The organism is Phytohabitans sp. LZ39 (assembly GCF_059359075.1).
On record NZ_JCADBM010000027.1, the window covers coordinates 57,672 to 115,342 of the forward strand.

49 protein-coding genes (1 of these 49 only partly in view) are annotated in these 57,671 nt (G+C 72.4%); 26 read left to right on the forward strand and 23 right to left on the reverse strand.

From position 1 onward, the window contains the following. The first annotated feature begins 59 nt into the window (after window positions 1-59). From AC5L36_RS38035 to AC5L36_RS38045, 3 genes are read left to right on the forward strand one after another with little or no spacing between them, the layout of a single operon-like run. Entirely contained in the window at window positions 60-263 is a 204-nt protein-coding gene (locus tag AC5L36_RS38035; protein ID WP_441223503.1) for a hypothetical protein, read from the forward strand. Window positions 264-288: 25 nt separating this feature from the next. Beyond that, a complete protein-coding gene (locus tag AC5L36_RS38040; RefSeq protein WP_441223504.1) occupies window positions 289-1,140 on the forward strand; it encodes a hypothetical protein in 852 nt (283 codons plus the stop codon). 27 nt (window positions 1,141-1,167) lie between these two features. Beyond that, window positions 1,168-1,989 carry a hypothetical protein gene (locus AC5L36_RS38045; protein WP_441223505.1) on the forward strand — a complete coding sequence of 274 codons (822 nt, stop codon included), beginning with the start codon at window positions 1,168-1,170 and terminating at the stop codon, window positions 1,987-1,989. Here AC5L36_RS38045 and AC5L36_RS38050 read toward each other — a convergent pair. Beyond that, window positions 1,986-2,810, reverse strand: a complete 825-nt coding sequence (locus AC5L36_RS38050; RefSeq protein WP_441223610.1) for an MOSC domain-containing protein — start codon at window positions 2,808-2,810, stop codon at window positions 1,986-1,988. The genes AC5L36_RS38045 and AC5L36_RS38050 overlap by 4 nt on opposite strands. A gap of 83 nt (window positions 2,811-2,893) precedes the next feature. Between AC5L36_RS38050 and AC5L36_RS38055 the strand changes: the two genes are divergently transcribed. Genes AC5L36_RS38055 through nudC form a run of 3 tightly spaced genes read left to right on the forward strand, consistent with a single transcriptional unit; the run spans window position 2,894 to window position 6,470 of the window. After that, on the forward strand, window positions 2,894-4,183 hold the full coding sequence (locus tag AC5L36_RS38055) for a M16 family metallopeptidase (protein WP_441223611.1): 1,290 nt from the start codon (window positions 2,894-2,896) through the stop codon (window positions 4,181-4,183). Continuing rightward, on the forward strand, window positions 4,180-5,487 hold the full coding sequence (locus AC5L36_RS38060; protein WP_441223506.1) for a M16 family metallopeptidase: 1,308 nt from the start codon (window positions 4,180-4,182) through the stop codon (window positions 5,485-5,487). The genes AC5L36_RS38055 and AC5L36_RS38060 overlap by 4 nt, the downstream gene beginning before the upstream one ends. A gap of 56 nt (window positions 5,488-5,543) precedes the next feature. After that, window positions 5,544-6,470 (forward strand): NAD(+) diphosphatase, encoded by a 927-nt coding sequence (gene nudC, locus AC5L36_RS38065; protein ID WP_441223612.1) that lies wholly within the window; start codon window positions 5,544-5,546, stop codon window positions 6,468-6,470. Window positions 6,471-6,678: 208 nt separating this feature from the next. Here nudC and AC5L36_RS38070 read toward each other — a convergent pair whose 3' ends face one another. The 3 genes from AC5L36_RS38070 to AC5L36_RS38080 form a co-directional block, all read right to left on the reverse strand. Further along, window positions 6,679-6,876 (reverse strand): DUF397 domain-containing protein, encoded by a 198-nt coding sequence (locus AC5L36_RS38070; protein WP_441223507.1) that lies wholly within the window; start codon window positions 6,874-6,876, stop codon window positions 6,679-6,681. A gap of 10 nt (window positions 6,877-6,886) precedes the next feature. Next, window positions 6,887-7,879 carry a helix-turn-helix domain-containing protein gene (locus AC5L36_RS38075; protein WP_441223508.1) on the reverse strand — a complete coding sequence of 331 codons (993 nt, stop codon included), beginning with the start codon at window positions 7,877-7,879 and terminating at the stop codon, window positions 6,887-6,889. Between the two features lie 95 nt (window positions 7,880-7,974). After that, window positions 7,975-8,217 carry a mycoredoxin gene (locus AC5L36_RS38080; RefSeq protein ID WP_441223509.1) on the reverse strand — a complete coding sequence of 81 codons (243 nt, stop codon included), beginning with the start codon at window positions 8,215-8,217 and terminating at the stop codon, window positions 7,975-7,977. 88 nt (window positions 8,218-8,305) lie between these two features. Here AC5L36_RS38080 and AC5L36_RS38085 point away from each other — a divergent pair, with 88 nt between their 5' ends. From AC5L36_RS38085 to AC5L36_RS38095, 3 genes are all read left to right on the forward strand, one after another. After that, the gene (locus tag AC5L36_RS38085; protein WP_441223510.1) at window positions 8,306-10,474 is read left to right on the forward strand and encodes an ATP-dependent DNA helicase UvrD2; all 2,169 of its coding nucleotides are present in this window, start codon (window positions 8,306-8,308) and stop codon (window positions 10,472-10,474) included. A gap of 142 nt (window positions 10,475-10,616) precedes the next feature. Next, window positions 10,617-10,892 (forward strand): hypothetical protein, encoded by a 276-nt coding sequence (locus AC5L36_RS38090; RefSeq protein ID WP_441223511.1) that lies wholly within the window; start codon window positions 10,617-10,619, stop codon window positions 10,890-10,892. A 134-nt stretch (window positions 10,893-11,026) separates the two neighbouring features. Continuing rightward, window positions 11,027-11,392: a WhiB family transcriptional regulator gene (locus tag AC5L36_RS38095; RefSeq protein ID WP_441223512.1), complete on the forward strand. Its 366-nt coding sequence runs from the start codon at window positions 11,027-11,029 to the stop codon at window positions 11,390-11,392. A 249-nt stretch (window positions 11,393-11,641) separates the two neighbouring features. On the opposite strand, the gene AC5L36_RS38100 is transcribed toward AC5L36_RS38095, so the two are convergent. The 5 genes from AC5L36_RS38100 to AC5L36_RS38120 all read right to left on the reverse strand — a co-directional run bounded on the left by AC5L36_RS38100 (window position 11,642) and on the right by AC5L36_RS38120 (window position 16,406). Further along, window positions 11,642-12,325: a hypothetical protein gene (locus tag AC5L36_RS38100; RefSeq protein ID WP_441223513.1), complete on the reverse strand. Its 684-nt coding sequence runs from the start codon at window positions 12,323-12,325 to the stop codon at window positions 11,642-11,644. Between the two features lie 121 nt (window positions 12,326-12,446). Continuing rightward, on the reverse strand, window positions 12,447-13,526 hold the full coding sequence (locus AC5L36_RS38105; RefSeq protein ID WP_441223515.1) for a helix-turn-helix domain-containing protein: 1,080 nt from the start codon (window positions 13,524-13,526) through the stop codon (window positions 12,447-12,449). A gap of 53 nt (window positions 13,527-13,579) precedes the next feature. Beyond that, the gene (locus AC5L36_RS38110) at window positions 13,580-14,899 is read right to left on the reverse strand and encodes an ABC1 kinase family protein (RefSeq protein ID WP_441223516.1); all 1,320 of its coding nucleotides are present in this window, start codon (window positions 14,897-14,899) and stop codon (window positions 13,580-13,582) included. Window positions 14,900-14,903: 4 nt separating this feature from the next. After that, the gene (locus AC5L36_RS38115) at window positions 14,904-15,995 is read right to left on the reverse strand and encodes a TOMM precursor leader peptide-binding protein (RefSeq protein ID WP_441223518.1); all 1,092 of its coding nucleotides are present in this window, start codon (window positions 15,993-15,995) and stop codon (window positions 14,904-14,906) included. Window positions 15,996-16,241: 246 nt separating this feature from the next. Next, on the reverse strand, window positions 16,242-16,406 hold the full coding sequence (locus AC5L36_RS38120; RefSeq protein WP_173057968.1) for a DUF5679 domain-containing protein: 165 nt from the start codon (window positions 16,404-16,406) through the stop codon (window positions 16,242-16,244). 458 nt (window positions 16,407-16,864) lie between these two features. On the opposite strand from AC5L36_RS38120, the gene AC5L36_RS38125 reads away from it, so the two are divergent. The 4 genes from AC5L36_RS38125 (at window position 16,865) to ilvA (ending at window position 21,290) form a co-directional block, all read left to right on the forward strand. Then, a complete protein-coding gene (locus AC5L36_RS38125) occupies window positions 16,865-17,395 on the forward strand; it encodes a M48 metallopeptidase family protein (RefSeq protein ID WP_441223519.1) in 531 nt (176 codons plus the stop codon). Window positions 17,396-17,464: 69 nt separating this feature from the next. Further along, window positions 17,465-18,604: a cystathionine gamma-synthase gene (locus AC5L36_RS38130; RefSeq protein WP_441223520.1), complete on the forward strand. Its 1,140-nt coding sequence runs from the start codon at window positions 17,465-17,467 to the stop codon at window positions 18,602-18,604. A 68-nt stretch (window positions 18,605-18,672) separates the two neighbouring features. Continuing rightward, a complete protein-coding gene (locus tag AC5L36_RS38135; RefSeq protein ID WP_441223521.1) occupies window positions 18,673-20,076 on the forward strand; it encodes an amidase in 1,404 nt (467 codons plus the stop codon). Next, window positions 20,073-21,290, forward strand: coding sequence for a threonine ammonia-lyase (ilvA, locus tag AC5L36_RS38140; protein WP_441223522.1), 1,218 nt, complete (start codon window positions 20,073-20,075; stop codon window positions 21,288-21,290). The genes AC5L36_RS38135 and ilvA overlap by 4 nt, the downstream gene beginning before the upstream one ends. Here ilvA and greA read toward each other — a convergent pair. Both greA and AC5L36_RS38150 read right to left on the reverse strand, forming a co-directional pair. Continuing rightward, window positions 21,287-21,787, reverse strand: coding sequence for a transcription elongation factor GreA (gene greA, locus AC5L36_RS38145; protein WP_441223523.1), 501 nt, complete (start codon window positions 21,785-21,787; stop codon window positions 21,287-21,289). The two genes, ilvA and greA, sit on opposite strands and share 4 nt — an antisense overlap. Before the next feature lie 145 nt (window positions 21,788-21,932). Further along, complete coding sequence (locus AC5L36_RS38150; protein WP_441223524.1) at window positions 21,933-22,364, reverse strand: DUF4307 domain-containing protein; 432 nt, start codon at window positions 22,362-22,364, stop codon at window positions 21,933-21,935. Between the two features lie 144 nt (window positions 22,365-22,508). Here AC5L36_RS38150 and mca point away from each other — a divergent pair, with 144 nt between their 5' ends. From mca to AC5L36_RS38165, 3 genes are all read left to right on the forward strand, one after another. Then, entirely contained in the window at window positions 22,509-23,363 is an 855-nt protein-coding gene (mca, locus tag AC5L36_RS38155; protein WP_441223613.1) for a mycothiol conjugate amidase Mca, read from the forward strand. A 24-nt stretch (window positions 23,364-23,387) separates the two neighbouring features. Next, complete coding sequence (locus AC5L36_RS38160) at window positions 23,388-23,633, forward strand: hypothetical protein (RefSeq protein WP_441223526.1); 246 nt, start codon at window positions 23,388-23,390, stop codon at window positions 23,631-23,633. Between the two features lie 244 nt (window positions 23,634-23,877). Beyond that, on the forward strand, window positions 23,878-26,385 hold the full coding sequence (locus AC5L36_RS38165) for a putative bifunctional diguanylate cyclase/phosphodiesterase (protein ID WP_441223527.1): 2,508 nt from the start codon (window positions 23,878-23,880) through the stop codon (window positions 26,383-26,385). Window positions 26,386-26,704: 319 nt separating this feature from the next. Here AC5L36_RS38165 and AC5L36_RS38170 read toward each other — a convergent pair whose 3' ends face one another. Then, on the reverse strand, window positions 26,705-27,694 hold the full coding sequence (locus AC5L36_RS38170; RefSeq protein WP_441223528.1) for a hypothetical protein: 990 nt from the start codon (window positions 27,692-27,694) through the stop codon (window positions 26,705-26,707). Window positions 27,695-27,852: 158 nt separating this feature from the next. On the opposite strand from AC5L36_RS38170, the gene AC5L36_RS38175 reads away from it, so the two are divergent. From AC5L36_RS38175 to purE, 4 genes are read left to right on the forward strand one after another with little or no spacing between them, the layout of a single operon-like run. Further along, on the forward strand, window positions 27,853-29,853 hold the full coding sequence (locus AC5L36_RS38175) for a thioredoxin domain-containing protein (protein WP_441223529.1): 2,001 nt from the start codon (window positions 27,853-27,855) through the stop codon (window positions 29,851-29,853). A gap of 42 nt (window positions 29,854-29,895) precedes the next feature. Beyond that, entirely contained in the window at window positions 29,896-31,854 is a 1,959-nt protein-coding gene (locus AC5L36_RS38180; RefSeq protein WP_441223530.1) for a class II glutamine amidotransferase domain-containing protein, read from the forward strand. Window positions 31,855-31,886: 32 nt separating this feature from the next. Then, window positions 31,887-33,020, forward strand: a complete 1,134-nt coding sequence (locus tag AC5L36_RS38185; RefSeq protein ID WP_441223531.1) for a 5-(carboxyamino)imidazole ribonucleotide synthase — start codon at window positions 31,887-31,889, stop codon at window positions 33,018-33,020. Next, window positions 33,017-33,508 (forward strand): 5-(carboxyamino)imidazole ribonucleotide mutase, encoded by a 492-nt coding sequence (gene purE, locus AC5L36_RS38190; protein ID WP_441223532.1) that lies wholly within the window; start codon window positions 33,017-33,019, stop codon window positions 33,506-33,508. The genes AC5L36_RS38185 and purE overlap by 4 nt, the downstream gene beginning before the upstream one ends. Before the next feature lie 576 nt (window positions 33,509-34,084). Here the strand turns inward: purE and AC5L36_RS38195 are convergent. Together AC5L36_RS38195 and AC5L36_RS38200 are read right to left on the reverse strand one after the other, a co-directional pair. Next, entirely contained in the window at window positions 34,085-39,127 is a 5,043-nt protein-coding gene (locus tag AC5L36_RS38195) for an SCO7613 C-terminal domain-containing membrane protein (RefSeq protein ID WP_441223533.1), read from the reverse strand. A gap of 84 nt (window positions 39,128-39,211) precedes the next feature. Further along, window positions 39,212-40,639, reverse strand: coding sequence for a UDP-glucose dehydrogenase family protein (locus AC5L36_RS38200; RefSeq protein ID WP_441223534.1), 1,428 nt, complete (start codon window positions 40,637-40,639; stop codon window positions 39,212-39,214). Window positions 40,640-40,865: 226 nt separating this feature from the next. Here AC5L36_RS38200 and AC5L36_RS38205 point away from each other — a divergent pair, with 226 nt between their 5' ends. After that, the gene (locus tag AC5L36_RS38205; RefSeq protein ID WP_441223535.1) at window positions 40,866-42,032 is read left to right on the forward strand and encodes an acyl-CoA dehydrogenase family protein; all 1,167 of its coding nucleotides are present in this window, start codon (window positions 40,866-40,868) and stop codon (window positions 42,030-42,032) included. Between the two features lie 191 nt (window positions 42,033-42,223). Here AC5L36_RS38205 and AC5L36_RS38210 read toward each other — a convergent pair whose 3' ends face one another. Next, entirely contained in the window at window positions 42,224-42,589 is a 366-nt protein-coding gene (locus tag AC5L36_RS38210; protein ID WP_441223536.1) for a DUF3499 domain-containing protein, read from the reverse strand. Between the two features lie 137 nt (window positions 42,590-42,726). On the opposite strand from AC5L36_RS38210, the gene AC5L36_RS38215 reads away from it, so the two are divergent. Further along, window positions 42,727-43,176, forward strand: coding sequence for a metallopeptidase family protein (locus AC5L36_RS38215; RefSeq protein ID WP_441223537.1), 450 nt, complete (start codon window positions 42,727-42,729; stop codon window positions 43,174-43,176). Window positions 43,177-43,330: 154 nt separating this feature from the next. Here the strand turns inward: AC5L36_RS38215 and AC5L36_RS38220 are convergent, their stop codons facing one another. From AC5L36_RS38220 to AC5L36_RS38230, 3 genes are all read right to left on the reverse strand, one after another. Then, window positions 43,331-43,588 (reverse strand): WhiB family transcriptional regulator, encoded by a 258-nt coding sequence (locus AC5L36_RS38220; RefSeq protein WP_173039867.1) that lies wholly within the window; start codon window positions 43,586-43,588, stop codon window positions 43,331-43,333. A 279-nt stretch (window positions 43,589-43,867) separates the two neighbouring features. Continuing rightward, the gene (locus tag AC5L36_RS38225; RefSeq protein WP_441223538.1) at window positions 43,868-46,360 is read right to left on the reverse strand and encodes a bifunctional FO biosynthesis protein CofGH; all 2,493 of its coding nucleotides are present in this window, start codon (window positions 46,358-46,360) and stop codon (window positions 43,868-43,870) included. Window positions 46,361-46,463: 103 nt separating this feature from the next. Continuing rightward, window positions 46,464-47,357, reverse strand: coding sequence for a hypothetical protein (locus tag AC5L36_RS38230; protein WP_441223539.1), 894 nt, complete (start codon window positions 47,355-47,357; stop codon window positions 46,464-46,466). A 100-nt stretch (window positions 47,358-47,457) separates the two neighbouring features. Between AC5L36_RS38230 and cofD the strand changes: the two genes are divergently transcribed. The 3 genes from cofD (at window position 47,458) to AC5L36_RS38245 (ending at window position 51,226) form a co-directional block, all read left to right on the forward strand. Continuing rightward, window positions 47,458-48,393 (forward strand): 2-phospho-L-lactate transferase, encoded by a 936-nt coding sequence (cofD, locus tag AC5L36_RS38235; protein WP_441223540.1) that lies wholly within the window; start codon window positions 47,458-47,460, stop codon window positions 48,391-48,393. Beyond that, window positions 48,390-49,391, forward strand: coding sequence for a coenzyme F420-0:L-glutamate ligase (locus AC5L36_RS38240; protein ID WP_441223541.1), 1,002 nt, complete (start codon window positions 48,390-48,392; stop codon window positions 49,389-49,391). Before cofD ends, AC5L36_RS38240 begins: the two co-directional genes overlap by 4 nt. Window positions 49,392-49,915: 524 nt before the next feature. Continuing rightward, complete coding sequence (locus AC5L36_RS38245) at window positions 49,916-51,226, forward strand: glucuronyl esterase domain-containing protein (RefSeq protein WP_441223543.1); 1,311 nt, start codon at window positions 49,916-49,918, stop codon at window positions 51,224-51,226. Between the two features lie 605 nt (window positions 51,227-51,831). Here AC5L36_RS38245 and AC5L36_RS38250 read toward each other — a convergent pair. Genes AC5L36_RS38250 through AC5L36_RS38260 form a run of 3 tightly spaced genes read right to left on the reverse strand, consistent with a single transcriptional unit; the run spans window position 51,832 to window position 55,207 of the window. Next, entirely contained in the window at window positions 51,832-52,878 is a 1,047-nt protein-coding gene (locus tag AC5L36_RS38250) for a hypothetical protein (RefSeq protein ID WP_441223544.1), read from the reverse strand. Between the two features lie 45 nt (window positions 52,879-52,923). Next, entirely contained in the window at window positions 52,924-54,024 is a 1,101-nt protein-coding gene (locus AC5L36_RS38255) for a mannose-1-phosphate guanylyltransferase (RefSeq protein ID WP_441223545.1), read from the reverse strand. Window positions 54,025-54,061: 37 nt separating this feature from the next. Further along, a complete protein-coding gene (locus tag AC5L36_RS38260) occupies window positions 54,062-55,207 on the reverse strand; it encodes a glycosyltransferase family 4 protein (protein ID WP_441223546.1) in 1,146 nt (381 codons plus the stop codon). A gap of 134 nt (window positions 55,208-55,341) precedes the next feature. On the opposite strand from AC5L36_RS38260, the gene AC5L36_RS38265 reads away from it, so the two are divergent. Next, complete coding sequence (locus AC5L36_RS38265) at window positions 55,342-56,025, forward strand: TIGR03089 family protein (protein WP_441223614.1); 684 nt, start codon at window positions 55,342-55,344, stop codon at window positions 56,023-56,025. Here the strand turns inward: AC5L36_RS38265 and AC5L36_RS38270 are convergent. After that, complete coding sequence (locus AC5L36_RS38270; protein WP_441223547.1) at window positions 56,006-56,362, reverse strand: hypothetical protein; 357 nt, start codon at window positions 56,360-56,362, stop codon at window positions 56,006-56,008. The two genes, AC5L36_RS38265 and AC5L36_RS38270, sit on opposite strands and share 20 nt — an antisense overlap. 47 nt (window positions 56,363-56,409) lie before the next feature. Next, a protein-coding gene (locus AC5L36_RS38275; RefSeq protein WP_441223550.1) for an acetoacetate--CoA ligase crosses the window boundary here: on the reverse strand, window positions 56,410-57,671 show its 3' portion. The gene runs 661 nt beyond the window's last position; 1,262 of the gene's 1,923 nt are visible here — the last part of the coding sequence; its start codon lies beyond the right edge, outside the window; the stop codon is at window positions 56,410-56,412.

Consider the following 57,671-nt stretch of genomic DNA (forward strand, 5'->3'; position numbering starts at 1 on the left):
GTATCGAGACCCCACTTGCCCGATCCTGTTCTGTAGGGGGATTGGGGGAGTGAGTGATCATGACCGAAGCAGGAGCAGGGGCGCTACGCGAGTTTCTCGTCGTGCTGGCGCTCGCCCTGGCCGGCCTGTTACTCGCCGTGTTGGCGGCGTTCGCGCCCTGGTATGTGACGCCTGCCGACGCCGGTGGCGGCGCGGTGGTCGAGATGCACTCTCCGCAACGGGCCGGTCCCGGTAGTGGAGGCGTGGCCGTAGAGACGCGCTGAGCCGCCGTGGTGTTCACTGGGAGACATGCCTGAAAACACTGACCCGCAGCCTTGGGGTGCGGGCACGGTGACCAGGATCGGGACGCCCGTGCTGCCACCGCCGGTCATCCCGCCACCTCCGGCGCCGCCAAACGACCGGGGCCGGGAGCGGCGGCGGCTGCTGTGGTTCGCCGGCGTGGCCGGCGGCATGCTCGTGATCGGCTTGGTGGTGGTGCTCGCGTTCACCCTGTCGGGAGGCGGCGGCCCGTTCGCCGACAAGCCCCCCGGGCCGTCCGACGTCCGCCCGCCCCTCGCCCGCGCGTGCCCGGCGCCCAGCGGCCTCACCGCGCCGGAGCCGGTCGACCCCGGCCCGCCGCCGAGCGGCGCCCGCACGGTCGACGAGGAGGCCGGCATCTCCTACGCGGCGTACGGCGCGCCGTGGGAGCCCTGGCGCACGACGTGGAGCGCCGGCACGCTCGAGGTGCCCTACAAGATGGGCCAGCACTTCATCACCGAGACCTACTCCGGCGGCACGTACCACGCTTCGATCCTGTCCGCGGCAGTGCCCGCGGCGGACAACGACGCCGTCGCGATCAACCTCGAGTGCGTCGGCCGCCAGGTCGCCGCGGACGTGCGGGCCGAGTATTACCCGCAGCCCACGACCATGGACCTGCACCGCGACGAGCGCACCACGCTGGGCGGGCGGCCCGCGTGGGTGACGATCTTCCGCCTGCACTTCGACCGGGCCGGGCTCCAGGCCAAAGACGAGTTCGCCGGCGTCGCGATCATCGACGTGGGCAAGCCGACGGCCGCCGTGCTGTACGTGTCGATTCCCGGCACCCACCGCCAGTTCGACTACGTCGTCGACGAGGTCCTGGAGTCGGTCCGCCCCACCTGATCGCGGCGGGTGTGGCAGCATACGCCGGTGTCGATACGGGGATGGCTGCTGCTGGCGTGCGCCGCCTTCGGCGCCACGTACCTGATCGGTGAGCTCTTCGGCTCACCGATCCTGCCGTCCGCGGAGCTGCTGGCCTGGGTCGCGCTCGCGGCCTACCTCGCGGTCGCCGGCCGCGGTGCCCCGCTGCGCGTGCGGCTGGCCCTGGCGTCCGGCTTGGTGATCCTGAGCGCTCTCGCGGCAATATCACTATTCTCCACAGTGGACTCGTACCCGAGCCACTTCGGGGTCATGGCTTACACCGAATTGCCCCGGCAGAGTGCACTCCACGTCGCGAGTAGCGCCGTGTGGGACGACGTGCCCGCGCTCGTCGCGTACGGGTGCCTCGCGCTCGCCGCGCTCTTCCTGCCGCGGCGGCGCACCCGGGTGGGGATCGCGGTGGCGGTCGTGGGCATCGGCGTCGCGGTCACCTACACGGTCCTGGAGCTGTGGAGCCGTGACGGACTCGCGCCGGTCTTCGCGGCCGTGCCGCCGCTGCTCGTGGCGGTGCTCGCTTTTCTCGTCGCCGGCCGCACCACGCCGTGGGTGCCCACGGTAGGGCTGGCGTTACTTGGGCTCGCGGCCCTCGCCCTGGTGGGCAACGCGCTCGACCGCGTGTACCTCTACCCGCTCTACGAGGCCGACGCCTTCCTCCAGCCCGGCCTGCGGTACAGCGTCCAGGAAAGCGCCGCCGTCTCGCTCGCCGCGACGGTCGACGCACCCACCATGGGTTACGCGCTCGCGCCGGTCATCCCGCTCGCCGCGGCCGCCGTAATCACCGCCGCCTGCCTCCGCCGGCCCGCTCAGCTCTAAGGGAGCGCCTCGACCGGGTCGCCCACCGCGATCTCGCCCAGCGTCTCCGGCACGAGCTGGATCCCGAACCAGGCCCACCCGTCCCATCTGCGGTGCCTGGCCAGTGTGCGGATCGGCTCCTTGCCGCTCGCCAGGCTCGCCGGGTCGATCGTCGTCATCACACACCGCCCGCAGTGCCCCGCCACCCGGAAGTCGACGGCGCCGACCCGTAGCCGCTTCCAGTCGTCTTCCGCGAAGGCGGGCGCGCCCTCGATCACCACGTTTGCCCGGAAGCGGCCCACCTCCAGCGGCTCGGGCAGCTCCTCACCGCGCTCGACGGCGGTCTCCGCGATCCAGTCGTCGAGGCGGCGCAGCGAGCCGAGCGAGACGAGGTGGACCGGCATGGTGTCGCCGAAGGCGTACACGTCGCCGGGCTGCCCGCCCACCGCCTCCGGCACCGCGCGCGCCGTCGTGTCGGCCAGCCACACCAGCCGCGCCGGCCGGCCGAGCGTGGCGGTCAGCCACTCGTCGGCCGCCGCGCCGCCCGCGGCGGCACGATCCAGATTCACAAAGCCCACGGGTACGGTGTGCGCCGGCTCGGGCCGCGGCACCGCGAGATCCGGCGCGCCAGGCGCGGTGAGCAGCAGGCCGTCATCCGGCGTGGTCGACGCCGTGATGGTGAAGAGCGGCCGGCAATGCCGTGCGGTGATCGGCTCGCCTTCCGGCGTGACCACGGCCCACCTGCGGTCGCCGGCCAGCCCCCACCACTCGACGCGCGCCCGATCCACGGTGCGGGCCCGGGTCGACTTCACCGGGTACAGGTTGATCCCGACTACACGCACACCCAAGCGTCTCACGCTGCGAGGCTTCCGGACCGCCCCGGCCGGTGACGCGCTAGTGTCGCCGTGTGGCGCGCAGACCCAAAATCCCAGCGACGAAGTACCCGGTGGAGCGGCGCACGCTCCAAAACGGTCTGAGGGTGGTGCTGGCGCCGGACCGCAGCGCACCGGTGATCGGCGTCGCGGTGGTGTACGACGTGGGCATCCGCTCCGAGCCCGAGGGGCGCACGGGGTTCGCTCACCTCTTCGAGCACCTCATGTTCCAGGGTTCGGAAAACCTGGAGAAACTCGCGCACTTCAGGCATGTGCAGGGCTCGGGCGGCACGTTCAACGGCTCGACCCACCTCGACTACACCGACTACTACGAGACCCTCCCGGCCAACGCGCTGGAGCGGGCGCTCTTCCTCGAGGCCGACCGGATGCGCGGCCCGCGGCTGACCGAGGAAAACCTCCGCAACCAGGTCGACGTGGTCAAGGAGGAGATCCGGGTCAACGTGCTCAACCGGCCGTACGGCGGCTTTCCGTGGCTCAAGCTGCCGCCGGTCATGTTCGACACGTTCCCCAACGCGCACGACGGCTACGGGTCCTTCGACGACCTGGAGAGCGCCACGGTGGCCGACGCCGCCGAGTTCTTCCAGCGAAACTACGCGAGCGGCAACGCGGTCCTGGCGGTCGCCGGCGACCTCGACCTCGCCGAGACGCTGGAGATGGTCGAGCGCCACTTCGGCGACGTGCCGGCCCGCCCGGCGCCGGATCGGCCGAGCTTCGCCGAGCCCGACCTGACGTCCGAGCGGCGCGAGTCGTACACGGACCCGCTGGCCCCGCTCCCCGCCGTGGCGAGCGCGTGGCGGGTGCCCGATCCGGTCTCCGACTACGCCGCCTACCTGCCGTACGTGGTGCTGGCCGAGGTGCTCACCGACGGCGACGCGTCTCGTCTCGTCGAGCGGCTCGTGCTGCGCGACCGCACGGTGACCACCGTCGGCGGGTACATCGGCTTCATGGGCGAGCCGTGGGAGGTGCGTGACCCCACCGCCATGCTGCTCCAGTCCCACCTGCCGCCCGGCGGCGACGTCGACAAGGTGCTACGCGCGATCGACGAGGAGCTCGACCGGCTCGCCACCGACGGGCTTGCCGACGGCGAGTTGGCCCGCACCCAGGCGCGGATGGCCACCCACCTGCTGCGCGACACCGACGCGGCGCTAGGGCGGGCATTGCGCATGGCCGTCCTGGAGCAGCAGCGGGGCACGCCCGAGCTGATCAACGACCTGCCCCGCCTTGTCGGCGAGGTCACCGAGGAGCAGATCCGGCAGGCCGCGGCGGCGCTGGTGCCCCAGCGCCGGGCCACGGTCGAGGTCGTCGCGGGAGGAAACCAGTGAAAGCCCTGCCCGACCTCGGCCCGACGCGAAAGCTGAAGCTGCCCAAGGAGGCCGAGCGCACGCTGCCCAACGGCCTCACCGTGATCGCGATCCGCCGGCCGGCGGTGCCGCTGGCCGAGGTGCGGTTGCGGGTGCCGTTCGCCCGGACACACCTGGCACGCGGGCGGCTGCTCGCACAGACGCTCTTCTCCGGCACCGCCGAGCTATCCACTGTGGACATCGCGGCCGAGCTCCAGAAGGTCGGCGGCGGGCTGAACGCGGGCGTCGACCCCGACCGGCTGATGGTCTCCGGCAACGGCCTGGTCGCCGGGCTCGACCGGATCCTCGAGCTGCTCGGCGAGGTGCTCAGCGGTGCGGCATACCCGGCCGACGAGGTCGCCACCGAGCGCGACCGGCTGGCCGACGGGATCCAGGTGGCGCAGAGCCAGCCGTCGCACCTGGCCCGGGTCGCGCTGCTCCAGCGGATCTACGGCAAGCACCCGTACGCGGTGCAGACGCCCGACGTGGCACAGGTGCGGGCGGTCCGGCCGGCCCAGCTGCGGGCGCTGCACGCCGAGCGGCTGCACCCGGCCGGCGCCACGCTGGTCCTGGTCGGCGACATCACGCCGGAAAAGGCGCTGGATACGGCCGAGCGGGTGCTCGGCACCTGGAACGGCGGTGGCAAGCAGGTCGACCTGCCGCCCACGCCGCCGATCGAGCCGGGTCCGCTGACGCTGGTCGACCGGCCCGGCTCGGTGCAGTCGTCGCTGCGGGTGGCGCTGCCGGCGGTCGAGCGCACCCATCCCGACCATGCCGCGCTCCAGCTGGCCAACCTGCTCTTCGGCGGCTACTTCTCGTCCCGCTGGGTGGAAAACATCCGCGAGGACAAGGGGTACACGTACGGGCCGCACTCGGTGATCGAGCACAACGAAGCCGGCTCGTCCTTCGTCGCCGCCGCCGAGGTGGCCACCGAGGTGACCGGCCCGGCGCTGCTGGAGACCTACTACGAGCTGGGGCGCCTCGCCTCCCTCCCGCCCAAGCAGGAGGAGCTGGAGCAGGCCCGCCAGTACGCGCTCGGCACCCTCCAGCTCGGCATGTCCACGCAGACCGGGCTGGCGACGCTGGCCAGCACGTACGCCGGTTTCGGGCTGCGGCTCGACTACCTGCCCGAGTACGCGGCGAAGCTGGCCGGCGCGAGCCTCGACGAGGTGGCCGCCGCCGGAGCCGAGTACCTGGCGCCGTCGAAGGTGGCGACGGTCGTGCTGGGCGACGCGGAGCGGATCGAAGGGCCGCTGCGTGCCCTGACGGCGGTCGAGAGAGTGTGAAAGCACCCCAAGAAGACGCTCCGCTTCGCTCCACGTTTCCCCGGGGGCCCCGCAGCCTGCCGCCGCTGGCACGCTCCACTCTGGACCGGGCGGCCCATCACCGCCGCGACCCGGAGTGGCTCGCGGCGGCGTGGTCGAGAGCGCGTGTCCTCGTCGTGGACACCGTCACCGGCGGCCGAGCGCTCGTCGACGAAGACGGCGCCCTGGTGCTGTTCGACGCCAAGGAAGCACCCGAGGTCGAGGTCGAGCAGCGGATGTTCCTCGGCGTCGAGCCGGACGGCACACCGGTTTTCGCGGTCGACGCGCCACTGCCCGAGCACCCCGGCGCCCGTGCCGCCAACCTGCGCGAGATCGGCCACCTGCTCAGCGACCGGGACGCCGGGCTGTACACCGCGGCCGCCGCGCTGGCGCAGTGGCACGCGGGTCACCCGTACTCCTCGACGACCGGGCTGCCCACGACGGCGGCCGAGGGTGGCTGGACCCGCGTCGACGAGGCCGGCACGCAGGTGTGGCCGCGGACCGATCCCGCGATGATCGTGCTCGTACACGACGGCGAAGACGGCCCGTCCGGCCGCTGCCTGCTGGGCAACAACGCCGCCTGGGGCAGCGGGCGCGAGGTGCGCCGCTTCTCCTGCCTCGCCGGGTATGTCGAGCCCGGCGAGTCCGCCGAGGCCGCGGTGGTCCGCGAGGTCGCGGAAGAGGTCGGCATCGGGGTCAAAGCGATCGAGTACGAGGGCAGCCAGGCCTGGCCCTTTCCCGGCTCGCTGATGCTGGGCTTTACCGCGTTGGGCGACGCGACCCAGCCGGTACGCGTCGATCCGACCGAGATCGCGCACGCGCGCTGGTTTACCCGCGAGGAGATCGCGGCCGTGCTGGCCGGTGAGGTGCTGGACGCCGGCGACGGCGCACGGGTCGGCCTGCCGCCGCCCTCGTCGATCGCGCTCTATCTCATCAACCGCTGGCTGGCCAAGCTGCCGGCATAGCGCCCGGAAAGCTATCTCGGTCCGTGACCACCGTTGCCGCGACGGTCACGGACCGAGACCGAAGCCGTCGTGCCGGCATGAGGCAAGAACGCGGCGGGGGAGCCGGCCGGTCACAACGGTCGCTTAGCTTGTGCCCAACAACTTGGAAATCCACGCGTGGAAGTTCCACACCATGTTCGCGGAATTCCGAGCGTCGGGCAAGGGATTCTCAGTTCAAATCGAACTCGCCAGCCTTGGCACTGGCCACGAAGTCGGTCCACCGTTCGCGCGCGAAGACCAGCATCGGCCCTTCCCGATCCTTGCTATCTCGCATGACGACGGCCGTCTCTGTCTCACCGACCTCGACGCAGTTGGTGTTCTGGCTGCGCGAGCTCGTCCGCCAGCTGATTCGGGAACCTGCACTCATGACGCGACTCCTATCGGTCGGGCGGCGCGTTCGTCCGCTGCGTTGGGCGCTGCTGTGTGCGGCGCCTGCGCTGTACCGGGGGCGTCAGGGGTGCCAGCGGCGCGTCAGCGTCGTCGCCGGACGGCGGGCCGAGGGCCGCGGCGGCCTCGGTGATCCACGTGAGGGACTCGTCCGGCGAGCGCGCGGCCTGCCGGAGCCAGTCGAAGACCCGCCCGTAGCGGGCGAGCATGTCCTCGTCGGTCAGGATGAGATCGGCCGCCAGCGACTCGACCGCGACCGCGTCGGGGTCGTCGGGATCGGCGAACCGGTAGATGGAGAACGCGGTCTCCGGCAGGTACCAGTCGGCGACCTTGGCCGACGGCGGCAGCACCCACAGCGTAACGTTGGGCAGCGCGGCCAGGCGGGCCAAATGACGCAGCTGGCCGGCCATTACCGGCGCGGGGCCGCCCCGCGCGCCGAGCGCCGCCTCTTCGAGCACGGCCTCGTACCGTGGCGGCTCGGCCTCTCTGGTGAGCGTCGATTGCCGTGCGGAGCGCGCGGCGATCTCGGTCTCCGGGTCTTCCGCGTCCTCGGGCGCGATCACCTCGCGCGAGGAGAGCAGCCGGACCCGCGTGTATCCGGGCGTCTGGAGCAGGCCCGGCAGGATCACCGGGCCGTACTCGAAGATCTCGGCGCAGCCCGCCTCCAGCTCCGCGTAGCTGCGCTGGCGCTGGGTCATCACCGGGTACGAACGCAGCCATCCTCGGGTGTTGCCGGCGTCCCGCGTGACGCCGATCAGCTCGTCACGGGTGGATCCGCTGACCTCGTACAGGTCGAGCAGGTCCAGCACGTCGCTGAGGTCTGGGCGGCTGCGGCCGTTTTCCAGCCGGGAGAGCTTTGAGGCCGAGGCCCAGCCGACCCGCGCGATCACCTGGTCGCCGGTCAGGCCGGCAGCCTCGCGCAGACGGCGTAGCTCGGCCCCCAGCCGCCGACGTCGCACCATCGGACTCGGCGCAGGAGGCACCCCAACCCTCCCTCGGTCATTCGGGACGACACAGTATGAACCGATTGTGACCCGATCATGTTCTCGACCGTGGGCGTGTTCCGCAAAAGGTTTGGTTAGCTTGCGATAGCCGCGAGGCGGTCTTTCACCTCGATGATCGAAGGATTTGTAAGCGCCGATCCGTCCGGAAAGCGGACCGTCGGCACGGTCTGGTTACCGCCGTTTACGCTCATCACGTACTCTGCGGCCACCGGATCGCGCTCGATGTCGACGATCTCATATCCGATGCTTTCCCGATCGAGCTGCGACTTGAGTCGGTAGCAGTAGCCGCACCAGCTCGTCGAGTACATCGTGAGCATTTGTCGGTCCTTCCGTATGGGGGTCGCGCGCGGGCGGGAGGCGCGCCACACCGGCCAACGTCGGTGGTGGGTGCCATGATTCCTAGCCGTGGGGGGAAACACGCCAGCGGACCGGGTGCTGTCCGGGCTCGACCCGGAGCAGCGCGCCGCCGTGACCGCTCCGGCCGGGCCGGTGTGCATCCTCGCCGGCGCGGGCACCGGCAAGACGCGGGCCATCACCCATCGCATCGCCTATCGCACGCTGACCGGGGAGATCGCCGGGCGGCAGGTGCTGGCCGTCACGTTCACCGCCCGCGCGGCGGCGGAGATGCGCGCCCGGCTCGCGGCGCTCGGCGTCACCGGCGTGCAGGCGCGCACCTTCCACTCGGCGGCGCTGCGCCTCGTGCGCTACTTCGCGCCGCGCCTGCTCGACGGCCGGGCGATGCCAGAGCTCCTGGAGAGCAAGGCGCGGCTCGTCACGCTCGCCGCCTCGCGCGCCGGTGTGCGGGCCGACCGCACCGGCGCGCGCGACCTGGCCAGTGAGATCGAGTGGGCCAAGTCGTCGCTCGTCGAGCCGGCGGAGTACCCGGTGGCCGCGGCCAAGGCGACCCGCGAGCCGCCCTACGAGCCGGCCAAGGTGGCCGAGGTCTTCGCGGCGTACGAGCACGTCAAGCGCGCCAACGGCGTTATCGACTTCGAAGACCTGCTGCGCGCTGCGGTGTGGGGGATCGAGGAGCACCCCGACGTCGCCGAGCAGGTCCGCGCGCAGTACAGGCACTTCGTGGTCGACGAGTACCAGGACGTCAACCCGCTCCAGCAGCGTCTGCTCGACGCCTGGCTGGGTGGGCGCGAAGACCTGACCGTGGTCGGCGACGCCAGCCAGACGATCTACTCGTTCACCGGCGCGACCTCCGGCTACCTGATCGACTTTCCCCGCCTGCGCCGGGGCGCCGTCGTCGTCCGGCTGGTCCGCGACTACCGCTCGACGCCCCAGGTGGTCGGCCTCGCCAACGCGGTCATCCGGCAGGCGCGGGGTCCCGAGGCGCGGCTGCGGCTCGAGCTCGTGGGGCAGCGCCCGCCCGGGCCCGAGCCCGACCTGCGGATCTTCCCCGACGAGCCGGCCGAGGCCGCCGGCGTGGCCGCGCGCTGCCGGCAGCTGATCGCCGCGGGCACGCCGGCGCGGGAGATCGCGGTGCTGTTCCGCACCAACGCGCAGTCCGAGGCGTACGAGGAGGCGCTGGCCGAGGCCGAGGTGCCGTACGTGGTACAGGGCGCCGAGCGGTTCTTCGAGCGGGCCGAGGTGCGCCAAGCCGTGCTCGCCCTGCGCGTGGCGACCCGATCCACGCCCGCGGACGCGCCGCTGGTGCCGGCCGTGGTCGAGGCGCTCGCGGCGACCGGCTGGCAGCGCGACAAGCCCCCGCCCGGCGGCGCCACGCGCGAGCGGTGGGAGGCGCTCGCCGCGCTTGTCGCGCTCGCGGAGGAGTACACCGGCACGCCGGCTCTGCTGCCGCTCGGCGAGGCGGCCACGGTGGAGCGGCCGCCTTCGCTCGCCGACTTCGTGGAGGAGCTACAGCGGCGGGCCGCGCAGCAGCACGCGCCGACCGTCGAGGGTGTGACGCTCGCCTCACTTCATTCGGCCAAGGGCCTGGAGTGGGACGCCGTCTTCGTGGTGGGGCTCTCCGACGGCACGCTGCCGACCACGTACGCGAAGACGACCGAGGCGCTGGAGGAGGAGCGGCGGCTGCTCTATGTCGGGGTGACTCGGGCGCGCCAGTGGCTCTGGCTCTCGTACGCCCAGTCCCGCTCGCCCGGCGGCCGGCCGCGGCGGCCATGCCGTTTCCTGCCCCAGTTCGAGCGCGGCGGCGGTGGTGAGCGGAGCGGCACGGCGGCGTTGAGCCGGCGGCCCGAGCGCCGCCGGACGCTGGTCGTCTCCTGCCGGGTGTGCGGCGCGACGCTGCTCGCGGGCGCCGACCGCAAGCTGGGCCGCTGCGCCACATGTCCGTCCACTTTGGATGACGATCTCTTCGATCGGCTGCGCGAGTGGCGGATGCGCGTCGCGGAGACGCAGAAGGTCCCGGCGTACGTGGTTTTCACCGACGCCACGCTCGTCGCGCTCGCCGAGCGCCAGCCGACCGGGCGCGAGGATCTCGTCGCGATCGCCGGCATCGGGCCGCGAAAGCTAGGCCTCTACGGCGATGCCGTGCTCGCTCTGGTAGGGGGCGCGAGCGTCGATGATCTTGTACCGGAGGAGCCTCCGGAAAAAAGTTCCGTCAACTAGCCGTAAAACCGTTTGCGGTCGCCCCAGGGGCAGGCATAGCCTCATGGCACACCTCGCGCGCGCGGCGTCCATGCTGCTCGCCGGGGTGGGCGAAAGTCACCGAGACCAGATCTGACGACGAGAGAGACAGGAGGTGGCCCCGGTGAAGATCTTCTACACGATCGAGCGACCGTCGGCGCTGCCTGCTGTCTGCGCTCCGATGTCGGCCGCTGCCAATGCCCTGCCTCTGGGGCTGGCCGTTGCCGACGTGCCGCAGCTGACGCAGGTGCACCAGGTCCAGACCCAGGTCGATTCCCTGGTCCGGACCGATGCGTGGATCGACGGCGGCGGCTACGGGACCAGTGGGCTCACGGTTAAGGGCGTTTCGGCCAAGCGGCAGGACGTCCGCGGTGTTCCACCTCGAGGAAGGCCGGTCTGACAAACAGACCACCGGCTCACCTCGAGGCCGCGGAACCCGTAACCGGGATCCGCGGCCTCAGTCATTTCGCCACAAGCACAGGCGTTGTTCGCCACAAGCAGAGAAGCAACGAGCGAGAGAGAGGTGACCGGGCGATGAGTCTGGCGTTGGCCCCGGTCGACGAGCGCGTCGACATGGAGGCGAACCTGCCCTGCCGGAAGTTCGACCCCGACCTGTGGTTCGCGGACGCCCCGGCCGAGCTGGAACTGGCCAAGTCGCTGTGCGGGGACTGCCCGCTCCGCGTCGAGTGCCTGGCTGGCGCGGTCGAGCGTGCCGAGCCCTGGGGTGTCTGGGGCGGCGAGATCTTCGAGCGTGGCGCGGTCGTCCCGCGCAAGCGGCCCCGTGGTCGCCCGCGCAAGGAGGACGTCGCCCGCGACGCCGCCCTGCGGGTCGAGGTCGAGGCGCGAATGGCGGCCAACGGGCTCGCCGAGTCGCGCAACGCCGTCCGGTTGGCGGCCTGACATGAACCCGATCAACGTACGCGTCCCTTCCCGAGATGGAGCATCCGTCATGCATCACCTAATCCACGAAGCGTTGTCGAGGGCTCGAATGCGCCGGCCTCAGGCCGGCAACACCACGAGCTCTGAGGCCACCCGATCCGCCCGTCACGTAGCGATGCAGGCCCGCCGGCAGGCGGCCCGCGAGATGGGCCTTCTCTAGACCGCTACCTAGGCCGCAGGGGCCCGGCGACGCCGGGCCCCTAGCGGCGTTCATCCAACCGAGGCGAGTAAGTCCTCTGCGAGGATGGCAACCGCCGCGGAGACTGTCGCCGGCTCTCCGATGCCTTCCTCCGCCCGTCCGGCCATCGTGGAGCCGATCCCGTCAGGGCCGCTCGCGAACATCGTCCTGAGGAAGACGAGCGCCTGCGCGGTGGTCGGTCCGGCGAGTTGGCTCTCAGCGAGCAGGCGTAGCTTCGCGGCGAGCCGATCCGTCTCGATCGCCACCAGGATTCGGTAGATGTCGTGGGCGTCCTTGTCGACAAGCCGACCAGGCGTGGCCTGTCGTTCGCCAAGCTTGTGCAGCTTCGCGACGAGAAGCGCGGCCGGTCCCGCCACGTTGGCCGCGTGCGAGCGTGGATCGTCCGGTGACAAAGCCGCTATCCGCATCGTGGTGCGGTCGACGACCGCCGCCTCCAAACCGGCGGCTCGGCGTGCGGCGAGCTTGTCGTGCGGAGGGATCCGAGCTCCGCGGCGACCGCCGGCACCGGCAAGAGTCTCGGGCACCATGAGATCGACCGGTATGCCACTTGCGTTCAGCCAGGCGCCGGGCTGACCCGCCTGAAGGTTCAGGAAGAAGCCAGCGGCGAGCATCGCCTGCTCAATGAGGGGGCTGGACGCGAGCACCCGCGTATCGAGTGCGAGGTCGCAGTCCTTCGTAGCCTCCGCCAGTGCCACCCGAGCACGTCCGGTGTGTAGGTAGATTGCCTGGGCGCCGACGACAGTGATGGCCGGTAGGTGGTCTTGCAAGGCGTCGAGGGCGTCGAGCAGGGCGCATCGGATGGCCACTTGGAGGTCGTCAACGTCGCCAGGCGGTCTCATGGGACGCCATCCAATCGAGGACGGCCGCACCTTCGGCGGGGCTTCGGCCAGGTCCTGTGAGCAGGTCGACGGCAGTCTGGCTGGGGGCGGCGTAGAAAACGCCGTCGACGACGCTCAACCGATCGAAGACCACGTCGTATGAAGGTGCGGCTAGGAGGACATTGGCGCCCGTATCGACCGGGCGCAGGTCGAGCAGCTCTGCCGCTCGATCAACGTCATCGACATAGATCATCGCGAGACGTGCGGGCGCGTGCGGGGCCAGCCGGTGGGCGGCGAGAGATCCCGTTACCGCGTAGAGCAGGCCGTGTGCCTCAGCGAGCCGCTCCACCAATGCCGGGAGTCCGCGCGGTTGAACGAATCTCGTGACCGAGTTGGTTTGCTGGAATCCGTAGGCAAGGCTCCAGCGCTGGAGCATCGCCCGCCAGGACACGTCGATGATCGGCCCGCGCGGGGTGCGCTCGAGCAGCGCTTCCCGCTCCAAGTATTCGACCACGCGGTATGTGGCACCCGTCGAAGCGCCCGAACGCCGAACGAGCTCAGGCATCGTGACCGGTTGTGCGTAGTCGGCGAGCGCGCGGACCACACGTGCCGCTGGTGCGCCTTGGAGTGTCCCGCGTGGCCGACCAGGCCCCCGCCACGGATCTCGGTCGGCGCCACGATCACGTATGTACAGCGCGGGCCGCTCGATCGAGATCCGCATATTGCCGGTGGTGTCGACGTAGGACACACCGTGCTCTTCGAGCCATGTCGCCACGGAAGGGGCGATGTAGCGAACCGCGAGCAACGCCGCGGCGGGTCCGCCTACAGCGCGCGCCCAGGTCTCTAGCTGCCCAGCCACGCGCGGCAGGTCGCGAACCTCCACCGAACGCCTCGCCTCGATCACCAGCGTGGTGACCGTGCCGTCTGGCGCGGACAGATCCAGCAGCAGGTCGGGGCCAGGAAGGGCGCTTGACGGGAATGTGCTCCAGCCTGGGGGCAGGTGCCCCTGAATCTGCTTGAGAGCGCTGCCGAGGACGTCGACCTCATGCGGCGAGGGCGCGTTGGCGGGCTGGCTCATTCGGGAAATATAGCAGTTCCGCTGGCAGCGGAACTATCGCATTTCCCGAATCTCTAGCCGGCCGGGGCGAAGCCGGGGAGCCAGCGCTCCACGATGGACCGGTACGGTGCCTTCGCCTCGAGCTGGCACAGCACGCCGATCGAGCCGAGCGTCACGCGGTGGATCAGCAGGTACGAGGGCGGCAGGTTGAGGTGGCGGCTGAGCTGGTAGGCCGGGCTCTTCGGGCTGCCCAGGCGGGTGGCTTCGGCGCGCAGCCAGGCGCGGGTGAACTGGAACTCGTCCTCGACCAGCGGGGCCAGCATCGGCAGCAGGAAGTCGAGCACGGCGCGCGCGTCGATGTCGTCGTCGGGCTTGACGAAGCCCTCGTCGCGCAGGCCTTCGAGCACCGCGTTGGCGTCGTCGGCCAGGGCCAGGCGGACCAGGCGGCCGATGGGCTCGGGGTGGCCTTCGGGGAGGCGGGCTACCGCGCCGAAGTCGATCACGCCGAGGCGGCCGTCGGGCAGCATGCGGAAGTTGCCCGGGTGGGGGTCGGCGTGCAGCAGGTGCACCCGCTCGGGGGCGGAGAAGTGCAGGGTGGCCATGAGGCGGCCGGCGGCGTCGCGCTCCTCCTGTGTGCCGTCGCTGATGATCTTCGAAAGTGGGGTGCCGTCCACCCACTCGGTGACCAGCACGCGTGGCGCGGCGGCCACGACCTGGGGCACGAAGATCTCGTCGTCGTCCGCGTAGGCCGCCGCGAAGGCCCGCTGGGCCTCGGCCTCCAGCTCGTAGTCGAGCTCTTCGGTGATCCGGGCGCGCAGCTCGACCACCAGAGGCTTGACGTCGATGCCCGGCTGGATGATGCGAAACATGCCGGCCAGCCGCGAGAGCTGCTTGAGGTCGGCGATCAGGGCCTCGCCGGCGCCGGGGTACTGCACCTTGACCGCGACCTCGCGGCCGCCGTCCTGCCACACGGCTTTGTGCACCTGGCCGATGCTGGCCGCCGCGGCCGGCGTGTCGTCGAACTCCGCGAACAAGTCGCGCCAGTCTTCGCCCAGCTGGGCGGCCAGCACCTTGTGCACGCTCGCGGCGGGCAGCGGTGGCGCGGCCTCCTGTAGCCGGGTGAGTGCCTGGCGGTACGGGCCGGCGAGCTCGGCCGGCAGGGCCGCCTCGAAGACGGACAGGGCCTGGCCGAGCTTCATCGCGCCGCCCTTGAGCTGCCCTAACACGCTGAAGAGCTGCTCTGCGGTGCGCTGCTGGATCTCCGGGGAGATCACTTCGGAGGCGAGGCCGGTGGCCCGCTTTCCAAGGCCGAGGACGGCGCGGCCGGCGAAGCCGAGCGGCAGTGCGGCGAGCCTGGCGGTGCGGGTGACGGCACGCCGCGGGATATCGGTCACCGGATCATTGTGACCGACGCTCAGACGAAGTGACGGACGTGAATGCGCGCTGGCGGCCGCGGCGGACGCAGCCGCATGACGGGTGGGGTGGCCACGCGCGGCGGCGGGTGCGCCCGGGAGCGCTGATCTCGATCGCGCCGCCGACCGTGTCGGGTGGCTCGCCGTCGAGGTAGAGCAGGGCCTCGCTGGCCGCGTACGCGGCGGCGGCGAGCAGCGTGGGCGCGCTGCACGGCTCCGGGCGGGCGTCGCCGGCGAGCTGGGCGGCGAGGGCGGGCCAGGCCGGGTCGCGGTCGCGCCGGTGCAGCTCGAGGCAATTGAGGCACGGGGCGCCGCCGGGCAGGACGAGAGGGCCGACGACGGCCACCGCGTCGCGTACCCCCACCACGAGGTGGGCGAGGCGGCGCTGGCCGTAGCTGGCCGCCAGGAGGGCCGCCGGCCGGTCGGTGCCGGCCTGGACGACCAGGGAGGCCCGGCCGCGCTGGATGGGGCGGGTCTCGGTGCCCGGCGCGGCCCGGGTGATCGCCTCGGCGACCGCCTCGGTGCGTTCGCGCCGCACGTCGGCGGGCAACAGCGGGCCGCCAACGGCGTCCAGCGGGTCCACCACGCCGGTCAGGTCGGGCTGCACGTGCCCGACCCCGGACTGGGCCAGCGTGACCGCGAGCGGGGCCGCCAGCCGGCTCCGACCGGTCACCACGACGCGGGCGGCGGCCCGGCGGCGCAGGATCTGGGCCGGCGTGCCCGGCGTGTCGGTGCCGCGCAGGGCCAGGGCGGCCGCCTCGGCGGTGAGGCGGCGGCGCACCGGCTCGGGCAGGCTGCCCGGCAGGAGGGTCTGCCCGCCGACCACGAGGCCGGCGGCGCGCAGCGTGTCGAGCAGGAGGCGGGCGTCCTCCCGACTCACCCCGATGCGGCCGGCCTGCTCCAGGACCGCCCGCTCGGGCCGGGTGCCGTCGAGCAGGTCGAGCAGGCGCACGGCACTCGGGTTGGCGACCTCCAGCACGACCGCGCGGGCCGGGTCGAGACCGAGCTGGAGTGTGTGCCGATCTCGCCACAGGCGGTGCAGTCCGGGCAGAAGCGTCGGGCGCGGGAGGGCTGTCATGGCATGACAGCGTGTCACCGTATCTTCGCGGCCCGTCGTTCGTTGTCCACAGGCGAAAATCGCCATGCACTGGGTTATCCACAGCGCCGAGCGAGTTATCCACAGGTTCTGGCAGGCTTCTGTCAGCCTGCCGACATGACTTTTTGTGATCGAGTCACGACACCGCGGCATAGCGCCCAGTCACTGAATGCGGAGAGGGGCGGCCGACCGGCCGCCCCTCTCCGCAGTGTCGCGTTGGTTTGATCTTTACTTGGCCTTGCCCAGGATCCGGTTGACCGTCGTGCCACAGACGGGGCACTTGCCCTTCGCCATGTTCATGCCGGTCTTGGACACCTCGACGGTGCCCTCGAAGTCCCGCTTCTCCTTGCACTTCACGCAGTAGCCGTTGTAGGTCTGTGTCTTAGTGGCCACAGTGCCCCTCCTCGTACTCTTTTGCCGGGTTCGAGCTCCGGCACGTCCCCCCGAGCCTGCGCCGGAGGCGCCGACCCTGGACCCAACTCCGCGGCCACGCTGTAGCCGCTGGTCCCGCCGGACCCTACCCAGGTCTGAGCGGTTCCATGTCAACGACGCGTCGACATTGTGAGGAAGCCGACGACGTGAGTGTGCATGCCGGAATCTACCGGATAAGTCAGTTTCGCCGGGACACGCCGGAGGAACCGGTGCAGAGTGACCGCGCATCTACTCCGCAAAAGATCACTTACCGTAGTGACCTTGGTCGCCCGGCGCCCTGCCGTGAAGAAATTTTCCGGACAAATGATGTGTAGAAGGAATCTTTCCGGCGCCTACCTCACCCTTGGCTCTTGCGGCAACCTGGCTGGTACGGATTAGCGTGCCATCGTGAACGTTCCGCGGGGCTGCGCGGTCCGCTAGTGGCTGGGGCGCGCAAGCCGGTCGTCGAGGTACGGCGCAGCCAGCGCCGTCGCCGCACGGTGTCCGCGTACCGCGACGGTGAGCGCGTGGTCGTGCTCATCCCCGACCAGTTCTCCCGGGCCGAAGAGACCGAGTGGGTCGACAAGATGCTCGCCCGCCTGGCCGCTCGCGAAGAGCGGGTGAGCCGCTCCGACGAAGAGCTCCTCATCCGGGCGCAGCGGCTGATCGGGCGCTACCTGAGCGAGCACGCCCGGATCGCGATCCCGGCGAGCGTACGCTGGGTGACCAACCAGAGTGGCAGGTGGGGCTCCTGCACCCCGGCCGACCGCACGATCCGCATCTCCCACCGCATCCAGGAGATGCCCGACTGGGTGATCGACTACGTGCTGCTGCACGAGCTGGCCCACCTGGTCGTGCCCAGCCACAATTCGCGGTTCTGGGAGCTCGTGGGGCGCTATCCGAAGGCCGAGCGGGCCCGGGGCTACCTGGAGGGCATCGCGGCCGCCACAGGCGCTCTGCTGGCCGACTAGCGCCGACCAGCGGCCGTCTAGAGCCGACTAAACGCGTGTCGCGAGGGTCCAGGGACTAGCCTCAGCACAATGACGTACGGGTTTGAGACGCTCGCCATCCACGCCGGCCAGGAGCCGGACGAGCGGACGGGCGCGGTCATTCCGCCGATCTTCCAGACCAGCACCTACGTGCAGGACGCGGTCGGGTCGCCGCGGCAGGGGTACGAGTACGCCCGCTCGGGCAACCCCACCCGCGACGCGCTCCAGGAGTGCCTGGCGGCGCTGGAGGGCGGCCGGCGAGGCCTGGCGTTCGCCTCCGGCCTGGCGGCCGAGGACACGCTCCTGCGCACCGTGTGCCAGCCCGGCGACCACGTGGTCATCCCCGACGACGCCTACGGCGGCACGTACCGGCTGGTCGCCAAGGTGGCCGAGCGGTGGGGGCTGAGCTGGACCGCGGCCCGGATCTCCGACGTCGACGCCGTGCGGGCCGCGATCACCGACCGCACCAAGGTCATCTGGGTAGAGACACCCACCAACCCGCTGCTCAACATCGCCGACATCGCCGCGCTCGCCGGGCTGGCCCGCGAGCACGGCGCCCGGTTGGTCGTCGACAACACGTTCGCGTCGCCCTACCTCCAGCAGCCGATCGCCCTCGGTGCGGACGTGGTGGTGCACTCGACCACCAAGTACGTCGGCGGCCACTCCGACGTGGTGGGTGGCGCGCTCGTCGTGGCCGATCCGGCGCTTGGTGACGAGCTCGCGTACCACCAGAACGCGATGGGCGCGATCAACGGCCCGTTCGACGCCTGGCTGACCCTGCGCGGTGTGCGCACGCTGGGCGTACGCATGGACCGCCACTGCGACAACGCCGAGCGGATCGCCGGCTACCTGCACAGCCACCCGAAGGTCAAGCGGGTCTACTACCCCGGGCTGCCCGAGCACCCGGGCCACGAGACGGCGGCCAAGCAGATGCGGCGGTTCGGCGGGATGGTGTCGTTCTCGGCCGCCGGCGGCGAGGAGCACGCCGTGGAGATCTGCAACCGGGCGCGCCTCTTCGTGCTCGCCGAGTCGCTCGGCGGAGTCGAGTCACTGATCGAGCACCCCGGCCGGATGACACACGCGAGTGCGGCGGGCTCGCCGCTTGAAGTACCCGCCGATCTCGTGCGACTGTCTGTCGGCATCGAGACCGCTGACGATCTGCTCGCCGATCTGGAGCAGGCGCTCGGCTGATCTTTCGAGGCTGGCGGTCGCGTCCGCGGCCACCAGCCGGCGGTGACTGCGCACCCAGGGGAGGGGCTGTGCAACAGACGTGGGTCGGTGCGACGGCCAAGCAGATCGCCCGCGCCGTTCGCCGCGGTGACACGTCCGCGACGCAGGTCGTCGCCGACCACCTCGATCACATCGCGGCGGGCGACCCGGTGCTGACCGCGTTCCGGGTGGTGCGCGGCGGCGAGGCGATCGTCGAGGCGGAGAAGGTCGACGAGCAGGACGACCTGGCCAACCTGCCGCTGGCCGGTGTGCCGGTCGCGGTCAAGGAAAACACCGCCGTTGCCGGCCTGCCCACCTGGAACGGCTCGGCGGCCGCCCGCGGGCCGGTCGCCGAAGAAGACCACGAGGTCGTGCGGCGGCTGCGCGGCGCCGGCGCGGTGGTGCTGGGCGTGACCCGCATGCCCGAGCTGGGGCTGTGGGCGACGACCGACGACGAGTCGGGCACCACGCGCAACCCGTGGCGCACCGACCGTACCCCTGGAGGCTCCTCGGGCGGCGCGGCGGCCGCGGTCGCCGCGGGCCTGGTGCCCTTCGCGCACGCCAACGACGGGCTCGGCTCGGTGCGCATCCCGGCGGCGTGCTGTGGCCTGGTCGGCATCAAGCCGGGCCGGGGCGTGGTGCCCGCGGGCATCGGCGCCGACGACTGGTACGGCATGGCCGAGCACGGCATCCTCGCCACCACCGTCGCCGACGCGGCGGTCGGGCTGGCCGTGCTGGCCGGGCGGCGGCCGGAAAAGCTCGTCGAGCCGCAGCGTCTCAAGGTCGCCGTCTCGCTCCGCTCGCCGGTGCTCGGCGTCCGCCCCGACCAGCCCAACAGGGACGCCGTCGCCACCGCCTCGCGGCTGCTGGTGGCGGCCGGGCACGACGCGGTCGCCGCCGAGCCGGTCTACCCGCCCGCGCTGAGCATGCGCGGCCTCGCGACGTGGTTCGCCGCCGCCTGCCGCGACGCCGAGTCGGCCGGCCTCGACCGGGCCACGCTTCAGCCGCGGACCCGCCGGCACGTGGGCCTGGGGGCCTGGGCACTGCGCCGCGGGTACGTCCGGGAGGCGGACCGCGCGGCGTGGCGCGAGCGCTCGATCGACTTCTTCACGGACCAGGGCGCCGACCTCATGCTCACGCCCGCGCTGGCGAGCGCGCCGCCGCGGGCCGAGGGCTGGTCCGGCCGCTCCTGGCGGGCCAACATGACGGCCAACATCCGGTACGCGCCGTACGCCGCGCCCTGGAACGTCGCCGGCCTGCCCGCCCTCGTCGTGCCCGTCGGCCTGCGTCCGGACGGGCTGCCGGTCGCGGTGCAGCTGGTCGGGCCGCCCGGCTCCGAGCTGCTGCTGCTCGCGGTGGCAGGGCAGTTCGAGATGGCCGCGCCGTGGCAGCGGCACGCACCCACCTGGCCCCGCCTCGGGCAGCCCGCGGATGGTGCGACGATCGACCAGTGAGCGAACTTCTGACCTTGGAGGACGTGCGGGCGGCGCGCGAGCTGCTCGGCGACGTCGTGCGGGTCACGCCGCTGGAGCCGTCCCGCCCGCTGACCGCGGCGCTCGACGGGCCGGTGTGGCTCAAGTGCGAAAACCTCCAGCGCGCCGGCTCGTACAAGGTCCGCGGCGCCTATGTGCGGATCGCCCGCCTCTTACCGGAGGAGCGCGCCCGCGGCGTCGTCGCCGCGAGCGCCGGCAACCATGCCCAGGGGGTGGCGCTCGCGGCTGGCCTGCTCGGCGCCAAGTCGACGGTCTTCATGCCGATGGGCGCGCCGATCCCGAAGGTCTCCGCCACCAAGGGGTACGGCGCGCACATCGAGTTCGCCGGGAGCACAGTGGACGATGCCCTGGTGGCGGCACATGAGTTCGCCGAGCGGACCGGCGCGGTGCTGATCCACCCGTTCGACCACGTGGACGTGATCGCCGGGCAGGGCACGGTGGCGCTGGAGATCCTGGAGCAGTGCCCCGAGGTGGGCACGATCGTGACCGGGCTCGGCGGCGGCGGGTTGCTCTCCGGCATGGCCGTCGCCGCGAAGGCGATCAAGCCCGACATCCGGATCGTCGGGGTACAGGCGGCGGGCGCCGCGGCGTACCCGCCGTCACTGGAGGCGGGCGCGCCGGTGCGGCTGCCGCACCTGTCCACGATCGCCGACGGCATCGCGGTCGGCTGCCCGGGCGACATCACGTTCGCGCACGTCAGCAAGCTCGTCGACGACGTGGTGACGGTGACCGAGGAGGACATCTCGCGGGCGCTGCTGATGCTGCTGGAGCGCGGCAAGCAGGTGGTCGAGCCGGCCGGCGCGGTGGCTGTGGCGGCGCTGATGTCCGGCGCGGTCAAGGCCGAGCCGCCGGTCGTCGCGGTGCTCTCCGGCGGCAACATCGACCCGCTGCTGCTCCTGCGGCTGATCGAGCACGGTCTCGCGGCGGCCGGCCGATACCTGCGCTTTACCGTGCGCTGCGGTGACCGGCCCGGCGAGCTGGCCGCGCTGCTGGCGCAGATCGCCGAGCACCGGGCCAACGTCGTGGACGTGCTGCACACCCGGCACAACCCGCGGCTGCGCCTGGGTGAGGTGGAGGTCGCCCTGTCCGTGGAGACCCGCGGCCCGGAACACTCCGACAAGCTGATCGGCGCGCTGCGGGCACAGGGCTACACCGTCCGCTTTCCGGTGAGCTAGCCCCCGTAGGGCTGGAACTTGACCACCGTGACCTTGATGTCCGCGCCGCTGGGCGCGGTGTAGGTCACCGTCTGGCCGGTGCCGGCGCCCAGGATCGCCTGGCCGAGCGCGGACTCCGGACTGTAGACGGTCAGGTCGGTGGTCGCGGAGATCTCCCGCGAGCCGAGCAGGAACGTCTCGGTGTCGTCGGTGTCGTCGTCGAAGTGGATCGTGACCACGGTGCCGGGTGCGACCTTGTCAGCCGTGGGCGCGTCGCCGACCTGCGCGGTGCGCAGCAGCTCCTTGAGCTGGCGGATGCGCATCTCGGCTTTGCCCTGCTCTTCACGGGCGGCGTGATAGCCCCCGTTTTCGCGCAGGTCGCCCTCTTCCCGCCGAGCGTTGATCTCGGCAGCCATCGCCGGACGGGCCGCGATCAGCTCGTTGAGCTCGGCCTGTAGGCGGTCGTACGCGTCCTGAGACAGCCAGGTGGCAGGCGCCTCGCGGTCGGTGCTGGACACAGACGATCTCCTCCGTAGGGCTAATGGGCGAACAAGGTAGAACTACAAACTTACCAGCGCGCGACACCCTGAGAATTAACCAAGTTTTGCCGCACCGAACCGCGCGCCGTTGCGCGGTGTTCTGATGTTGACCGAGCCTCTATTTTTACGCCGCTCGGCAGCGGACCACTTCCCCATTTATCGGGCGAGCGGTCGTGACCAGCCGATATGCGATCTCCGGCCGGGTTTCGCCGGGCGCGGCGTCGACGTGCACCTCGGCCTTACCGACCTCGGCGCCGTCGCGCGAGCGGGCCCGGACGACACAAATCGCGTCGCCACCCGCCGGCACGGTCACCCGAAACTCGATCAACACCTGGGCGTCGGTGATTTCCGTGTACCGCAGGACCTGCGCGTCGTACGTCGGGTCGCCGTACTGCCGGTAGAGGCGGAGCGAGAGCACGGCGCCGGCGGCGATCACCACGACGAGCAGCAGCGCGACGAGCCACGGGCGGCGGCGTCGCGGCTCCCGCCGGCGGCCGTAGCGCCCGGGCGGAAACACCGGCGCGCCGGGGCCCGTTGTGGCGTGCGTCTCGGTCACCGGGTGTGGTCTCCTGCGGTCGTTGTCGGAGGCATCGGCCAGAATGGCTGAGTCCATGTCCCAGCAACTATCTTCGCAGCCGGCGCTCCACGGGGGTCCGGCAGGTGTCCCGGGGGAGTTCCAGTGGCAGAGCAGCTGCGCCTGATGGCGGTACACGCCCATCCCGACGACGAGTCCAGCAAGGGCGCCGCCACGATGGCGAAGTATGCGTCCGAGGGTGTCCACGTGCTGGTCGCGACCTGCACCGGCGGCGAGCGCGGCAGCGTGCTCAACCCGAAGATGGACCGCCCCGACGTCTGGGAAAACATCGCCGAGATCCGCCGCGCCGAGATGGCCGCGGCCCGCGCGATCCTCGGCGTCGACCAGGCGTGGCTCGGCTTCGTCGACTCCGGCCTGCCGGAGGGCGACCCGCTGCCCCCGCTGCCGGACGGGTGCTTCGGGCTCCAGGACCCGCAGGCGGCGGCCGGCCCGCTCGTGCAGCTCATGCGCGACTTCCGTCCGCACGTCGTGCTGACGTACGACGAGGACGGTGGCTACCCGCACCCCGACCACATCATGTGCCACAAGATCAGCGTGGTGGCCTTCGAGGCGGCCGGCGACCCGGAGCAGTTTCCCGGGATGGGCGAGCCGTGGCAGCCGCGAAAGCTCTACTACCACCACACGTTCACCCGGGCGAAGTTCCAGGCGCTGCACGAGGGCATGGTCGCGGCCGGGCTCGACTCGCCCTACCAGGAGATGCTCGACAACTGGATGGACGACGGCACCGACAAGGGGCACCGCATCACCACGCGGGTGGAGTGCGCCGAGTTCTTCCCGGTGCGCGACGACGCGCTGCGCGCCCACGCCACCCAGGTCGACCCCGACGGGCCGTGGTTCCGCGCGCCGCAGGAGGTCCAGCAGCGGATCTGGCCGACCGAAGACTACGAGCTGGTCACTTCCCACGTGGAGACTTCGATGCCGGAGACCGACCTCTTCGCGGGGGTGCGCGCGACCGGGTGACCCGGTGAGGCGTACCGTGGGGTGATGCTGACGGCTGCTCAGGTGCTCGCGGAAAACAATTTCGGCGACACCCGCTCCGGCGGCCTGGCCGGGCCGATGGGGCTGTTCATCATCGTGCTGCTGGCGATCGCGACGGTGCTGCTGATCCGCAATATGAATGCGCGGCTGCGCCGCCTCCCGGGCCGCTTTCCGGGGCAGGAGGCGGAGACCCCGCCGGCCGATCCCGCCGAGACTGTCCAAGATCCGACAGATCGCACGGACCGCGCCTGACCGTGTTTATGGGAGTAGAGCGCTCCCTGGAGCCGGATCGGCCGCCATCGTCCGCGGGTCTTGCCGCTTGATGGCGAAACCGACCCGGCAACCCCTGTTGCCGCAAACCGGTTTGGCTTAGCCTCGCCGGGGGGCCATTGTCCCCGAGCCGCGGGCTGAAGGGGGCGCCGATGCACATTCGCCACGGTCACCCCCCTTTGGGGTGTATGCGGACAGACCTGTCGCCGGCGGGCGGGGGCTACCCGTGACAGCCCCGCACGCGACCGCCGCGCCCCGGCGGATCCGCGTGCTCCACATCGTCGTGCTCGCCATCGCGTTGCCGGCCGCCGTCGCCGGGTTGTTCCTCCCCGCCGACGCGTCGAGCCGTGGCGAGCTCCCGCCGATCGCCTGGGGTGTCATCGCCGCGGGCGTCATGGCGCTCGGGCAGCTCGCCCGACTCCGCTTCCGGGTCGGCGCCGGCGCGGTGAGCGTCACCTGGGGCGAGGCCGCGTTCATCGTGGGGCTCTACCTCGCGCCCGCCGCGTGGCTGCCGATGGCCACGTTCGCCGGTGCCTTGCTGGCCTGGGTGCTGCTCTCGTTCTTCACCGACCGGCGGTCGGCGCTGGAGATCTTCCACGTCGCCGCCTCGCTGACGGTCGCCGTGGCGGTCGGCGCGGTCGCCACGCGGGCGTTCGCCGACCCGTTCGACGCCCGGCTGACGCCGGTGCTCGCGGGTGCGCTGGCGCTCGGCTCCCTGGCATACCTGCTGATCACCGGATGGCTCGCGGCGCTGACGCTCGCTGTGCGGCAGGCCCGGCCGGCGGGTGGGCTGTTCCTGCGCGCCCTCCGCGCGAAGTTCCTGATGTTCGTGGGCAACGTGCTGGTCGGCTTCGTCGTGATCAGCATGATCGAGCGCGACCTGCGCTGGCTGTTGCTGCTCCCGCCCGCGCTGTGGCTGCTCCAGCAGACGTACGGTCACCGCCTGCGCGCCGACGAGGAGCGCCGGCTGTGGTCCGCCTTCGCCGCCGCGACGCGAGAGCTTGGCCGGCTCGACGAGCGGGCGGTCGCCACCGCGGGGGTCAACGGCGCGCTGGCGATCTTCGGCGCCGAGGCGGTCGAGGTCGACGTGGTCCGCGCCGACCGTTCCCGCCGGCGATACACCGGCGACGCGTCCGGCACCCTCGCCGAGGCCGACGTGCGGGAGCCGCTGCCCGACACCATCCCGGAAGAGGTGGGTGTCGTGCGCCTGTCGGTCGGCGGCACCCGCGTGGGGCAGCTGCGCGTCAGGTTCCCCCGCGCGCTCGAGCCGGGGCAGCGCGAGCAGATGGCCCTCTCGGCGTACGCCGACGCGCTCGCGACCGCACTGCACGACGCCGCCACCCACCAGGCGCTGAAGGCGCTTACCGACCGCTCGGCGTTCGAGGCGGTGCACGACCCGCTGACCAAGCTGGCCAACCGGTCCGCGTTCCTGCTCAAGGGCGACGCCGCGCTGCGGCAGGTCGTGCGCGATGTGCCGGTGTCGCTGCTGCTACTCGACCTCGACCGCTTCAAGGAGGTCAACGACACCCTCGGCCACGCCGCCGGTGACGAGCTGCTGCGCGGCATCGCCTCCCGGCTCGGCGAGCTGGCCGAGCCCGGTGAGCTGCTGGCCCGGTTCGACGGCGACGAGTTCGCGCTGCTGGTGACCGACCTCGAAGCGCCCGACGGCGACCGCTCCTCGCCCATGCCGCAGGCGCTGCGCCGGGCCCGCGCGCTGGTCGAGCACCTGGCGACGCCGATCGAGGTGGCCGGCGTGGTCATGTCGGTCGAGGCGTCGGTGGGCGTGGTCGTCGCGCCCGCGGGCTCCGCCGACGTGGCCGAGCTGGTGCGGCGGGCCGAAAACGCGATGTACCAGGCCAAGGAGGCCGGCGGTTGCGTCGCCTGGTACGACAGCGCCAAAGACGAGGCGAGCACCGACCGGCTGGCCCTGCTCGCCGAGCTGCGCGAGGCCCTCACCGTCGACGACCAGCTCATGCTCGCGCTCCAGCCGGCGGTCGACCTCGGCACCGGCGCGCCCACCGGCGTCGAGGCGCTGATCCGGTGGCGCCACCCGCGCCGCGGCTCGCTCAGCCCGGTCGACTTCGTGCGCGCCGTCGAGGGCAGCGACCTGCTCGCGCCCTTCACCAGGTACGTGGTCGACAAGGCGCTCACCGTCGCCGCCGAGTGGGCCGGCGAGGGTCTCGAGGTGCCCATCTCGGTCAATCTGTCGGCCCGCAGTTTGCTTGATCCCCACTTGCCGGCCGACATCGCCGAGCTGCTCCGCCGCCACCGCGTGCCGCCCCGCCGCCTGGTCCTGGAGATCACCGAGACGGTCGTCCTCAGCGAGCTCGAAGTCATCGACGAGGTGCTCGCCGCCCTCCGCGAGCTCGGCGTGCAGCTCTCCGTCGACGACTTCGGCACCGGCTACTCGTCGTTCACGTTCCTGACCCGCATCCCGGTCGACGAGGTCAAGATCGATCGCTCCTTCGTCCGCACGATGGCCGACGCGCCGACATCGGCCGCCATCGTCAACGCGACCGTCGACCTCGGCCACCGGCTCGGCTTGCGCGTGGTCGCCGAGGGCGTGGAGACCGCCGACCAGCGGGCCGCGCTGGCGGCGCTTGGTTGCAGCGCGGCGCAGGGCTACCACTTCTTCAAGCCCATGCCGGCCGACAAGATCGTGGCTGTGCTCCGCTCGCTCCTCGACTCCGCGCAGGCCCAGGTCTTCCCCCTCCGCGCCGACGGAGCCTCCTGACCCGGTCCCCCTTGGGATCCATTCAAGATCAAGCTTTGGGCTACCGCGACGTACGCGGTGGTCCGGACCGCTGCTCCCGCGGCCTCACCCTCCGCGCCTCACAACCAACCCCACCCACCGCGCGGACGAGGGGCACCGCCCGCAGGTAACGCAGCGTAAGCAGATCGAGCGACCGACTTCGAGATCTATGCCATCCCGACGGCCCGGAGCGTTCCCGCCGGAGGCAAAAACAGGGGTAACCGCGACCAAAGAATCAGGGTGAGGCCGCGGGAGCAACGGCATGGACCACGGCGGACGTCGCGGTAGCTCAAAAGAATCGCTAGGGCTGGAGGCCTGCCGGCTCGGGCTCCAGGTCGGCGGCCAGGCCACGCGAGGCGAAGCGGCGGGGGATGAGGCGGCGGGTCGCGAGGCGTTCGTGGGTGGCGGCCAGTGGGCGGGGGTGTGCGGCCAGGAGGGCGGCCACCCGCCGGGCGGCGAGGCTGCCGCCGCCGAAGAGGAGGGCTGGGATCCACGGCACCACCGCGACCAGCGAGATCGCGCCGATGGCGGCGGTCCAGGGCACGCCGAGTGACGCCAGGCCGACGGCCAGCGCGGCGTTGTGCGGGTCGGCGCCGCCGAAGCGAGGGATGATGCTGGCGAGCTGGCTGGCCGCGAAGACCGTCACCAGGCCGAGCAGGCTCACGCCGCTGCCCACCCCGATGACCGAGCCGAGGATCAGGCCGGCGACGCCCACCTGGTAGGCCACCGAGATCGTCAGCCCGAAGGCCAGCACTCCCGGTCCGGGCAGTGGGCGGCGGGCGAGCAGGTCGGGGCGGCGGCGGTGCACCACAAGCGCGACGACGACCGCGACGGCCGCCACCCCACCGAACGCGGCGAGCATCTCCCACGGCAGCGTGACGCCGGCCAGCACCACGCCCAGCGCGATGCCGGCCATGCCGATCACCCGGTCCATCGCGACCTCGGCGACCGCCACGGTGCGGCCGAGGCCGGCCTGGTGCAGGCGGTGTACGCGCCACAGGTCGGCGCCGGCGTGTACCGGTGAGACGAGGCCGATCAGCTCGCTCTCCGCGTACGCGCGGATGTGCCACCAGCGGCTCCGCCCGCTCATCGAGAGGGCGTGCCAGCGCAGCGGGCAGAGAACGTACTTGCCGACGGTCCACGGCAGCAGGCCGAGCAGCACCGGCAGCGGCGAGGCCTGAGGCACGCTCGAGATGCTCCACACCGACACGACCGCGCTGGCGACCAGCACCGCGAAGCCGAGCCAGGCGTTGGTGACGACGGGGCGTATCCGGGTCCAGACCGTACGCATGGCCACAGGCTGGCAGCAGACGGTTATGAGCAGTTGGCCGCGAATCAACGAACCAACGACTCGAACGCGGCACTACCAGGCCCTCGACGCGATTACCGGCGATGGACGGGCTGACGGCGTGCACGGCGGGGCGCTGGTTCGCGTGAGAGGGTGGAGGAGTGAACCGGCTCGGGAGTGCTACCTCGCCGTACCTGCTTCAGCACGCGGAAAACCCGGTCGACTGGTGGCCGTGGGGCGAGGAGGCCTTCGAGGAGGCGCGCCGGCGGGACGTGCCGGTGCTGATCTCGGTCGGATACGCGGCCTGCCACTGGTGTCACGTGATGGCACACGAGTCGTTCGAAGACGAGGGCGTGGGGCGGCTCATGAACGCCAACTTCGTCTCCGTCAAGGTCGACCGTGAGGAGCGGCCGGACGTCGACGCCGTCTACATGACCGCCACGCAGGCGATGACCGGGCAGGGCGGGTGGCCGATGACGGTGTTCGCCACGCCCGACGGCCAGCCGTTCTTCTGCGGCACGTACTTCCCGCGCCCCAACTTCGTTCGCCTCCTGGAGAGCGTCACGACCGCGTGGCGCGACCAGCGCGAGGCCGTGATGCGCCAGGGCGCCGCGGTGGTTGAGGCGATCGGTGGCGCCCAGGCCGTCGGCGGCCGCACGACGCCGCTCACCGCGGAAATCCTCGACGCCGCGGCGGTCCAGCTCGCCAAGGAGCAGGACGAGATGTACGGAGGGTTCGGCGGCGCGCCGAAGTTTCCCCCGCACATGAACCTGCTCTTCCTCCTGCGCCACCACCAGCGCACCGGCTCGGAGTCGAGCCTGGAGATCGTGCGGCACACCGCCGAGGCGATGGCGCGGGGCGGCATCTACGACCAGCTGGCCGGCGGCTTCGCCCGCTACTCGGTCGACGCCACCTGGACCGTGCCGCACTTCGAGAAGATGCTCTACGACAACGCGTTGCTCCTGCGGGTGTACACCCATCTGTGGAGGGTGAGCGGCGACGCGCTGGCGGGGCGGGTGGCGGCCGAGACGGCGGCCTTTCTGCTCGATGGGCTGGGCACGCCCGAGGGTGGCCTGGCCTCCGCGCTCGACGCCGACACGGGGGGTGTGGAGGGCGCGACGTACGCCTGGACGCCGACCCAGCTCGGCGAAGCCCTCGGCGAGGATGGTCCCTGGGCGGCCGACCTGTTCGGCGTGACGGCGACGGGCACGTTCGAGCACGGCACGAGCGTGCTGCGGCTGGCCCGCGACGTCGACGACGCCGACCCGGCGGTGGCCGAGCGGTGGACGCGGGTGCGCGCCAGGCTGCGCGAGGTGCGCGACCGGCGACCCCAGCCGGCGCGCGACGACAAGGTGGTCGCCGCCTGGAATGGGCTGGCCGTCACCGCCCTCGCCGAGCACGCGATGGTCACCGACGACGGGATTACGGCGCGGGCGGCCCGAGAGATCGGCGCGGTCCTGGCCGAGCGGCACATCGTCGACGGGCGGCTGCGGCGCGTGTCGCGGGCCGGCGTGGTGGGTGCGCCGGCCGGCGTGCTGGAAGACTACGGCGCGGTGGCGGAGGGCTTCTGCGCGCTGCACCAGCTGACCGGCGAGGGGCGGTGGCTGGAGCTGGCCGGCCGGCTGCTCGACGCCGCGCTCGCCCATTTCGCCGCGCCGGGTGGCGGCTTCTACGACACGGCCGACGACGCCGAACGTCTCGTGACCCGCCCGGCCGACCCGACCGACAACGCCACCCCCTCCGGCCTGTCCGCGGTCGTGGCGGCGCTGACCGCGTACACCGCGCTGAGCGGCGAAACGCGCTATCGGGAGGCGGCCGAGGCGGCGCTGGCGACGGTCGCGCCGATCGTCGACAGGCATCCCCGCTTCACCGGGTACGCGGCCGCGACCGGCGAGGCGCTGCTCTCCGGGCCGTACGAGATCGCGATCGTCGCCGCGGGCGGCGGCGCGGACGAGTTGCTTCAAGCCGCCCGCCAGTACGCCCCGCCCGGCGCGGTCATCGTGGCCGGCGCGCCGGACCAGCCGGGTGTGCCGTTGCTCGCGGACCGCCCGATGCTGGGTGGCAAGCCCACCGCCTACGTGTGTCGCGGCTTCGTCTGCGACCGTCCCGTCACCGAAGCCGGTGAACTCGTGGCCCAGCTCCGCGGCATACGGGGTAAATAGTCCTAAAATCGGCCAATGGCCGGAATCGCTGCCACCTTTGGCATGCCTGAAAGTGCCCTCCACGCCCTCTCCACCGCGCTCGCCCGCCGGGGCGCCGAACCGGCCACCTGGCGCGCGGGCGCCACCCGGCTGCTGGTGCGGGCGAGCATGCCGGCCGTACACGAGCACGGCGGCCTGGCGCTCGCCGTCGACGGGATCGCCGAGGTCAGCGCGCTGGCCGCGGGGTACGCCAGCCGGGGCGCGCCCGGTCTCGTGGCCGGCGCCGAGCCGTACGCGCTGATCCTCGCCGACCCCGCACGCGGCGCCCTCGTACTGGCCCGCCACGGCGACGGCCCGCCGCTCTACTACGCGGAGACGGCGGGCGGCATCCTGGCCGCCTCCGAGCCGGGCGCGCTGCTCGCCGCCGGCGTGCCGGCCGAGCCGGACGAGGGCGTGGTCGGGCGCTTCATCGCCACCGGCGCGTGCGACGACACCGCCGCCACGTTCTACGCCGGCATCCGGCGCGTGCTGCCCGGCGAGGTCGTGGAGATCGCCGGCGGCACCCGTACCCGCAAGCCCATGGCCGTCCGCGACGGCGCCGGACGCTTCGCGCGGTCGGTGCTGGACGCGGCGATCGGTCGGGGCCGGATCGGCGTGCGTTTCGGCCACGGCCTGGCCGGCGCGGCCACCATCGGTGCCGCCCTCACCGGACCGGAGGGGCGGCGCGCGCTGACCGTGTACTCAGCCACTTTTCCCGGACTCACCACGGCGGCGGCCGACTTCGCCGCGGCCGTGCTGGGGCCGGTGGCCACGACCGGCGCGCGGCACCGCGCGCAGCCGCACTTCGCCGACGAGCTCGACCTCGACGGCCTCCTCGCCGACCTCGGCGAGCCGGTGCCCGATCTCGACAGCTACCTGACCTGGGCCACCGCGCGAGCCACGGCGGGCGAGGTCGACACGCTCATCGACACCTCGGGCGGCGGCGCTCACCTCGCGCGCGTCGCGGACCGGCTGGAGAGCCGGTACGGGGTGACCGTCCGTTTCCCGCTCCGCGCGCTGCCCTCCACCGGGCCGGTGCTCCGCGCCGAGCTGGCCGCGATCGTCGAGGGCACGCTGCCGTTGCCGGCGGCCAAGTTCGCCACCGCGCACGCCACCCACAGCCTGCTGCCGCCGCTGCGCGAGGTGCTGGTGCGGATGCGCGGCGAGCTGGCCGCCGCGCTGCTCCACCCGCGGCTGCCCGGCGCCCGCCGCCCGTCGTGGGAAGCGCTGGCCGGGCTCTTTGCCGGCGGGCAGGTCGACAGCGGGGCGGTCTTCCGCCGGTACATTGTGGAGCGTTGGCTCCGCACCCTTGCTCCACCGGCGCCGCCCGCGCGGCGTCCACACCGGACGGCCAAGAGTGCACAGTGGACCCGTGTGTCGGTGTCCACAGAGGTCTTCGCGGCCGGCGACAAGCTGCCGGAAAAGGTCGCCTGGTACGTGAGCGAGTGCCTCGCCGGGTTGGGACGCAAGGCGTACCGGCGCGGGCGGTGGCACGTCCTGCTAGCCGCGCACCCGGTCGCGGTGGTCCAGGGCCGCACCCGGCCGGTGTGGGAGATCCGGCCCGGCGCCGTCGCGCGGGCGCTGCACCGCTGGGCCCGCCCCACGGCCGGCCTGCACGACCCGTGGACGGCCCAGGTGGCGGTCGAGCGGGTCGGCGCGCTGCGGGCTGCGGTCGGTCCGGCCGCCGTCCACGGGGTACGCGGCCCGCGTGCCGGCGGGGTGGCCGTGGTGCTGCCGCCGGAAGAGCCGGCGCGGGTCGCCACCGAGGTGCTGGCCGCGCTGCGCACCGCGCTGCCCGAGGAGGCGTACGCGACGCTCGGCGGCTGCGCGGTTGTCGGCGCGGGCGGGGTGGTGGGCGTGGCGGGGGAGCTCGACGCCGCGGTCGCCGCCGAGATGTGCGCGGACGACCCGCTCGCCACCGACCCGATCGCGGTGGTGCTCAGCAACCCACCGGTCCGGAAGGGGGAGCGCCGGCGGAGGTGAACCGTGTAGGCCCAGCTAGGCTGGCTCGCGAGATGGATACCCGAACCGGTCTGCCCGTTGTCGGCATGGTGGGCGCCGGGCAGCTGGCCCGGATGACCCATCAGGCCGCGATCGCCCTCGGCCAGTCGCTGCGCGTGCTCGCCGTCGCGCCCGACGACGGTGCCGCGCTCGTGGCCGCCGACGTGCAGTACGGCGACCACACCGACCTGGCGGCGCTGCGCACGTTCGCCAAGGGGTGCGACGTCGTCACGTTCGACCACGAGCACGTGCCCACCGAGGCGGTGCGCGAGCTGGCCGCGTCCGGCGTGGTGGTGCACCCGGGCGCGGACGCGCTCGTGTACGCCCAGGACAAGCGCGCGATGCGCGAGCGGCTCTCCGCCCTCGGCGCGCCGGTGCCCCGGTGGCGGCCGGTGTCCTCGGCCGGAGACGTCCGCGCCTTCGGCGACGAGGTCGGCTGGCCGGTGGTGGCCAAGGCGGTCCGCGGCGGCTACGACGGCCGTGGCGTGTGGATGCTCTCCCCGGACGACGCGCCGCCGGCGGGCGTCGAGCTGATCGTCGAGGAGCGGGTGGCGCTCCGCCGCGAGCTGGCGGTGCAGGTGGCCCGCTCACCCTTCGGGCAGGTCGCGGCCTACCCGGTCGTCGAGACCGTGCAGCGTGACGGCATCTGCGTCGAGGTGCTCGCGCCCGCGCCCGGCCTCCCCACGTCGCTCGCGGTGGCCGCCCAGCAGCTCGCGATCGACATCGCCACGGCGCTCGACGTGGTCGGCATGCTCGCCGTCGAACTGTTCGAAGTGGACAGTGGCATCGTCGTCAACGAGCTCGCCATGCGCCCGCACAATTCCGGGCACTGGACGATCGAGGGCGCGCGCACATCGCAGTTCGAGCAGCATCTGCGGGCCGTCCTCGACTACCCGATGGGCGAGACCGCGCTGACCGCCCCGGCGGTGGCGATGGCCAACGTGCTCGGCGGCCAGCCCGGTGGCATCAGCATCGACGAGCGACTGCACCACCTCTTCGCCACCGACCCGGGCGCCAAGGTCCACCTGTACGGCAAGCAGATCCGCCCAGGCCGCAAGATCGGGCACGTCACGGCGCTCGGCGACGACATGGACGAGGTACGGGCCCGCGCTGCACGCGCCGCCCGCTGGCTCCAGGAGGGCGTATGACGGTGTCGGTCGGTGTGATCATGGGCAGCGACTCGGACTGGCCGACGATGAAGGCCGCCGCCGAGGCCCTGGACGAGTTCGAGGTGGCCTACGAGGTGCGCGTGGTGAGCGCCCACCGCACGCCGGTCGGCATGATCGAGTACGCCCAGTCCGCCGCCGCCCGCGGCCTCCGCGTGATCATCGCCGGTGCCGGCGGCGCCGCCCACCTGCCCGGCATGGTCGCCTCGGTCACCCCGCTCCCGGTGATCGGCGTGCCGGTGCCGCTCAAGCACCTGGACGGCATGGACTCGCTGCTGTCGATCGTGCAGATGCCGGCCGGCATCCCGGTGGCGACGGTCTCGATCGGCGGCGCCCGCAACGCCGGCCTCCTCGCCGTCCGCATCCTGGCCGCATCGGACGAAGCGCTGCGGCAGCGCGTGGTGGCCTTCCAGGAGGCGCTCGTCGAGGCGGTCGCCCAGAAGGACGCCAACCTCCGCGCCACCCTCTAGAGAGCTTTCGGAGTTGGGGTTACGCGCGTGGCGGCGCTCCGGCAGATTTCCCCCGTCCGCGTCAGCTGGAGACCGTATGCTCCCGCGGGGACCGCTCCCGGCCGGCGGCTCGCGGGGCGAGCCGAGACCCCCGGCCGTCCACTGGCAGGTCCGCGAGACAAGCCCCGAAGGGAGTCTTCGCGGGGCCTACCTCCGCCATCCTGACGCAGCGTTACCAGCTCATGGGTCGAGACTTCGAGATCTCGGAGAGTTGGGGTTGAAAATAGCGCCCTAGCTCTCCGAGATCTGGAATATCGCGCCGCTCACACCGCTGCGGCGGTTACCCGCGGCGACGAAAACCCGCAGCCTTCCCAGAGCGCCGATCCGGGAGCAGGCATTGTGGACAAACAGCGACCGTCGCGGCGGCCCGACGGGGTGAGCGCGACCAGCGGCGGACGGGTGAGGCTGCGGGAGCGGCGGTCTGGACCACGACGGACGTCGCGGTAGCTCAAATCTCTGTCCAAATAGGGTTCGAAGCCACCCCGAATCCGTTCCGCCGCTGGTCCCGCTCACCCCCTCGATGCATGCTCTCGCGGGTCAGCGCATGCGGGTGACCGCGCGCCATCGCTCCTGCGTGCGGCGGCGGCTTTCGTTGGTGGCGCCGAAGAAGATGAGCAGCGCGCCGATCGGGATCAGGATCAGCCAGGACAGGCCGACGAGCGTCAGTGCGTGCAGCGCCGCGATCACCGTGACCACCGTGCCGATCACGAGCGGAGCCTGCTGGCGGGTGCGCGCGCCGAAGATGACCGTCGCGACCGCGCCGAGGAGCAGCAGCACCTCGCGGGTGGCGCTGGTCTCGGTGCGGATGGCGATGACCAGCGTGGGCACGAACGCGGCGATCAGGGCCGGGCCGTACGCCGTCCAGCTGCTCAGGTCGGGCCGCTGGCGCAGCTCGATCAGGCCGACCAGCAGGGCGAGCGCGGCGAACGGCAGCGTGTACGCCTCCGGCACCGCCACGTCGGCCAGCGCCATGAAGAGCCACCACGCGATGATCTCGCACAGGATGCTGGCCCAGAAGAGCGTGCGGCGCTCCACCGCGCGCCGGCCGGGGCGGGCCGAGGCGATGCCCAGCACGGCGCCCCAGGCGGCGAGCAGGCCGGCCACGTGGCCGAGCGAGTCGAAGGCGAGCGCCAGGGCGACGAGCGCGGCGCCGTAGCCGCTCCACTCCACCGTGGCCGCCTCGCGGTAGGCCTCGGGGCGGCGCAGGCGCGGCATCACGGCCGCGACCACGAGCAGGGCGGCGCCGACGGCCAGTACGCCGTAAGCGGACCAGGCCGCGGGCAGGCCGGCGACGAGCGCGGTGGTGAGCACGAGGCCCATCGCGGAGGCGGCGGCGAAGAGCCAGCCGAGGATGCGGGCCCGCTGGGTCTGCCCGAAGACCGCGGCGGTGGCGCCCACGGCCACCGCGCCGCCCAGCGTGAAGAGCGTCAGCGAGCGGGTGGCGAGGCTGCCGGCCAACCCCGCGCCGCCCGCGGCCAGGCCGAGCGCGAACACCACGAGGCGGGTCACCCGCAGCGGGCGGGCGCGTTCGGCCGGGGGCGGGGGAGGTGTGAGCGCGAGGCCGAGCATCGCGAGCGTGAAGACCGCGAGCGCGGCCATCGTGGACGCCGGCCACGCGGCGCCGAGCGCGATCGGCGTGATCAGCAGGGTGATCGCCGCGCCGGGCAGGATGACAGGGATCGCCTGGGCGAAGCCGTTTGCCCGCTGCTGATCCTCGCGTAGCGGCCCGACGACAGGACGATCGGCCGAAGTGGACAGTCGGCCGCCGAAGCCGACCGCGGCCAGCGCCGCCGCGATGGTCAGCAACAGCGTGCCGACGAGGTCGGTGGGGTCGACCGAGCGGTCCGGGTTGGTGAGCGCCTCCGGCGGACCGTCCCAGATGTGGTTGACCGTCTGGTGCGGGTCGACCAGCGCGGCAACGAGCGCCGGGGCGATCGAGGCGAGGGCGATGAGCGTCGGGATCGCGGCCACCAGCGCCGCGCCCATCTCCGGGCTGACCGACCAGCGGCCACGCGGCGCCGGGCCGGACGGCATCCGCCGCCACACGCCGCCGAGCATCACCGACCAGCGCTGGGTGGGCTGGCCGACGTACCTCGGCGGTGGCGTCGCGGCGCGCAGGAGCTCGGCGACCACGCCGAGGAGCGCGGCGGCCGCCGCGTACACGCCGATGGGCAGGTCGGTGGGGAGCGCGGCGAACGCGGTGATCGTGGCGCCACCGGCGATGCCCACCGTCGCGTACGGCAGGTAGCGGGCCACCTGCCGGCGGACGAGCGCGATCACCGCGAGACCGGCGGTGGACCCGGCGAGCGCCCAGGCCAGCACCGCCGGCGCGCCCTGACCCAGCGCGGCGGCGATGGAGGCGAGCGCGCCGGGCAGCGCGAGCAGGGCGCCACCGGCCGCCGCGCCGCCGATCTGGCCGAGGTGCAGCGGCATCTCGGCCTCGGGTGGCGGCGCGCTGCCGGGTATTTCTTCGAGCGCGGCGTCGTCGAGCGCGGGCAGCATCCGGGCGAGCGTCGCCACCAGCGCGCCGACCAGCACGATCATGGCCAGCGCCGTGGCGGTCGTCCACGGCCGTACCAGGCTGGCGCCCACCGCGTGCAGCGCGACACCGGCGGCCACGGCAGCGCGGGCCAGGCCGGCGCGCGGGTCGTCGGCGATCACCGACGCGACGCCGTAGATCGTGGCGACCGCGCCGCCGACGAGCATCGGCGACCACCACGGCAGGCCGAGCGCGACCGGGGCACCGATCGTCGCGAGGCCCACGCAGATCGCGGCGACGTCGTACGCCCACGGGCGCGGCAGCACGATCGCGGCCGCCCCGGCCAGCAGCGCGAGCGCGATCGGGGCCTGCCAGCCCACGCCGACGCCGCTGGAGGGCCAGGCGCTGAGGTCGGCCTCCCACAGCGCGCCCGGCGTGGCGAGCACGCGCAGGCCGCCGCTGAGCGCCGTGTAGCCGGCGATCACCGCGAGCACGGCTCCGCTGGCCGCGACGCCGAGGGTCGGGCCGCGCCGCCAGTCGGGCGGCATCGCGCGCACGCCGACGGCCACGAAGAGCACGAGCAGCGCGGCGACCGCGAGCACCGCGTCGGGGAAGAGGATGCCGGAGATCCGCGCGAACGTGCCGATGATGCCCGCGATCGCCGCCGCGGCCGCGAAGTCGGGGCCGTCGAGCAGCCGGTCGGGCCGGCGCCCCGCGTCGATCGACGGGGCGAGGAAGAGCAGCACGGCGGCGACGAGCAACAGCGCGCCGACCCAGGCGTCGGCCACCTCGGCGCCGGGCGCGCCGAACGCGGCCGCGGTCACCGCCAGCGCGCCGAGCCCGGTGCCGAGCGACAGCGGGAACGCGATGCGCCGCCAGGAGACCTGGGCGAGCGCGGCGTACCCGAGCGTCGCGCAGACCGCCACGAACGCGGCCGCGAGGATCGGCACGGCGGCCTCCTCGCGGACCGGTGCGGTGGCCGCCACCGCCGCCGCGGCCGCTCCCGGCATCGCGAACGCCGCGCCGCCGGCCGCCCACTCGCCCACCATCTCGGCGGCGGGCCCGGAGCGCAGCAGCTGGGCCGGCGCCGGCTCGTCGCGCAGCGCCTCGGCCTGCTCGGGCAGCCACGACCCCGCGATGGCGATGAGCACGCCGGCCAGGGTGAGGACGGCGAGTACCGCCGCGGTCGACGCCGGCCGGGCGAGGGACGCGCCGGCGCCCACCAGGCCGACCACCGCGGCGCCGGCCACGTGCGCCTGTGCGGCGCGTTCGCTCTTCGCGTACAGGCCGGTAGCGCCGATGCCGATCGCGGCCAGCACGGGCAGCCACGGCGCGGCGGTCCACGGCAGGGCGAACGACGCCGGTGCGGCGAGCGCGGTCAGCGCCACGCCCGCGACGGCGGACTCCCGCCGCGCCTCCGGCGGCAGCGAGAGCACGGCGGCGATCGTGAGCAGCAGGGCGCTCGCGGCGAGCTGCCAGCCCGCCGCCCCCGCGGCCTCTTCCAGACGACCCTGGTACGCGGCGAGGTCGGCCTCCCAGACCGGCAGCGCCGCCCGGACCGGCGCGATGGCGGCGCGCAGAGCGGTGCCGGCGACCACGACGCCCATGCCGATCAGCGCGACGGCCGAGGCGAGCTGGGGGCCGCGCCGGAAGGCCTCGGGGACCGCGCGCACGCCCACGCCGGTCAGCGCGATCACGCCGGCGATCAGCAGCAGCGCCCGGCCCGGGACGGCGACCGCCACGATCTGCGCGGCCGCACCGATCACCGCGAGCGTGAACACCCCCGCGGCCACGTCGACGACGACCCGCCGGCCCAGCCCCAGCGCCCCGGCCACCCCGGCCGCGGCGGCGAGCACCAGCGTGAGGCCGGCGCTGAGCGCGCCGGGCGGGTCGGTGGCCCGGAGCGTCGCGAACGCGCCGAAGAGCACCGCCGCCGCCACCGCGAGGGCGTGCAGCCCCCACGCCAGCTGCCGCAGCCACACCGCCGCCGGTACGGGCGCCGGCTTGCGTCCCGCGTCGGCCGCGTCGGTGACCACCGCGTCGGACTCCTCGGGTGCGCTCTCCGGCCGCTCACTGTCGGCGGGCGCATCCGCCGGTGGCTCGGGAGCCGGCGGCGCACCCAACCACGGCGGGGTGGCCAGCCGGCCGCGCTGGTCGAACTGCCTCGCGAGCAGAAGGTCCTGCGCGGCGACCAGGGTCAGCACGAGCGCCCAGCCGGTGGGCCCATTGATCCACTCGTACGCCAGCAGCGGCAGGACCGGCTGGAGCGCGAGCACGGTGGCGTACCGGGGGACGCTCAGGCCGGTCAGCACCCCGTACCAGCCGGCGACGAGCGCGGTCAGCGCGAAGACGATGCCCGCCACGACAGCACCGGGCACGCTGTCGCTGCGGATCTGGTCGATGGTCCACAGTGCGTACCCGTCGAGGGGGATCAGGCCGAGCCCGACGGCGGCGATGGTCTCCGCGGTGGAGATCAGGCCGCGGCGGGCCACCATCGGCGGCGCGACGAGCATGACCGCCGTCGCTCCAATGAGGATCGCCGCACGGCTGACGTCGTCGAAGGACGTGAACGCGACCGCGGCGAACACGACCGCCGCGATGCCCAGCAGCAGGCCGCCCAGGCCGAGGTAGATGTTTTGCACCTCGCGGGTGGACGCCTCCGGCCGATGCTCGGGCTCGACGTCCACCGGCGGCGGGGGAGGCGGCGGCGGAGGCGGTGGTGCCGCACCGGCCGGGCGGGTGCCCTCCTGCCGCGGCACCCGGCGCGGCGGGGGCGGGCCACCCGGGCCGGGCGGTGCGCTGGTCGGCGCGCCGGCCGGCCGGCGGACGAAAGTGCGGCGGCGCGTCCGGGCGCGGACCTTCTCCTGGGCCGCCGCGTTGGCGTGGGCCAGGATGTCGCGCTGGAACTGCGCCGCCTGCAACTTCTGGGCGTTGAGCTTCGCCTCTTTGGCGATGCGGATGTCGTCGGCTTTGATCTCCGCGATGGAGCGCTCGATCCGGGCCAGCTCGTCAGCCCATTGGCCCTGGTGTGCGCCGCAGTACGGGCACTGCGGCGCCGGCTGGATCTGCCGGCCACACGACGAGCACGTGAACGTCGCCATGGCACCCTCTCTCCCGCGGAGCCCGACACAGTGGACTCCCCGAAAGCATGCCTAAGATCGGCGCTCCAAGTCTACGGGCTCGCCCTAAGGGCGGCCCATGCCTCGGTACTCCCAACCCGCGTGCGTCCACAGTGCCGAGTCAAGACAGTTGCGCCCGTCGATCACCCGACGACCGGCGGCCAGCTCGCCGAGCGCGACCGGGTCGGCGTTGCGGAAGTCGGCCCACTCGGTCAGCACGCACACGAGGTCGGCGCCGCGGACCGCGTCGTTCATGGACGCCTCGTACGTCAGGTCGGGCTGGGCCGCGCGGGCGTTTTCCATGCCCTCCGGGTCGTACACGCGGACGTCGGCGCCAGCCTTGGCCAGCAGCGCGGCCACCGCGAGCGACGGCGCGTCGCGCACGTCGTCGGAGTTGGGCTTGAAGGTGGCGCCGAGCACGGCGATCCGGGTGCCGGACAGATCCGGGCCGGCCGGGCCGGAGCGGCGGCCGAGCAGGTCGGCGGCCAGCTGGAGCACGCGGGTGCGGCGGCGCAGGTTGATCAGGTCGACCTCGTGCAGGAAGCGCAGCGCCTCACCGGCGCCCAGCTCCTGCGCCCGGGCCTGGAACGCGCGGATGTCCTTCGGCAGGCAGCCGCCGCCGAAGCCGACGCCGGCCTGGAGGAAGCGGTTGCCGATACGCGGGTCGTAGCCGATCGAGCGGGCCAGCATGGTGACGTCGCCACCGGCCACCTCACACACCTCGGCCATCGCGTTGATGAACGAGATCTTGGTGGCCAGGAACGCGTTGGCGGCGACCTTGACCAGCTCCGCCGTGGCGAAGTCGGTGACCACCAGCGGCACCTCGCGGTCTTCGGTCGCGGCGAGGTCGAACACGCCCTTGTGCGCGGCGTAGAGCATCGCGTTGGCCCATTCGCTCTTCACGCCGACGACGATCCGGTTGGGCCGGAGCACGTCCTCGACGGCGAAGCCCTCCTGGAGGAACTCGGGACTCCACGCCACCTCGACACCGAGATCGGCCTGGGCGTGCTTGCCCACCAGCTGCTCGATCCACTCGGCCGTGCCCACCGGCACCGTCGACTTGCCGACGATGAGCGCCTTGCGGGTCAGGTGCTGGGAGAGGCCGGTGACGGCCGCCTCCACGTACGACAGGTCGGCACCCATCCCGTCGGCCCGCTGCGGCGTGCCCACGCAGATGAAGTGGATGTCCGCGAAGTCGGCCGTCTCCTTGTAGTCGGTGGTGAACCGCAGGCGGCCGGCCGCGAGGTTGCGGCGCAGCAGCTCGTCGAGGCCGGGCTCGTGGAACGGCACCGCGCCACCCGCCAGCTTGGCGATCTTGGCTTCGTCGACGTCGAAGCCGAGCACCTCGTAGCCGAGCTCCGCAAAGCAGATCGCGTAGGTCGCACCGAGGTAGCCGGTGCCGAGGAACGCCAGCCGGGGTCGGGCCGCGCCGGACGGCGGGGTGACCGCGCCGATCGCAGGGACTGGCTGGGTGCTCGAGTACGGGATCGTCACGCCTGTGTTCTCCGCTCGCACTTGGCGGCGCTTCGCGTCGCGCGCTTCGGGTGGGGGCGCCATGGGCGGCACCGATTATCGGACTATTTGGGTCTATTGGGCAAACGCTCGGTCAGCCTGCTGTGCTGCCGACGATAGTGCGTGAGCCTACGCGGTCATGACCGGCACCTGAACGCTGGTCGGTATCCTCACATCCACGCACGAAGATCGCCAAAGGGGAGGCGCCATGCCGACAGAATCGTTCGAAGCGTACCGGCTTCCGGAGGAGCACGAAGCCGTGCGCGAGGCGGTTCGTGCCGTATGTGACGCGAAGGTGGCGCCCAACGCGGCCGAGGCGGACGAGACCGGCGAGTTCCCCAAGTCGTCCTACGAGGCCCTGCGCGCCGCCGACTTCCACGCCCCGCACATCCCCGAGGAGTACGGCGGCGCCGGCGCGGACGCCCTCGCCACCGCGATCGTGATCGAGGAGGTCGCCCGCGCGTGCGCCGCCTCGTCGCTGATCCCCGCGGTCAACAAGCTGGGCACGATGCCCCTGCTGCTGGCCGGCTCCGAGGAGCTCAAGCGGGAGTTCCTGCCGCCGGTGGCGAGCGGCGAGGCGATGTTCTCGTACTGCCTGTCCGAGCCCGAGGCGGGCAGCGACGCCGCCTCGATGACCACCCGCGCGGTCCGCGACGGCGACGACTGGGTGCTCGACGGCGTCAAGCGTTGGATCACCAACGCCGGCGTGTCCCGCTTCTACACCGTCTTCGCGGTCACCGAGCCGGGCGTGGGCGCCAAGGGCATCTCGGCCTTCGTCGTCGACAAGTCGGACGCGGGGGTCAGCTTCGGCGCGCCGGAGAAGAAGCTTGGCATCAAGGGCTCGCCCACCCGCGAGGTCTACCTCGACGGGGTACGCATCCCGGCCTCCCGCATGATCGGCGAGCCCGGCACCGGCTTCGCCACCGCCATGCGCACGCTCGACCACACCCGCGTCACGATCGCCGCCCAGGCGCTCGGCATCGCGCAGGGCGCGCTCGACTTCTCCGCCCGGTACGTGACGGAACGCACCCAGTTCGGCAAGCCAGTGGCCGACTTCCAGGGCATCCAGTTCATGCTCGCCGACATGGCGATGAAGCTGGAGGCCGCCCGCCAGCTGACCTACGCGGCGGCGGCCCGCTCCGAGCGCGGCGACGCCGACCTCACGTTCTTCGGCGCGGCGGCCAAGTGCTACGCCTCCGACGCCGCGATGGAAATCACCACGGACGCGGTCCAGCTACTGGGCGGCTACGGCTACACCCGAGACTTCCCGGTCGAACGCATGATGCGCGACGCCAAGATCACGCAGATCTACGAGGGCACCAACCAGGTCCAGCGCATCGTCATGGCCCGCCAACTGCTCAAGACCTTCCGCTGACGGATATTTGCCCCGGGTCCGCGTCAGCTGCGGACCGCCGCTCCCGCCGGAGACCGCGGCGGCCGGCGGCGAGCTGGCGCTCGCCGAGATCCCCGACCTCCGCTGCCAGCCCCGCGCGCCAAGCCCGGGGGGTGAGCGGGCGGGTCGTGCGGGGCCGCCTGGCTGGGGTGGGCCGGGCGGCGGCGGCTGAGTCAGTGGCTGGGCGGGATCACTCTGAGGTGGCCGCGGCGGCCGGTCTGGTGTCCTGACGACGGCTCGTCGTGGTAGTCGTCCAGCCGGGGGGTGGGCCGGGCGGCTTCGCGGACGGCCTCGGCGAGTGCGACGAGGTCGTCCGGCGTGGGGGGTGGGGGCGCGAACTCACCGTCGTGGCGCACGAGCTCCCAGCCGCGGGGGGCGGTCAGGCTGCGGGCGTGCGGCTCGCACAGGTCGTAGGTGTGTGGCTCGGCGAACGCCGCGAGGGGGCCGACGACCGCCGTGGAGTCGTTGTAGACATAGGTCAACGTGGCGACGGCCTGACGCGGGCAGCCGTTTCTGGAGCAACGCCGTGGTGACCTCACGGCGGCACGTTATCTCCCCTACCCGCTCCGCCGGTCCGGATGCGACCGCGACACGCCGACTACCCGTGATCACGATATGAAGACGCAGGTTGGACACGGGGTGAGTTGTGCCGCCTCCGGGCCACTACGCTCTTGACGTGAGCAGTCCCGAACCACGGCGCCCGGGTCCCGGCCGCCGCACCCGCCGCGACCGTCACGGCCGTGGCCTTCGCGGGCGTCTGGTGCCGGCCACGGTGCCGCTGGCCCGCACCAAGGCGGAGATCTTCGACGACCTCGTGCTCGACACGGTGGAGGCGCTGGAGCGGCGCTTCGCCAAGGAGCTGGCGGGCGTCGAGTTCGCCGTCGAGGATGTGCCTCCGGATCTCAACGTCTACGACTCCGACGTGCTGGAAGACGGCGAGGTGCCCCTCGCCCGCCTGCTGCCCGGGCGCCCCGGGCGGCAGGAGGTGCCGCCCCGGATCGTGCTCTACCGCCGCCCGCTGGAGTTTCGCGCCATGGATCGGGAAGACCTCGCCGACCTCGTGCACGACGTGATCATCGAGCAGGTCGCCAACCTGCTCGGCGTCGACCCGGACGAGCTGGCCTGAGGCCTGGTCATGGAGCGCGCCCCCCGGCACGCTCCACGATTGCGACTCAGGCGAGGCGGCGCCAAAGGCGCCGTCTTCCCTCGGCGTGGTGTCCGCGGTGGTCCAGCGCCGCGTCGCCTTGGTCCGGACGCCGCCGCGCTAGCTCCCTCGCGACCTAGGCGACGCGGCGCTTGAGCTTGCGGCGCTCGCGCTCGGAGAGCCCGCCCCAGATGCCGAAACGCTCGTCGTGACCCAGCGCGTACTCCAAGCACTCGGCCTTGACCTCGCAGCGTGAGCAGATGCGCTTTGCCTCGCGGGTCGATCCGCCCTTTTCCGGAAAGAACGCCTCCGGGTCGGTCTGCGAGCACAGGGCCCGCTCCTGCCACTCCGGCGCGTCTCCGATCAGGTCGGCCACCTCAAGTGGGCCGTCCATCAGCCTGCCTCCTTCTTGCGCGCCGGCCGCGTCGCCGGCGCAACCCCCCACGCGGAAGGCGTGTCTTTATGTCCGAACGGTGTAGTTTCAGGTAATCCTAGGGAACACCTGAAGATCCTATTCGAACAACCCCAGTGAAATTACACGCGTGTAATGCGTGCGTCGTCAAGCCGAACCTGATAAAAGGCCGGCTTTATCGGCGTGCCGCGCGCGACTCGCGGGAGAACCACACGCGGCCGCCACCGCCCTACCGATTCAGCCCCGGGGGAGGTAACGGCGTCAGCGCAACACGTACGCCGTGGTGCGCTCGCGTGCCGGCCGGCCGGCCGCCGCCGCGATCGAGCGGAGCTGCTCGACGGTACGCGCGGAACCGTTGGCCGAGCCGGCCATCCGCGAGATCGTCTCCTCCATCAGCGTGCCGCCGAGATCGTTGCAGCCAGCCTTGAGCATCGCGACGGTGCCCTCGTCACCGAGCTTCACCCACGAGCACTGGATGTTGGCGATCCGCTCGTGCAGCAGGATGCGGGCCATCGCGTGTACGACCCGGTTTTCCCGCCAGGTGGGGCCGGGCCGGGCCACGCCGGCGAGGTAGATCGGCGCGTTGGTGTGCACGAACGGCAGTGCCACGAACTCGGTGAAGCCACCGGTGCGGTCCTGCACGCCGGCCAGCACCCGGAAGTGGCCGAGCCAGTGGGCGGGGTGGTCGACGTGGCCGTACATCATCGTGGAGCTGGACCGGATGCCGAGCTCGTGCGCCGTCGAGACCACCTCGACCCAGGTGGCGGCCGGGAGCTTGCCCTTGGTCAACACCCAGCGCACGTCGTCGTCGAGGATCTCGGCGGCGGTGCCGGGGATCGTGTCCAGCCCGGCCTCGCGGAGCATGGTCAGCCAGTCGCGGATGGACATGCCCGCCTTGCTCGCCGCGGTGACGATCTCCATCGGAGAGAACGCGTGCACGTGCATCTCCGGCACCCGCTCCTTGATCGCCCGCACGAGGTCGGCGTACGCGGTGACCGGCAGCTTGGGGTCGATGCCACCCTGCATGCACACCTCGGTCGCGCCCGCCTTCCACGCCTCCTCGGCCCGGTCGGCGACCTGGTCGACGGAGAGCCGGTACGCGTCGGCGTCCCGCTCGCGCTGGGCGAACGCGCAGAAGCGGCAGCCCACGTAGCAGACGTTGGAGAAGTTGATGTTGCGGTTGACCACGTAGGTGATGTCGTCGCCGACCGCTTCGCGGCGCAGGTCGTCGGCGATCCGGCAGAGCTCGTCGAGCGCCGGGCCGTCGGCCTCGAACAGCGCCATCGCGGCCTCTTCATGCCGCGGGTCGAGCAGCGCGGCCGGATCACTGGCGGCAAGCCGCAGCGCGGCGGAGACGGGTGCGGCGGAGGAGACGGCCGGCGCGGATACCTCGAGCGAGGACCAGTCGCCGTAGACCGAGTCGAAGTCACCGCGGCGGTCCTCCGTGCGACCGAGGGTGTCGATCTCGGTGTGGAGGTCGACCCGGCCGGCCGGGATCGCGTCGTCGGGCTCCTGCCAGGGGCGGCCCGCCAGCGGAGCGTCGGGGTTGGCGAGGCCGTCGGAGAGGGCAAGCGCGGACACGTGCGGCAGGACGCGCGGGTCGAGCCAGGGATCGCCGCGCACCACGTACTCGGGATAGATGGCCAGGCGCTCGCGCATAGTGAAGCCGGCGGCGGCCGTGTGGCGGGCCAACTCCTCGATCCGCGGCCACGGCCGCTCGGGGCTCACGTGGTCGGGCGTCACCGGCGACACGCCGCCCCAGTCGTCGATGCCGGCGCGCAGCAGCAGGTCGTACTCGCCGGCGATGAGGTTGGGCGGGGCCTGGATGCGGGCCCGCGGGCCGAGCAGGACGCGGGCGACGGCCACCGTGGCGGCCAGGTCGTGCAGCTCGGCGTCGGGCATGCCGCGCATCGCCGTGTCCGGCTTGGCCCGGAAGTTTTGCACGATGACTTCCTGGATGTGGCCGTACTGCCGGGCCACCCGCCGGATCGCGAAGAGCGAGTCGGCCCGCTCGCCCAGCGTCTCGCCGATGCCGATCAGGACGCCGGTGGTGAACGGCACGCCCACCCGCCCGGCGTCCTCCAGCACCCGCAGGCGCACGGCCGGCTCCTTGTCCGGTGAGCCGAAGTGTGGCCCGCCCGGCTCGCTCCACAATCGCGTGGCCGTGGTCTCCAGCATCATGCCCATGCTGGCCGCGACCGGCTTGAGGCGCTGGAGGTCGGCCCAGGAGAGCACACCGGGGTTGAGGTGCGGCAGCAGGCCGGTCTCTTCCAGCACCGCGATCGCGCTCGCCCGCACGTAGTCCAGAGTGGAGTCGTAGCCCCGCTCGTGCAGCCACTCGCGAGCCGCCGGCCACCGCTCCTCCGGCCGATCGCCGAGCGTGAAGAGCGCCTCCTTGCAGCCCTGCGCGGCGCCGTCGCGGGCGATCTGGAGCACCTCGTCGCGCTCCAGGAAGGCCGCCGGCAGCCGGTGTGGCACGGTCGCGAACGTGCAGTAGTGGCAGCGGTCGCGGCAGAGGCGGGTGAGCGGGATGAAGACGTTTTTCGAGAACGTGACGACGCCCGGCCGACCCGCGTCTCGCAGCCCCGCGTCGCGGATGCCGCCGGCGATGCTCAGCAGATCGTCGAGCCGCTCGCCTCGGGCGGTCAGCAGGGTGGCCGCTTCGTCCACGTCGAGCGCCCGTCCCTCGGCCGCCCGGTGTAGCGCCCGTCGCAGGCTCGCCTCGGTGGGCCGAGCTTCGTTGTGATCAGCCACCCGACGAAGCCTACGGCGGTCCGGCCGAAAGAGGGGTGTGGGGAGGGCAGTTGCCCTCCCCACACGACGATCGGGAATCTTTTCGGCGCCCGAGCGGGTCGCGCTATCGCTGTACCGGCCGCGTCGGGTCGTCGCCGAGGCCACCCGGCGGGGGCGGCGGGAAGCCCGCCGAGGGCTGCTGGCTGGCCGGGTTGATGAGCTGGGTCTGCTGGCCCGGCTCGGTCGGCGGCGGCTGCTCCTGGCTCGGCGGGGTGCTGGTGGGTGCCTGCGGCGGGGCGCTGGTCGGCATGGGCGGCACCGGAGCGGTGGGCGCACCGGCCGGGCCGGCGCCGTACGGCTGCTGCCCCGGCTGGCCGTACGCCTGCGGGTAGGCCGCGGTCGGCTGCCCGTACGCCGGCGGGTAGCCCGGCTGCTGCTGCTGTGGATAGCCCGGCTGCTGGCCGTAGCCCTGCGGGTACCCCGGCTGCTGGCCGTACGCCGGCTGCCCGTACATGCCCGGCTGGGGCTGGGGCTTCGGCACCCAGTAGAGGCCGCGGCCGACCCGGACCAGCGCGTAGGCCGCGATGGCGAGCACCGCCAGGAAGGCGAGCCGGCTGAGGAACGCCAGCAGCGCGTTGAAGATGCTGTCATCGGCGATCTTGACGACGCCGATGAAGAGGCCGAAGACCACGCCGAAGAACGCGGCGACCGCGTACAGGACGAGGGCCACCAGCGTGATCACCTTGGCCCGGCCCAGCACCGGCCGGACGTGGTTGGCCAGGAGCACCGCCAGGAACGGCAGGCCGATCGTGGCGAGGTTGACGAAGAGGTCGAAGCTGCCGGCGGCGTTGCCGGTGAAGGTCTCGAACTCGCCGTCCGGGATCAGGTTGAGGATGCCCACGAAGAGCAGCACCGCGGTGGCGCCAAGAAGCACCAGGGCGGCGAGCTCGCGCAGCGGCTTGGTGAACTGGCTGGCCGACGTCCCGTCGCTCGGCGTGGCCTCGGGTTGGGTGGTCAAGGCTCCCCCTGGGGTGGCGGACTAAGCGGTCTGCGCCCGTGAGCCTAGCGGTCCCGGGGTAGGACTGCTGCGCTCCCATGGCCTGGGAGAGGATGGGGGCATGCGGATCGTGGTACTTGCCGGAGGCATCGGTGGGGCTCGTTTCCTGGTCGGCGTGCGCGCGTACGCCCGCGAGGTGGGTGCCGAAGTGACCGCCGTGGTCAATGTCGGAGACGACGCATCCATGCACGGGCTCCGGATTTGCCCCGATCTGGACAGCGTGATGTACACGCTCGGTGGCGGCGCCGACGCGGAGCGCGGCTGGGGGCGCACCGGCGAGACCTGGACGGTGAAGGGTGAGCTGGCCGCCTACGGCGCCGAGCCCACCTGGTTCGGGCTCGGCGACAAGGACATCGCCACCCATCTCGTCCGCAGCACGATGCTCACCGCCGGCTACCCGCTCTCCGCGGTGACCGAGGCGCTCTGCGACCGGTGGCAGCCGGGCGTGCGGATGTTGCCGGCCAGCGACGACCGGCTGGAGACCCACGCGGTGGTCGAGCTCGACGGCGAGCAGAAGGCGATCCACTTCCAGGAGTGGTGGGTGCGTTACCGCGGCGACCTCCCGACGCGGCGCTTCGTCTTCGTCGGCGCGGAGACGGCCAAGCCGGCACCCGGCGTGCTCGACGCGATCGCGGCGGCCGACGTGGTGCTTCTCGCGCCGAGCAACCCGGTCGTGAGCATCGCGCCGATCCTCGCCGTCCCGGGGCTGCGCGACGCGGTCGTGGCGGCCACCGCCCCGGTGGTCGGCGTCTCGCCCATCATCGGCGGCGCGCCGGTGCGCGGGATGGCCGACAAGTGCCTCGCCGTGGTGGGCGCCGAGTGCACGGCGGCCGGTGTGGGCCGCCTGTACGGTGCCGATCTCCTCGACGGCTGGCTGGTGGACACGACCGACGAAGGCACGGCGGTCCCGGGCGTGACGGTGCGGGCTGTTCCACTGTGGATGACCGACGAGCAGGCGACCGCCGGGATGGTGCGCGCCGCGATGGAGCTGGCGTGAACCTGGAAATCCTGCCCGTCACCGGCATCGGTGACGTCTCGCCCGGCGACGACCTGGCCGCGCTGATCGCGGGCGCGGCGCCATGGCTGCGCGACGGCGACGTGCTCGTGGTCACCAGCAAGATTGTGTCCAAAGCGGAGGGTCAGCTCGTCGACGTGCCGGCTGACGGGCCGGAGCGGGCCGCCGCGCGCGACGAGGTGCTGGCCGCGGAGACCGCGCGCAGGGTGGCCAGCCGTGGCCAGACCCGGATCGTGCAGACCCACCACGGCTTCGTGATGGCCTCCGCCGGCATCGACGCCTCCAACGTGGACCGCCAGCGGCTCGTGCTGCTGCCGAAGGATCCGGACGCCTCGGCCCGCGCCCTCCGCGCGGCGCTGCGCGAGCGGCACGGCCTCGACGTCGCGGTGGTCGTCTCCGACACGATGGGCCGGCCGTGGCGCAACGGCCTCACCGACGTCGCGCTCGGCGCCGCCGGGATCGTGCCGTTCCGCGACCACCGGGGCGAGACCGACCCGTACGGCAACGAGCTGCACATCACCCAGATGGCCGTCATCGACGAGTTGGCGGCCGCGAGCGAGCTGGTCAAGGGAAAGACCGACCAGGTGCCGGTCGCGGTCGTGCGCGGCTACCTGGCCCGGCCGGGCGACGACGGCCCTGGGGCGGTGGCGCTGGTGCGTGAGGCGGCCGCCGACATGTTTTCGCTCGGCACCGCCGAGGCGCGCGCCGCCGGCCTTCGCGAGGCCGCGCTGCTGCCGCTCGTGCCGCCGCCCGCCGCGGAGCCGGCCGACGCCGGCACGGTGGAGCGCGCGATCGCCGCGGTGGCCGGCGTGGTCGCGCCGGGCACGCTCTTCACCCACATCCCGGACCAGGGGGTACGGGCGACACCTCCCCCGCAAGCGGACAGCGCGGCGTTGGTGCGCTTCGGCACGGATGTGCACCGCCTGCGGGCCGCCCTGGCCGCTGAGGGCGCGGGAGGCGTGCCCGTCCTGCTCTCCTGAAGGGCTGACCGTCTCGCACCTACGCGAGATTTCTTGTGGGTGGCCGGCAACTGTTTCGGAACAGTATTGACATGTTTCGGTGTCTCGTTCGAAACTTGTCGTTGTTGGCATCGGAGATCATCGATCGCCATGGCCGCGCCCAACCACCCCGCTCCGGAAGGAGAGCCCTAGTGATCATCAGCTCGGGCGGCTCTAAGTTCCGTTCGACGGTCATCGTGCTGGCAGTGGCGGTGCTCGCCGTAACCGGCACGGTAGCTGTGTTAACGAGAACCTCCACCCCCGCGTACGCGGCGGTGGGCGTCGAAGACGACGGCGCCGACTGCCCCGTGGCCAACAGCCCTTCGACGTCCAGCGCCAGGCTCCCGGATCCGTTCCGGAAGATTGACGGTACTCGCGTTTCGACCAAGGCCGATTGGCGTTGCCGCCGGGCCGAGATCAGGGAGATGGCGGAGCGCTCCGTTTACGGACAGAAGCCCGCGAAGCCGGCATCCGTCACGGGCACCGTCTCGACCAGCAGCATCACCGTGAACGTGTCGGACCAGGGCCGCAGCGCGAGCTTCTCGGCCAGCGTCCAGCTGCCCACGACCGGCTCCGCGCCGTACCCGGCGGTCTTCGTCGTGGGCGGCTTCGGTGCCGACACCGCGACCATACGCAGCTCCGGCGCCGCGGTCATCAACTACGACCCGCTCGCCGTCGGCCGGGAAGGCACGCCCCGCAACAACAAGCAGGGCGCGTTCTACACGCTCTACGGCGCGTCGAGCAGCACCGGCATCCTGATGGCCTGGGCCTGGGGCGTGAGCCGCCTCATCGACGTCATCGAGTCCTCCGGCAGCAACATCTTCCGGGCCGACGGCCTGGGCGTCACGGGCTGCTCCCGCTACGGCAAGGGCGCCTTCACGATCGGCGTCTTCGACCAGCGCATCGCACTGACCATGCCGATCGAGTCGGGCAGCGGCGGTGCCCCGATCTTCCGCGGCATACCCGGCGAGTCCGGCTCGCAGCCGCTGAGCAGCGCGTACGGCGAGCAGCCGTGGCTCGGCGACGCGTTCAGCTCGTTCACCGGCAACCCCAACGCACTGCCGGTGGACACCCACGAGATGGTGGGCATGGTGGCGCCCCGCGGGCTCCTCATCATGGAAAACCCGCACATCGACTGGCTGGCGGCCCGCTCCGGCAGCAACGCGGCCCTCGCCGGCGCCGAGATCTACAAGGCGCTCGGTGTCGGCGGCAACATCACGTACTGGTCCGACGTGGCCGACGGCACGCACTGCGCCAGCCGCACGGAATGGCGTACGCCCCTCCAGCAGTTCATCCAGAAGTTCCTGCTGAAGACCGGCAGCGCGGCCGGCACGATCCGCATCTCCAGCCGCAAGCAGGGCAACCTCGCCGAGTGGCGGGACTGGACCACGCCGACCCTCACCGACGGCGGCCAGACCACGCCGCCGCCGACCACCCCGCCGCCCACGACGCCCCCACCCACCACGCCGCCGCCGACCACCCCGCCACCCACCACGCCCCCGCCCACGACCCCGCCGCCGACCGGCAACGGCTGCACGGCGACGGTGTCGCTCAACCAGTGGACGGGCGGCTTCGTGGCAACGGTGCGGGTGACCGCCGGCCCCGCGGCGATCAACGGCTGGACGGTCGCCGTGACCCTGCCGTCCGGCGCCAGCATCACCAACTCCTGGAATGTCACCCTCAGCGGCACGAGCGGCGCGGTCCAGTTCAGCAACGCCAGCTACAACGGCTCCGTCGCCGCTGGACAGTCGACCGAGTTCGGCTTCCAAGGCACGGGCACCGGCACCGGCATGAATCCCACCTGCACCGCCAGGTAGGGGTGTGGCACGGCCCCGGGCCCGCGTCACGCGAGACCCGGGGCCGGTCTTTCTTCAATGCAGATGTGCCCGGATCCGCGTCACACGCAGGCCGCCGCTCCCGCCGGAGACCGCGGCGACCGGCGGCGAGCTGGCGCTCGCCGAAACCCCCGGCCCCCGCTGCCACGTCCGCGCGACAAGCCCCAACCCAACCAGCACGGAGGCCACTTCCCGGCATGCTGGATCTAGAGACGTTACGAAGTCAGGCTCGCCTGGCGTTACTTCCAGGGGCAGATTTCGCATGCCTCGCGGTCGTTACTGTCCGCAAGGAAACCCGCTGTCCGCCCGCGCCATCGACCCAGCAAGGGACAATGTGGACAAGTTCCACCTCCGCAAGGGTGACCGCGACCAACCGCGCAGGGCGAGGCGGCGGGAGCGGCGTTCTGGACCACGACGAACATGGCGGCGGGATTGCGGCGCGGACCTGGCAGCGCGGGTCGGGGATCTCGGCGAGCGCCAGCTCGCCGCCGACCCGCGCGTTCTCCGGCGGGAGCGGCGGTCCGCAGCTGACACGGACCCGGGCAAATCTGCCTGAGACACCTCGCGACGAGCGAAACTCAGACCCTCTAGCCGAGCCAGACCGCGACGCGGTGGTCTTCGTCGGTTACGTAGACGCGCTGGTCGCCATCGACGGCCAGGCCCTCGACGTTGTGGAACGGGTCGAGGTCGGCGACGAGCTCCGCGGGGATCCGGCGGCTGCCGTCCGGTGTGGGGAGGCCGAAGCGGATGTGCCTGCTCGTCACGTCGCCGCCCTCGGGGTGGTCGTCGAGCAGCACCGAGCCCTTGCCCAGCGCGTCGATCGAGCCGACCACCGCCTCGTACGCCCCGCCGCCCACCGCGGTCAGCGCCCGGAACCCGACGAGCGTGCCGGGTGGCGTGACGCCGGTCAGGGCGTACGCGCCGACGACCTCGGGCCAGGTCCGCGGGTCGCTGTCGAACATGCCCTCCACGCCGGCCACCTCGACGAGCACCGGCTCGCCCTTCTCGGTCACCGGGAAGCGGAGCCCGAGCAGTAGCGTGCCGGACGGCGTGAAGGCGGCCGCCTCGACGTTGAGCGGGAGGTCGCCGGGGGCGAGGCGGGCGGCCCAGCTCTTCTCCCGCGCGGTGCCCCTGTTGATGGTCTCCACGATGAACCTCGCCTGCACCGTGTTGCCCGGCGGCAGCGGCGTGATGTCGGCCGCGGCCAGCGCGTCGTTGACGAGCCGGTGTAGGCGGAACTGGTTGCGCACGATTTGCAGGGACGCCGCGCCGGGGCGACCCGCGTCCGCCTCCCGAAAGCGCGCGAAGAACGCCCGCTTGGGGCGCAGCGGGCCGCCCTTGGAGCCGAAGTGGGAGCCGAGCACGTAGATCCACTCGCCGGACCGGGCCAGGGCCTCGCCGTCTTCGGTGCGGCCGGTCTCCATCCCGGCGTCGAACGCGGCGTGGTGTGCCGTCCAGGTGCCGTCCGGGCGTTCCAGCAGCAGCGCCAGGCACTGCTCGACGGTGCCCTCGTCGAGCACCGTCCAGAACGCCCGCCGAGCGCCGTGCGCGGCCAGCACCTCGGGCGAGAGGACGGGCAACAGGTCGCTCGCCTCGTTGCACCCGACGGCCAGCTCCACCGAGGTCAGGGTCATTTGTCTACCACGCTCCATCGCTCGACGCCCGACTCCCACTCATGATCAAACGTAGCTGTCGTCGCCACGTTTCTTGAGGTCGTCGACGAGCTTCTTCACGTCCTGGGCGCGGTCGCGGGGGCAGACGAGCACCGCGTCCGGGGTGTCCACGACGATCAGGTCGCGTACGCCGAGCGTGGCCACCAGCCGGCCGGACTGCGGCACCACCACGAGGCCGCTGGAGTCGCGGAGCAGCACACCCGGCTTGTCTTCGGTCGGGTCGGCGCCCACGACGACGTTTCCGGCCGGGTCGGCGGGGAGCACGTCACCGAGCGTGTGGAAGTCGCCGACGTCGTTCCACCCGAAGTCGCCGGGCACGGTGCCGACGAGCCCGGCCGCGGCCGCGCCCTCCATCACCGCGTAGTCGACGGAGATCTTCGGCAGGGTCGGCCAGACGTCGGCGAGCACCTCTTCGCGGGCCGGCGTCTCCCACGCGTCGGCGATGCGCTGAAGCCCGGCGTGCATCTCCGGCTGCTGGCGGGCGAGCTCGGCGAGGAACGCGTCGACCCGCCACACGAACATGCTGGCGTTCCAGAAGTAGCGGCCGGACTCCACATAGGAGACCGCCACGTCGTAGGCCGGCTTTTCCTTGAACTCCTCGACCACGCGGATCGGGCCGTCGCCGACGCCACCGCCGCACTGGAGGTAGCCGTATCCCGTCTCCGGGCGGGTGGGCATGATGCCCACGGTCATCAGGAGGCCCTGCTCGGCGCCCTCCACCGCGCGGCGCACCGTCGCCACGTATCCGTCCGGATCGCCGATGAGGTGGTCGGCCGCGAACGAGCCCATGACCGCCTCCGGCTCGCGGCGCGCGATCACCGCGGCGGCCAGGGCGATCGCCGCGCAGGAGTCGCGCGGCGACGGCTCGATCAGGATGTTTTCCTCGGGTACCCCGGTGAGCTGCCGGGCGACGGCCGCGGCGTGGGACACGCCGGTCACCACCAATGTCCGCTCCGGGGTGGTCAGCGGCGCCAGCCGCTCGACCGTCGCCTGGAGCAGCGAGGCGGCCGTGCCGGTGAGCGGATGCAGAAACTTAGGGTGACCGGCGCGGGACAGCGGCCACAACCTTGTGCCGCTGCCTCCCGCCGGAATGACGGCGAAGAGCATCAGCCCATCATGCCTGCTGTGAGTTACGACCTACCGCTCAGGCGGCGGCGCGGCTCCACGCGGCGACGTGCACCTCGGCGCTCGACTCCCAGGTGAACTCCTTGGCCCGGTCGAAACCGGCCTTGGCCAGCGCCAACCGGCGGGCCTCGTCGTCCAGGAGCGCGGCGAGGTCGGCCCCGATCTGGACCGGATCTTCGCTCGTGTACGCCACCGCGTCGCCACCGACCTCGGGCAGTGACAGGCGCGGCGTGGTCAGCACCGGCGTCGCACAGGCCATCGCCTCCAGGATCGGCAGGCCGAAGCCCTCGCCGTAGGACGGGTAGGCCGCGACGAGCGCGCCGCCGAGGAAGCCGGGCAGGTCGGCGTAGCGCAGGTAACCGGGGCGGAGCAGGCGGAGGTGGGCCGGCACCTCGGCGACCGCGCGGTCGATGTCGTCGTCGTGCCCTTGGCCGCCGGCGATCACCAGCGCGGGCGGGTCGGTGCGGTCGCGCACCGCCTGGGCCCAGCCGCGGATCAGGTTGGGCACGTTCTTACGCGGCTCCTTGGCACCGAGGAACGCCACGTAGCCGCTGCCGCCGAGGCCGAGGCGGGCACGCACCCGGGCCTTTTCCTCGTCGGTCGGCGGGTGGAACGCGGCGTGGTCGACCCCGTGGTAGGCCACGTCGATGCGGGTGGGGTCGGCGTCGAGCAGGCGGATCAGCTCGTCACGCGTGGCCTTGCTCGGCACGATCACCCGCTCGGCCCGGCGCAGCGCGGTCTTGATCGCACTGCGGAAGAACGTGCGGCGGGACTTGTCGTAGTGCTCAGGCTCGGTGAAGAACGTCGCGTCGTGGACGGTCACCGTCACCGGGCAGCCGGCGCGCAGCGGGCAGGTGTAGAACGGCGAGTGCAGCACCTCGGCGCCGACCTGCTGGGCCAGCAGCGGCAGCCCGGTCTGCTCCCAGGCCAGGCGGGCGGGGCGGTGGGCCACGGCGGCGGGGGCGGGGATCACCTCGGCGGCCGGCAGCATCCGCGCGTAGCGCTCCGCATCGGTGCGGAGGGCGACGACGGCAAGCTCCAGCCCGGAGCCGATCACCTTGGCGACAGCGCCGAGCAGCCCATCGACGTATCTGCCGACGCCGCCCCGGTCGCCGGGAACACTCGTGGCGTCGACGAGCACGCGGGGCGGACTACCGGAGGTCACTGGGCGACTCCTTGAGATGCTCTGTGGTTGTGTTCAACAACACGTACGTAAAGCCTACGCCGCACGGTTGAGCCATCGTTGTCTGCGACGCGACGGTAAGACTTTTCCCAAAGTGAGTGAGTCAGGAGTGAGTACTGTCCGGCATTGTGATCGAACGCTTTGCCACCGCGGCCGCTGAGGATCCGGCCCGACCACTGCTCACCTGGTACGACGACGCGACCGGCGACCGCACCGAACTCTCCGGCGCCACGCTCGACAACTGGGTCTCCAAGACGGCGAACCTGCTGGTAGACGGCCTGGGGCTGGATCAGGGCGACCGGGCCGCGCTGCTGCTGCCACCGCACTGGCAGACCGCGGCGGTGCTCCTCGGCTGCTGGGCGGCGGGACTCGACGTCGCGGATGAAAAAATTCCCGTCGATGTCATCTTCGCGTCGGCCGATCGGGTGAATGACGCGGCGGGATGGGGCGCGAGCGAGCGGTTCGTGCTCGGGCTCGCGCCGATGGCCCTGCCGATGCGGACAGTGCCGTCCGGTTTTGTGGATTACGTGGCCGAAGTGCGCACTTTCGGAGACCACTTCACGCCGTACCCGGATCAAAGCGACCGCGACCTCGTGGAGCGCGCGGCCGTGCGTGCGGCGGAGCTGGGGCTGAACGCTGGCGACCGGGTGCTGGTCGACGCCGCGAGGCACCCGGACCCGCTCGACTGGCTGCTGGCCCCGCTCGCCGGTGGCGCGACGCTGGTGCTCTGCGGCGCGCTCGACCCGGCCAAGGTCGACGACCGGGTGGCGGCCGAAAAAGTCACAACTCGGCTGGTATGACCTCGCGAAACGCGTTTTCGGCCGTCCAGACGTAGAAGCCGGCCCGGTCGCTCAGCCATGGCCGCGAACGCACCTCACGCTCGTCGAGCACCTTCTCGTCGACCTCGAGGAGCACGTAGCGGGAGCCGTCCGCGTTGCCCTCGCGCCACCCCGGTCCGTAGAGCGCGTCGACGAGCCGGTCGCGCCGGCCGGGCGCGAGCGCGCCGTCGACCACCCAGTCGGTGGGCACCCTGTACCAGCAGGTGCGGGTGACCTTGGCCAGCGGGTTGAACGCGTGGTTGCCGTCGACCCACACGCCAAGCGTGTCGGTGACGGTCAGCCGCAGGTACGCGCTCATGGCCAATGAGACGCTGTGGCCTCACGAGCCGGTTGCTGACTGAGTGGTCAGTGCTTTCGAGCGAAACGTCGGAACTCCTCCAAGGATTCCGGGTTGGCGAGCGCGCCGGTCGCGGCGGCCTGCTGGATGGGTGTACCGGTGAGGATCCGCTTCACCGGTACCTCCAGCTTCTTCGCGCTGAGCGTGCGCGGCACCGCCCGTACCTGATGGATCTCGTCAGGGATGTGCCGCGGCGACAGCGCGGTACGCAGCTCGCGGGCGATCCGGCCGCGCAGCTCGTCGTCGAGCTCGCGGTCGCCGGCCAGCACCACGAAGAGCAGCAGCTCGCCCTGGCCCTCGCCGTCGATGTGTACGACCACCGAGTCGACGACCTCGTCCAGCCCCTCGACCACCGAGTAGAACTCCGCGGTGCCGAGCCGGACTCCGCCGCGGTTGAGCGTGGCGTCGGAGCGGCCGGTGATCACGCAGGTGCCCCGCTCGCTGATCGTGATCCAGTCGCCGTGCCGCCACACGCCGGGGAAGACGTCGAAGTACGCCTCGCGATAGCGGCTGCCGTCCGCGTCACCCCAGAAGCCGACCGGCATGCTCGGCATCGGCGCGGTGATCACCAACTCGCCGAGCTGGTCTGTCACCGGCTTGCCGGCCGGGTCGTACGCCTCCACGCGCGCGCCGAGACAGCGGCAGGACAGCTCGCCCTCGTACACCGGGACGAGCGGTGCGCCGCCGATGAACCCCGTGCACACGTCGGTGCCGCCGGACAGGGACTGAAGCTGGATGTCGGGGCCGAACACCTCGTACACCCAGGCGAAACCCTCGGGCGGCAGCGGCGCGCCGGTCGAGCCGATCGCGCGCAGCTTGGCGCCCGCCCGCGGGGTGAGCCCCGCCTTGCGGCAGGCGAGGAGAAACGGCGCGCTGGTGCCGAAGTACGTGACGCCGGCCTCCTCGGCCATCCGCCAGAGCGCGCCGAGGTCCGGGTGCCCGGGATTTCCGTCGAACATGACGATCGCGGCGCCGACCGCCGGGCCGGAGACGAGGAAGTTCCACATCATCCAGCCGGTGGTGGTGAACCAGAAGAACCGGTCGCCCGGACCGAGGTCGTGGTGCAGGGCGAGCATCTTGAGGTGCTCGACGAGGATGCCACCGTGGCCGTGCACGATCGGCTTGGGCAGCCCGGTCGTGCCGGAGGAGTAGAGCACGTACAGCGGGTGGTCGAAGGGGACCGGCTCGAAGGTGAGCTCCTCGTCCGTCTCGGGCCACTCGTGTCGCTGGGGATGCAGGTAGGGCAGCGTGATCGTATGGCGCAGCGACG

Excerpts from the sequence above, each read along its gene's own strand:
- AC5L36_RS38195 (WP_441223533.1), bottom strand. The coding sequence starts at position 39,127 with ATGGCGACGTTCACGTGCTCGTCGTGTGGCCGGCAGATCCAGCCGGCG.
- purE (WP_441223532.1), top strand. The coding sequence starts at position 33,017 with ATGACGGTGTCGGTCGGTGTGATCATGGGCAGCGACTCGGACTGGCCG.
- AC5L36_RS38070 (WP_441223507.1), bottom strand. The coding sequence starts at position 6,876 with ATGAGTGCAGGTTCCCGAATCAGCTGGCGGACGAGCTCGCGCAGCCAG.
- AC5L36_RS38095 (WP_441223512.1), top strand. The coding sequence starts at position 11,027 with ATGAGTCTGGCGTTGGCCCCGGTCGACGAGCGCGTCGACATGGAGGCG.
- AC5L36_RS38170 (WP_441223528.1), bottom strand. The coding sequence starts at position 27,694 with ATGCGTACGGTCTGGACCCGGATACGCCCCGTCGTCACCAACGCCTGG.
- AC5L36_RS38270 (WP_441223547.1), bottom strand. The coding sequence starts at position 56,362 with ATGAGCGCGTACCTGCGGCTGACCGTCACCGACACGCTTGGCGTGTGG.
- AC5L36_RS38035 (WP_441223503.1), top strand. The coding sequence starts at position 60 with ATGACCGAAGCAGGAGCAGGGGCGCTACGCGAGTTTCTCGTCGTGCTG.
- cofD (WP_441223540.1), top strand. The coding sequence starts at position 47,458 with ATGCGGATCGTGGTACTTGCCGGAGGCATCGGTGGGGCTCGTTTCCTG.
- AC5L36_RS38205 (WP_441223535.1), top strand. The coding sequence starts at position 40,866 with ATGCCGACAGAATCGTTCGAAGCGTACCGGCTTCCGGAGGAGCACGAA.
- mca (WP_441223613.1), top strand. The coding sequence starts at position 22,509 with ATGGCGGTACACGCCCATCCCGACGACGAGTCCAGCAAGGGCGCCGCC.
- AC5L36_RS38220 (WP_173039867.1), bottom strand. The coding sequence starts at position 43,588 with ATGGACGGCCCACTTGAGGTGGCCGACCTGATCGGAGACGCGCCGGAG.
- AC5L36_RS38180 (WP_441223530.1), top strand. The coding sequence starts at position 29,896 with ATGCCTGAAAGTGCCCTCCACGCCCTCTCCACCGCGCTCGCCCGCCGG.
- AC5L36_RS38160 (WP_441223526.1), top strand. The coding sequence starts at position 23,388 with ATGCTGACGGCTGCTCAGGTGCTCGCGGAAAACAATTTCGGCGACACC.
- AC5L36_RS38130 (WP_441223520.1), top strand. The coding sequence starts at position 17,465 with ATGACGTACGGGTTTGAGACGCTCGCCATCCACGCCGGCCAGGAGCCG.
- AC5L36_RS38185 (WP_441223531.1), top strand. The coding sequence starts at position 31,887 with ATGGATACCCGAACCGGTCTGCCCGTTGTCGGCATGGTGGGCGCCGGG.
- AC5L36_RS38250 (WP_441223544.1), bottom strand. The coding sequence starts at position 52,878 with ATGACCCTGACCTCGGTGGAGCTGGCCGTCGGGTGCAACGAGGCGAGC.
- AC5L36_RS38040 (WP_441223504.1), top strand. The coding sequence starts at position 289 with ATGCCTGAAAACACTGACCCGCAGCCTTGGGGTGCGGGCACGGTGACC.
- AC5L36_RS38255 (WP_441223545.1), bottom strand. The coding sequence starts at position 54,024 with ATGCTCTTCGCCGTCATTCCGGCGGGAGGCAGCGGCACAAGGTTGTGG.
- AC5L36_RS38105 (WP_441223515.1), bottom strand. The coding sequence starts at position 13,526 with ATGAGCCAGCCCGCCAACGCGCCCTCGCCGCATGAGGTCGACGTCCTC.
- AC5L36_RS38115 (WP_441223518.1), bottom strand. The coding sequence starts at position 15,995 with ATGACAGCCCTCCCGCGCCCGACGCTTCTGCCCGGACTGCACCGCCTG.
- AC5L36_RS38080 (WP_441223509.1), bottom strand. The coding sequence starts at position 8,217 with ATGCTCACGATGTACTCGACGAGCTGGTGCGGCTACTGCTACCGACTC.